Consider the following 57,671-nt stretch of genomic DNA (forward strand, 5'->3'; position numbering starts at 1 on the left):
CCGCGTCGGCCATAGTCAGGGGCCGCAAGTCAATGATTTCCGCGCACCTGAACATGCAGCGGCCTTGAAACAACATCTGTCCTGGTGGGATGCCATCATCAGCCAGCAGCGTGCGTCAGGCAAACAGCAGATCACGTTGACACCAGAGTTTGGACCATCACCTTATACGCAAAGCCTGCCTTACACAAATCAGGTCGTATCAGATGCCTGGGAATTGAATGTGGCGATGATGAAATTGCTGCGTTCACGTTATCAAAAATGAATTAAATTTGAGGAAAGTATCTATCTCTGGCATCATGCGTTCATTGCTAATTTGAATGTGGATTTCAGTAGATGGATATTATGCTAAATGTACCTGAAACTCGTGTATTTGCCTGGAAGAAGCACCGATACTCCTCAATTGAGTATTTACTGCTCTCCACGCTTTTCTTAAGCATACTGGCAGTGATTTTTTGGATGGTGTATTGGGATTTACTCAAGTTAGCAGATTTTAAAAAGCTCGTATCTGCGCAGTCATTTCCCTGGCTTCATTTCATTGTCTTCGTAGTTATGATAGTGTCAAATTTTGCCATCCATAAGTTTAACCGTTCTGCCAGGCTATATATTGATGACTCCGGGGTGCGCCTAAAGCTTCCACCAGATAGTGGCCTGGCAACTCTGAGTTTTCTTGAAAGAGAGCTCCTTTGGAGTGAACTGAAAGACGCCACCTATATGGCAAGCTTTAAGATCATTCAGTTACGTCCAAATTACGCTGCACGTCCCTTTAGTATCAGAGTTCAAGATTGGCAGTTACAAAACACGAATGGGAATTTGACTGGCGGTGATGCAGAGTCCGATGTCATGAAGGTTTTTCGTGAACTTGGGATTTTTGAAAAATTTCCAAAGAATAGTCGGCTTGAGGCAAGTGACTTTGATTTGATGAAGCACCCTGCAACCAAGAAGGTGTTGCTAGGAATGGCTGGATTGGTCGTATACGGTTTCCTGGACGCGATGCTTCAGCATGAGGGTTATGCTTTTTTTAATCTTGAATATTGTTTGCCGCATATCATTTCAGGCTCGTCAGTGACGTTAATTCTGGTTTATTGCTTGTTAAAGGCGCGTAGTCGTGACTTCATACCATCAGGGATCATCGGGGTTCTGGCCGTGATGGGCGGGATTGCATTTGGTATTGCCAGTTATGTCGCTGGTATTCGTATCAACCAACTCGCAGGTGGACCATTGCTGGAAGCAACATATCATCGCGATGCAAGTTGCGAGAATTTGTTACCTGAAGATACCAGCCTTCCTGTTGTTGAATACACCCACATGACCAAGGACTACTGGTGCAGTAGGAGTGTTGATGAAGTCTTGGTCGTCAAGGTGCGCAAGGGGCTGTTTGGTTTGTATCAGTTTGATCTCAGAGAGCATACGCAGGCGATTCAAGGCTATAGGCAAAAGTCTTGATGCTGGCTGTTATTTTATTTGTATCAAATGCCTGCCCTTGAAATGCAGAATTTTTAGACAGATATCTGTGCCACCACATACGGAAGCTTTTGGTTCGAATGTAAATTTTCAACGATAGAACAGTATATAAATCATGCCAGCTAGTTATGTATTCGTCCAGAAGCAAGCTAAGCATAGCTGGGTAAAGCGTTTGTTGTTCGCTACGCTTTTAGTGTTTCCTTTTATCGTTTTTTTCCTTTGGATGTTGTATGAGAAGTTGCTAAAACCGGAAATGCTCATTCGCATTCTGGCAGATTCGTCATTTTCTCCGGCATTTGTCCTTGTTCTTATAGCACTGATCGTCTTCGATGATGTGGCAAAAATTTTTTATCGTTCCGGCAGTTTGTACATAGACGATGCGGGTGTGCGTTTTAAATTACCGCCAAAGAGTAGATGGGCTATTCTTGGTGTTTTTGAAAAAGATATACCTTGGACTGAACTCAAAGATGCAACGTATGCAGAACATTTTCAGCTTATCCAGTTACGCCCCAAATCTGGAACAGGTTTGTTGAATATCAGGTTTGAAGATTGGCAATTGCAAAATACTAGCGATAATTTGAATAGTGGGAATGCTTCCCCAGACTTGTTGACAGTTTTTCGTGAACTAAAAGTCTTTGAGAAATACCCTACCAATAGTCAGCTTGTAGAGGCAGGTTTCGACTTGACGAAACACCCCGCAACAAAAAAATTATTGTTTGGGATTGCAATTTTGATCGCCTACAGCTTCGTCGATACGATGCTGCAACAAGAAGAATATGCCTTCTTTAACCTCCGTTATTTTTTGCCACATATTGTTTTTGGTGTGACTTTTGCAGTCGTATTGGCTGGATTGATGTTTAAGGCAAGCAAACGCAAATTCATGCCGCGTAGCAATATCATTGGCTTGGCGATCTTGAGCGGGCTGGTGTTTGGCGTTGCCAGCTATGTAGGCGGTATTCGCATTAATCAACTGGTAGGTGGTCCTCTGCTGGAAGCCAGATATCACCGTGATGCAAGTTGCCTGAATTTGCTGCCTGAAGACAAGAATCTTCCCGTGGTTGAATATCCCTACTGTGCCAGGAATTACTGATGCTGCAAAGATATTGATGAGGTAGTGACTGTGAAAGTTCGTCAAGGCCTGTTTGGTCTGTATCAGTTTGATCTCAGTGAGCGGAATAAGACGATCGGCCACTTTAAGAAAAAATCTTGATGTTGGTTACCCCTCTGGGATGATTTAATCTTCAAAAGCAAACCGGAACTCGCCCGGTGGCAGCATTAATTTAGGCGGCGTTTTGCCTGCTTGTACCATCACTACATCGGCAGGCATGCCATCTGCAGGTTCTTGCTTGTGAAAGGCATAGATCAGGCGTCGCCCTGTGGCCGGTAGCAATTCTTTTGGAATATCCTTGGGTGTAAAACCCGCCAGCGTAGCCAGCCAACCGGCCCTGCCAGTTGCGGGGCTGGTGGAATATGCAGGGTAAATGACTTGCATATCGACGAGCTTATTGTCGATACCCAGCTTCAGGTAGTGTTGGGTAGCTGATTTGAGAACATAAGGCTTTTCCTGCGCCATCCTGCCAAGGGCAGCTATATACAATTTGCTTTGCCGTGTTGAATCAACATGGTTATACATTGCCGTCTGGTCTATCGTCAGCGGATTGATCCCTGTCAGCCTTTTTAATTGCGCCGCCATTTTGGATTTATCATCATCTGTTTCAGACACAGGAAATTCATAGGCGTGGCTATAACCTACATAGATAAAGACTTTTGCTTTCGGGTCTTGCCTGAAGATTTTTTGCACCAGGTTCTTCGCCATACCTGATTCACGTGGCCCATCGACTGGCTCATAGCTCACAAATTGCCATTGTTCCCGCATCGTATCGCGCAAGAAATTGGCGTAGGTGCTTTCTTTGGTGAGAGTCCCTGTTTTTTCGCTGACGTATTGTTTTTGCAAAGGGAAGTCGTCGTACAAATTGAAGGCTTCGCATGCCAGGTAGCTATAACCTGTTTTCTTTAGTTCCCGCGCCAGTTTCATTGCAAAAGCCCTGTGCATGGGCACATGGTGCGCTTCATTCAGAATAACTATTTGAGTTTTTTTTGCTTCCCGGACGATGGCGGCAATGGCGTCTTCAACACTCGCTTTATTGATACTATCGAATTCGCTCAGTGTCGCTGCCACATCTTCAACTGGCATGCGATTAAATGCTGCAATCGCGCCATCAACATCACCAGCCGTTGCGCGTGTCTGGCCTAAAGTGCGATGCACTGATGTCATTACCACGCGTTTGACTTTTTCATCACGGTAAGTCTTTGCTTCAGCTTCTTGCAGTTTGAATTCCTGCTCTTTCAGGCTCTTTAAGCGCGATAAATTTGCCGTTTCAATTGTGTCGGCAAATGACAAGGCTTGAAAAAGAAAAACAAGTCCAATAAAAAGTGTAATGCTGTATCGACTAAACATACTTTGCAAATCCCCGGTACCAAAAGAATGAAAGTGCCCAGAGAGCTTCTCAACGCCGCTTACTGGGAATTCGCTATCTTCTTGTACATCACATCCGTACGCAAGACATATTTGACGCCGCTTTCCACAGGGGCACCCTGGTGCAGCATCATGTGCGGGAAAACCAGCGCCATGCCTTTTTCTGGCTGTATGGTTTCCCAGCGAAATGAAGTGCTGCCGCCAGTGTAGTCGTCATTGAGATAAATCAGAATGGTTAAAAAGCTGACTTCATCTTCTGTGCGAGCATAGTTTCCATCCTTATGCCATTTGAAGTATTGACCAGGCTCATAGCGGTAGAAACGAAAGCGTTCATTCAAACCCAGCAAAGTCCATTCCTTCAATTCCGCGGGCAGGAATAGTTTTGCTCTTTCAAAGATAGCCGCAGCCAGAGGTTTGTCATCAAAGATGACGCGGTCATTATTGCGCACATCCTTATACATGCGCATGCCCGTGCCAGTTTGTATCATGGCTTCTTCATAGCCCATTTGTTCACTGGTAAAGATCATGCGTTCGCATTCTTCTTCAGTGATAAAATTTTTGATGCCGAATACGCCTGCACCGTAGTTATTAAGTTCCATTTTTATACTCGCTTTGTTGAGCCAGTATCAATCCTGGCATTTCTTCGTTTCCTGTTCTGGTAAGATAAATAGTTCAAGTGCGGTCATTACCGACGTCTAGTGCTCTGAGGGCTGAAAGATATTTTTTTTGATCTTGAATTATGTCATCTTTAAGCAATCCTCTTGCTGATAGGGATACATAAAGCGCCGCCGCATAAGCCTGACAATTAATTGAACGCTCAGGATTGAATGCAATGTCTGAGAACGCTTGATAAGTTAGCACTTGTTCAGCCAGTTCAGGTTTTTTATGAAGAGCATTGATGTAAAGCCAGTCATAAAATGCTGTTTTTGGTTCCAATTCCCACTCGCTATTAAAAAATCGAAATTTAACCAGACGTCCATGTTCATTTAATCTCTCGTCTCGTTTTGCATCAATGGATTTTGCATTGAGTAAATCTACAAAAGGACCGCCACGTTCAAAGACTTTACTGGATTGAAAAGCACATTCAAGACTGAATTCCTGGCCATACTTTTCTGTCTTCATCATCAGATTAAATGCACTAAGCTTTACGCCGAGTTCGTCCGGTGATTTGCTGGAAATGTCGAGAATTTTACTCAAATTCAATTCCTTTTTTGCTGCCTCATGTAGTGATGCAATAGACTTTTGCGATTGAACTTTCGCCATTCCTGGAAACCATTGAAAATCAATTTTGCATGTGGTAACCAACAGTTTTCCATTCAGGTTTGGTGAAAAAACAGGCCTGGATGCCATCTGCTATTCCTTTTTAGTGTCAATGATTAAGCCAAGCCTACGGTTTTTCGGAGGTATTGATGAAATGTGCTCCATTTATATCCACTATAGAATACTTAATTGTTAAATGCAACTAACTTTGTTGTCTATTTTTACTAAGTTAGTTGTTAATTTGTACTAAATCCAGCTATCGCTTACAATGGGAGCATTGAACACTCAGGGGACAAGCATGGCGACTGCTAAGCAAAGCGAAAAGGATTTTCTGCGGAACTACAACATTCATGACTACGATGTTCCTTTGACCAGTGTAGATCTGGTGATTTTTACGATTCGGGATCAGGTCTTGCAAGTCTTGCTGGTCAAGCGGGGTGATCATCCTTGCAAGGGGCAATGGAGTTTGCCTGGTGGCTTTATTGATATCCACAATGATGTCGATCTTGATGGCGCGGCCCTGCGCAAGCTCAAGGAAAAAACTGGAGTGGAAGCGCCTTATCTTGAGCAATTGCAGGGTTTTGGCAGCCGTAGCCGTGATCCGCGTGGCTGGTCTACTACCTTTGCATATTTTGCCCTGATTTCTTCTGACCGCATCACGCTCAGCCATGGTGGCAATGCCGATGCGGTGCGCTGGTGCCCGGTTGAATCGGACGAGGGCTTGCCCAAGCTGGCCTTTGATCATGCGCAGATACTCGATGTTGCAGTCCAGCGCCTGCGCAACAAGGTGGAATACACTTCCCTGCCTGCGCACTTGCTGCCAGAAGAATTCACGCTTTCTGAACTGCAGCGTGTGTATCAGATTCTGCTCGGGCGGCTCGTTGACAAGAGCGCGTTTCGCAAGCGCATCAGGGAAGGCGACTTTCTGGAAGAGTTGCCAGGCAAGTGGCGTCTGGGTAGTAATCGGCCTGCGCAGTTGTATGGCTTGCGCAAGGGCCAGGGTACAGTCTATTTCAATCGCCTGATGACGGGCGAAGTCGGGGCGAAATAGTTTTTCTGCATCTTTAGTTTTGGGTATTTTGAGCTAATGCCCAAAAACAACATCGTCAAGTTTTGTCAAAAGTGCACATCTGCTCGCATATAAACTTGACGAATATTTAATATTATCAAATAATCATCCTGCATTCCTGATTTTCATGTTTGCTGGGCACGCCTTGCCGTACGCGTCCGGCGAATGTCCGCATCAATAATACGCACCCGTCAAAGCTAAAGCTAACAAGTGCGCATTCAGTTTAAAAAGGGAGACAGTGTATGAGCAAAGATCAAGACCCCATTCCACCATGCTTTGACCAGGCCAATCAGGCACCTGAGCGCCTGACCGAGATGTTCGTCGGAATAGCGCAAGAAAATCGCATCAAGCTGGGCCAGCGACCGGCAGAGCGTGCGGTGTTCCGCAAATTACATGGAGTGGCCAGCGCCAGGCTGGTCATGGAAAAGAAAATACCCGCCAAACTCAAAGTCGGTGTTTTTGCCCATGACAGTTTGGATGCCTGGGTCAGGTTTTCAAGCGACACTACGCCGACTTCGCCGGACCTGTATTCAACCCTGGGCATTGGTATCAAACTGTTTGGCGTGCCTGGCCCCAAGGCGCTTGGTGATGATGGCGATACGGCTGATTTCATCATGCAAAACTTTCCTATTTTCTTTGTCGATAATGCCAAGGAGATGGTGGAGTTTACTTATGCCGGTGTGGTTGCACAGGATTATCCCGGTTACCTGAAAAAACATCCCAAGACAAAAAAAATACTGGACCAGATGGAAAAAGTCGAGGGCAGCACCCTGACCACGACTTACTGGGCCATCCTGCCTTTCCATGCAGGGAAAAATGAATATGTGAAATACCGCCTGGAGCCAGTGACACCGCCAGAGAATGTGCCGAATAATGAACGCGATTATCTGGCAGTCGATATGTGCAATCGCCTGGCCAAGCGTGAGTATCAATTCCGTTTCATGGTACAACTGCGTACCAATCCCAAGACCATGCCGCTGGATGAAGCAACGGTGGAATGGCCGGAATCTGAAAGCCCTTTCATCCATGTCGCAACGTTGATCTTGCCGCAGCAAGATATCAGCGTGCGTGGTCAGTCTGAATATGGACAGGGCCTGGCCTTCAATATCTGGCGCGTACCGCCAGTTCAGGCGCCAGTTGGTTCTATCGCTGAGGCGCGCAAAGTCGTGTATGCAGCAGGTGCAGATGCCAGACATGAAGCCAATGGCCAGAGTTTGCAAGATCCACTTGAACCACGCTCCCCAACTGCGGGCTGCCCCTTTCACGCAGCAGCGCAGGCAAAAGCAGAACCCGTAGTCAAAGATACCTGCATCGTCAAGGCTGTAATTTGCCCCTCCATAGGCGTTGCGCGTGTAGGCAGCAGTGAGAAGGAATGGTTTTTGGGGCCTGAAGTGCCTTACCCAAAACCAGAGGACCCAGGCTATTATCGCGATGCCCACAAAAAACTCAAGCGCCAGGGCGCCAGGTTCCGCGTATATGGCGTGAATGCCAAGGGCGAGATCGTCAAGGAGCTCAATGCCGATAATGCCAAGGTAGAGTGGCAGGTACAATTGGCCAATACCAAGTCAGCCTGGTATGGTTTTCAACTGGCGCTGGATATTCCTGAAGCAGCATCGGCACCTCCAAGCACCTTGCGTAATGCTGTCGTCACCGACAGGGATATGCTGTCAATCACGCCCAAGCAAAGAAAAGTCAGCGGCAAAAAAGCCAAGCCTCAGCGCTTTGATGATGGCAAGTTCATGGGCGAGCCTGTGTATCTGGGGGAGGCATTTACTGATAAGCAAGGTCGTCTGATTGTGCTGGGTGGTCATGGCGTTTCCGCCTCCTATGACAACAGCCGCGCCATCACCTTCGCCAATAATGAAGGCTGGCATGACGACACTTCTGATGGCCCCATCAATGCCAAGGTCGTCTATGAAGGGCTGGAGCTGATGGTGGAGCCAGCTTGGGTCGTCGTTGCACCACCCAATTATGCGCCGCAGAGAAAATCAGTGCGCACCATGTGGGACTTGATGCGCGACGTTGCCATCACCGCTGGTACTTTGCCTAAGCCAAAACGCCCCAGCTTCACCTTCGACATCCTGCCCCTGTTTGAACGTCTGAATGGTTTGCAGTGGGTGAATGCCGGTTTCTCGGCAGGCTTTGGCTGGAAGGGCGCTATCGATCTGACCAGTGCTGATGCGCTGTCGCGCCTGGCCAGCAACAACACAGCCTATGTAGAATTGCGCCGTACCATCGCCAACCAGTTCCGCAACTATGAAGTTGATGCCTGGTCACCCAAGCCCTGGCCATGGTTGTATGGCGATGCCATGGCGATACCCGCTGCGCAAACGCCAAGGCAAAATGCCTCGCTGACGGCAACCCAGCTGGCGATGCTGATGGAGTGGGCAGAAGGTAATTTTGTTGAAGACTTTGACCCAGAGCGCAAACATGCGACAAGCATAGATGAAGTGCCATTAGAGCAGCAGGGCGATACTCTGACACAGGCAGCGCTGGATTTTTGCCTGGCTGATGCCTTCCATCCCGGTTGCGAAATGACCTGGCCAGTACGTGCCAGCACCATGTATATGGCACCTTTCCGCTTTGCCCATGCGCTCGATGGCTGGATTGCACCTGGCCTGGGTGAGATACTGACCAGCGATGGCGTCACCATACCAAACGGCCCCTTGTACGGCCAGCAGGCTGGCGGCATTACCCGCTGGATGGCAGTGCCATGGCAGACAGATACGGCAAGCTGCCGCTCGGGTTACGATAAGTCTTACGACCCTTATGTACCCAGCTTCTGGCCAGCCCGCGTGCCTAACCAGGTCCTGACCAAGCAAAACTATGACGTCGTCATGGATGAGAAAAAGCCGCTAGGTGAAAGGCTGGCCGCATTTGCCAACCGTGCCTCGTGGATCAATCCATTGGGCAGCACCAGCTATACCGACCAGATCAATAATATGATCCATCATTTTGATCATCTTGGTGTGGTGGAGGTGCATCCCGGTCCGAGTGATCATCAACACTTTCCTGCTGAACTTGAAGTGGAAGATCAGCATATTCCTATCGCCGATATGCCAGCGCCCAATGCCAAACATGCGCAACATGATGAGCATGCCAGGGTAGGTGCGGCAGAGGTGGTGAATGCGGAGTCTGTTGATATCATGACGATAGAAAAAGTACGCCGCTTCCCACGGGGTCTGCATCGTTAAGCATGGAAGCGCTGTATGTAGATGCATTGGTACTAGGGGCAGGGCCTGCGGGCTCTGCCTTCGCCTTGAACCTCGCACCATTTCAAAGAGTGGTCATGCTGGAAGCATCGCCCCCAGCAGCCATGCGTATAGGCGAATCCTTGCCAGCCGCAGCCGGTAAGCTGCTGGCTGATATGGGTTTGTATGAAGCATTTTTGCAGCAAGGCCATCAGTCTGCGCATTTGAATATCAGTCACTGGGGCAGTGATATGGCGACCGAGCAAGATGCCATGCGCAATCTTGATGGGCATGGCTGGTACCTAGACCGCCATCGTTTTGATTGCTGGTTGCAGGATGTTGCGCAAGACCGTGGCGCGGCTTTGCTGAGACAAAGCAAGCTGCTGTCTTTTGCACCTGCAAAGAGTAACCCAGATCATTGGGATGCCGTGATCGCCGTGCAGGGCAAGACAGTGCGCATAGAAACTAAAATGCTGATCGATGCCAGCGGCAGAAAGTCGCTGTTGACGCGGCAACTAGGCATTGCCCGTAAAGCGACGGATAAACTGGTGTGCAGCTGGCTGGTGGGCAAGGATACTGATCCTAGCGCAGGCTCCAGCCACATCAGTGCCGAAGCTGGAGGCTGGTGGTATAGCTCATCCCTGCCAGGGCAGGGCCGCATTGTGGCGTTTTATACCGATGCCGATTTGCCAGAAGCGAATGCCTGCAATCATCAGCAAGGGTTATTGCAGCGATTGAAGCGGAATACGCAATTGTCTGCCTGTCTTGATGAACATGGTTTTGTGCCAGGGCAACAGCATGGATATTGTGCTGCCCACACTGCAGCGCTGGAGCAGTTTGCCGGGCCCAACTGGCTGGCAGTTGGTGATGCTGCGCTAAGCTTTGACCCTCTGTCTTCACAAGGTATTTTCAATGCCTTGTACACAGGCCTGGCAGCGGCGGAAGCGGCATCTCATTATGACGCAGACGCGCAAGCTGCTTATGTGGCTGAGCTAGCTTCGATAAAAGCGGCATATCTGCATCATTTGAATATTTGGTACCAGCAGGAGCAACGCTGGGCAGATCAATCGTTTTGGCAACGGCGGGTTGCTACTTGAATTTACTGCCTCTGGTTTGCCAGACCAGAGGCTTTAGTTCAACACTACATCAAACCGCATCCAGCGCAGACTGCAAATCCTGCCTCAAATCTTCCACATCTTCTATGCCTACCGACAGGCGTATGAATGAATCAGTGATACCCAGCTTGGCTCTTTGTTCTGCCGGGATCGTTGCATGCGTCATGATGGCCGGATGTTCTATCAGGCTCTCGACACCGCCCAGGCTTTCGGCCAGGGCGAATACTTCGCAACGTTCCAGGAAGCGGCGTGCGCCTGCCAGGTCGGTATCGAGTTCTATGGAAATGATGCCCCCAAAGCCATCCATCTGTTGCTTGGCCAGTTCATGTTGCGGGTGGCTTTCCAGACCTGGATAATACACTTTCCTGACCTTGGGCTGCTGTTCCAGCCAGCGTGCCAGATCCATGCCATTCGAGTTATGACGTTCGACACGGATATTGAGTGTCTTGATGCCGCGCAAGGCGAGGAAGCTATCGAAGGGGCTGGCTATTGCGCCAACGGAATTTTGCAAGAAGCCCAGACGCTCGCGCCATTCAGCCTGATGTGCTTCACCACCTACGATGGCAATACCACCGATGATATCGGAGTGACCGTTCAGGTATTTGGTCATGGAATGCACGACAATATCAAAACCCAGTTCCAGCGGACGTTGCACTTTGGGGCTGGCAAAAGTATTGTCAGCCACTGCAATGATATTGTGTTCGCGGCATATCTTGGCAATCGCACGTAAATCGGCCAGTTTCAGCATGGGGTTGGTTGGTGTTTCTACCCACAGCATTTTGGTATCGGGACGTATTGCGGCCAGCACTTCTTCTGGCTTGGTCATATCGACATAAGTGAACTGCAGGCCAGCGCTGCGTTTGCGCACGCGTTCAAACAGACGGTAGCTGCCGCCATACATATCGTCACCTGCGATGATATGTGCGCCGCTATCGACGATTTCCAGCACGGTGGCTATTGCTGCCAGGCCGGATGCAAAGGCAAATGCCTGCGCGCCGCCTTCCAGGTCAGCTACTGCACGTTCCAGCGCCCAGCGGGTAGGATTGTGCGAGCGGCCATAGTCCAGGCCCTTGTGGACGCCAGGGCTCTCCTGCACGAAGGTAGATGTTGCATAGATGGGTGGCATGATGGCACCCGTGGTTGGGTCGGGGAACTGCCCGGCGTGGATGACACGCGTGCCAAAGGCTTGCGGATGGGTAGGCTTCTTGTATTCGGGATAGCTCATGAAAGTGTCCTGCGCATATGGTTGAGGAGATCAAAGCGGGTAATCAGGCCATAAAACTGCTTTTCCGGTTTGTTGGCTGCAATGATGGCGACCAGGCCGCTGTCCAGTGTTGCGCGTAATGCAGTGAGGCTGGCATCCGGTGCCAGGGTTTCTATCTGGCTGGTCATGGTGTCTTCTACGGCACTGCGGAAGAGGCTGGCATCGGCAGATACTTTCAACAGGAGGTCTGATTCATCAATGATACCGATAATCGCGCCATCGCGTATGACCGGCAGTTGCGAGATATCAGCACTGCGCATGCGGTTGAACGCTACCATCAGGGTGTCACTGGCATTCACGCTGATGACGCCGCCTTCATCGAAACGGCGGCTGATGATGTCCCGCAGATCATTGTAGTTTTTACGCTTGAGCAAACCCTGGTCCGTCATCCAGTTGTCGTTATACACTTTGGACAGATAGCGTGTGCCAGTATCGCAGACAAAGGTGACGACGCGCTTGGGCGTGGTCTGGGCTCGGCAGTAGCGCAGGGCGGCAGCGAGCAGGGTGCCGGTGGAAGAGCCTGCCAGTATGCCTTCGGCGCGCAGCAATTCACGTGCCGTGCCAAAGCTTTCAGCGTCATCAATGGTATAGGCGTGCTTGACAGCGCTGAGGTCAGCAATGCCGGGGATGAAGTCTTCACCTATGCCCTCAACTGCCCAGGAACCGCTGACTTCATTGATATTGCCTGTCTCTACGTACTCAGTCAGTATCGAGCCTTTAGGATCAGCGAGTACAAATTCCAGCTCGGGCTGGACCTTGTTGAAATAACGCGTCAGACCCGTTAGCGTCCCGCCAGAACCGACGCCAACGACGATGGCATCGACTTTGTGGTCAGTCTGCGCCCAGATTTCCGGCCCTGTCGTGGTTTCATGCGCCAGTGGGTTGGCTGGATTATTGAACTGGTCAGCAAAGAAGGAACCGGGAATTTCGCTTGCCAGGCGAGCCGCATAGTCCTGGTAATACTCGGGGTGACCCTTGCCTACATCGGAGCGGGTGATGTGGACTTCTGCACCCATGGCTTTCAGGTGCAGGATTTTTTCTGTCGACATCTTGTCTGGTACGACCAGCACCACGCGATAACCCTTGGCGCGCGCCACCAGTGCCAGGCCCAGGCCGGTATTGCCAGCCGTTGCCTCGATTACGGTGCCGCCAGCTTGCAGGCGGCCTTCGCGTTCTGCTGTTTCTATCATTGACCTGCCTATGCGGTCCTTGATGGAGCCGCCAGGATTTTGTGATTCCAGTTTAAGGAATAATTCACATGGCCCCGTGTCAAAGCGGGTTACCTTGACCATAGGGGTATTGCCAATCAACGCAAGTACTGCGGGATCAGTTTGTCTTGTCATCTTAGTGTGCTCCTGGGTGCATACAATATGTTGCGACAGGTTTGGCATTTGTTTATGAGGCAGTTATGCTAGCGATTTCATCTCCTGAGGCTAAGGAATTTTTCCGACTAAGCATAGTTGGAAAATGATTTACTTGCATTTGGGTAATGCTATTTTGAGGTCAAAGTGGCAAGTATGGGGGTAGTATAGTCATAGTTTGGAAAATTGTTGGGGGTATATGCGGTTTGCTTATATCAAGGCCTTGTGTATCAAGCTTGGTGTTGTGTCCTATCCGGCTGCTCGAAGGCCGCAAAACGAATATCCTTAATAGCGTCATTCCAGCGTGTTTTTGGCTGGAATCCAGTGGCGTTTGTCGTAGGCCGCGAAATTTATTGACATCAAAATTTTGTCAGTTTGCGAGTTCGATTTTTGAAATGTCTTCATGCGCAAATTGCGATTGCAGGCCGGGGGTAGCCCGGCAGCTACTCACTTTTCTTGCTGTCGCCAAGAAAAGTAAGCAAAAGAAGGCGACCCAGGTGTCGTCGCCCCATAAAGGGGGTACCCGTTTGTGCAGTACAAAAAATGGGAAGGCCCGAAACTCGCTGCGCTCAGACAGCGGTCCTTCTTAATCCATTTTCTGCACAGCACAAACGGCGTCGACACATGGGAACTGCAGAAAGCCAAAAGCCAAAAGCCAAAAGCAACGACAAGATCAAAAGCAACGACAACTCGGTAGCTATATAAATTGCTCGTTACAGATTGACTAATTTCATCGGAATAAAACTACCCAATACATTTATTGAAAAACCGATTCACAGTATCCACAGCCCGCAAAAATAAATGCCGCTCGAGGCGGCATTGAAAGTGGGGGGACTTGTTACGTTAAAGCGTGAACGGTTGGGACGAGCCGCCTTTATTTTATTGTGTGCTGCTGATTCAGCTTTCTGTTTATCCTTCTTTTTGATGAAAGGGTGCAAACCAGCATACCGCAAATGAGGGGATGGTGGCCAGCATGACGAAGATGAAATAATTTGTATACCCCAGCAATTGCTGCAGGTGGCCACTGATGACGCCGGTAACCATCATGCACAGACCCATAAGGCCGGTTCCAAAGGCGTAGTGTGTTGTCGTGTATTTGCCGGGCGCGAGTTGCTGCATCAGGTAAATCATGAAGCCGACTGAGCCAAAGCCAAAGAAGAATTTTTCGATGGCAACGCCAGCGGTGATCAGCCACAGGCTTTCAGGCTGGAAGATGCTCATCACCAAAAAGCTGGCATTCGGGATGTTCACGGCACAGCAGAGTATGAACAAGGTAGGCTGCAAACCACGCTTGGCGACAAACCATCCACCGAGCAAGGAACCAAGCAGGACTGCGATCAGGCCGTATGTACCATAGGTCAGACCCAGCATTTCATTGGATAGACCCAGGCCACCTTTGCTGATGGGATCGACCATGAAGAAGGGGCCGATTTTTTCAAGGAAACCTATGCTGAGACGGAACAGAAAGGCAAAAGCGATCATCAGCCAGACATCAGGTTTCTGGAAGAAAGTAGTAAAAGAATCGCGCAAGATGAATAAGGCATCATTCACATTCGCAGGAGTGTTTTCCGCTTTCGCGCCATCAGGCATGGTGCGTAAATGCCAGGCCGTCATGAGGGCGATGATACCTGCCACGATCAGGAAAATCACGCGCCAGGCATCCATCCAGTCGGCACCGAACACCTTGGGGTCATGATGAAAGACGTCGGTATGCAATTTGCCACTCAAATAGACCAGGCCACCAGCCGCAACAATGGGACCTATATTCCAGCTAAGACTCTGGATGCCACAATACAGCGACTGTGTCTTGCTATCGAGCGAGGTGACATACACGCCATCAGCAGCGATATCCATCGTTGCACCAAGGAATGAAATAACGCAGAACAGACTCATCAGTATCAGCATGTAGTTCGGCAAGGACATGACCAGGGCGACACCGACAAAACCGACGGCAATGATCAACTGCGTGCAAATGACAAAGAATTTCTTGGTCTTGTACATTTCCACAAAAGAAGCGAACAAGGGTTTGATGGTGTAAGCGAGGATAAGGTAACTCGCATATTCAGCGGCCTTGCCGTTATCCATGCCCATGTTCTTGAACATGATGGCGCTGACGTTGGTCAGCATCATATAAGCCAATGCCATCGTAAAGTAAGTCGTTGGCACCCAGAACAGAGGGGATTTCCTGGCCCGGTTTGCTGATGGGTTGGCGATTTCTGTTTCGGTAATCATGGGCTGCACGCTTCTTTTCAAGTGGGCGGCACGCCTGCATGTCTTCATTATTGCATCGCTCCAATTGTTGCGTTGCATAGCTTATGACGCTTATTTGCAGGTCTGCTTATTCCAGCTCATCTTTGTAGATATGCTGACCAAGTTTTTCTCGCAAAAGAGCTGCGCAGGCTGTCTCGTTAATTGTTTTATTTGAGTTTTAATTTGAATCAGTATTCATTGTTATGAAAACCTTTTCAAGCGCAGAATAGCATGAAAATAAAAAAGCGGAACACTTCATTAACAAAAAAATTTATGGGCATGTGGAGGATTTACGCAATGCTAGAGCATTTGAAGCCGGGAAAACAGCCGTGCTTGCTGGGAGAATTCTCCAGGAGTAAAGCCTTAGATGTTGAGTCGAAATCATGTTGCAAACGAGGTAAAGTCAGGGCCTGGCTTGAACTAGATGATGCAATTGAATGAAACTGATTTCAGAATGAACTGTGAAGCAATATTGAAAATAACATTTGTGAGAAGCTTTGATTTTTCACGAAAGTCCAGAATCTCCCATTGCAAAAAGAAGTAAATTGAAAGTCGAAGACGTTGACAGCTTAAATGTGCGGTGATAAATTCCGGGTTGTGAAAACGATTTCAAAATGTAGGGTAAAAAACGCTTGATGTGATTTTTCCAGTGATCAGGCCCGAATTTGGATTTGGCGACTGACAAATGACCTGGTAGCGAATTTTCGCCCAAAATTGAAAACGATTTCAATGTGCACGCGTGTTTCATTGAATATGCTCAACTGAGCGTTGTACTGGATGTCGTAAAAGGAGTGATAGCCAGCCTTTGACAATGAAGCGTCGCGATATATAAGAAACATGAATGTTTACAGCGAACCTATCCACACTAGACCATGACAAATCCATCAGCGATGCCCGTGTTTCCACCTGCCTTTACCTGGGGCGTTGCCACCAGTGCTTATCAGATAGAAGGGGCGGCAGATGTCGATGGCCGCGGGCCATCGATCTGGGATACCTTTACCCATACCCCTGGCACCATCATTGATGGCAGCACTGGTGACGTTGCTTGCGATCATTACCATCGCTATGCAGAGGACGTGGGCATTATTGCTGGTCTGGGACTGAAGGCATACCGTTTTTCAGTATCCTGGTCACGTGTGCAGCCTCTGGGTTATGGTGACTGGAATGAGCAAGGCTTTGAGTTTTATTCCTGTTTGCTGGATAAACTAGAGGAGCACGGCATAGCTGCCCATCTGACTTTATATCACTGGGATTTGCCTCAGGGCTTGCAGGATCTGGGTGGCTGGTTGAATCGCGAGACCTGTTTGCGCTTTGCCGAATATGCAGCAGAAGTAGCGCGTCGCTTTGGTCATCGCCTGGCCAGTATCGCCACCCATAATGAACCATGGTGCACCGCCAATCTTGGTTATGGTAATGCCCAGTTTGCGCCGGGTGTGGCTGACACTGCTCTGGCGATACAGGTGTCGCATCATCTTCTGCTCTCGCACGGTATGGCCCTGCAAGCCATGCGAGCGATCAATTGCCCGGCTAAACTGGGCATAGTTCTGAATCAATGGCCCGCCATGCCAGCGACTGAGTCGCAGGCAGATATAGCCCAGGCCGAGTGGGAATATGCGCGTTCAGTGCAATGGTTCATGGACCCACTATTTATAGGCACTTATCCGCAAAAAGCGCTGGACCGCATGGATCTGAGCAAATTTCATGTGCATGCAGAAGATATGGATGTGATTCGCCAGCCTCTGGATTTTCTCGGTGTGAATTACTATTTCCGTGCTTTCGTCAGTACCGATAATCCACCCAGGCAGCCAGAAGCTTTGTTGGGTTTTAGCGATATGGGATGGGAAATTTATCCTGCAGGCATGACTGATTTGTTATTGAAGCTGCACGCCGAATATCCCTCATTACCACCAATTTACATTACTGAAAATGGGATGGCTGTTGCCGACATTCTGGAAGATGGCAAAGTCCATGATGAGCATCGTATCCAGTATTTGCAACTGCACTTGCAAGCGATGCATGATGCAATAGCCGGGGGCGTCGATGTGCAAGGCTATTTTTACTGGAGCCTGCTGGATAATTTTGAATGGAACTCAGGCTATGCCAAACGCTTTGGCCTGGTTTATCTGGATTATGCGACGCAGCAGCGCAGCTTGAAAGACAGTGCGTATTGGTATAGGGATTTTGTCAGGGCGCAGTTACTCAGAGAGTGACTATCAAAGCCGTCATACCAAAGTCTGGGCCTGTAAAGAGAGCATAGCCAAAATTGCATAATCCTGCTAACTTTTAGCCTTTGAACAGAAATGGCTGAATGAGCATGGATGAAGAGTTTGACGAGCTGACTTGTGCGCAGCATGGCAAGGTACATACAACTTATGTATGTGAGCATTTGATCTCAGATCCTGTACAGAAATGGCATTCGGATTATCCAGATGCTGAGAATCACTGGCCCGATGCCTGGTGTGAGGTTTGCAATGCACATTATCAGGCCGAGGGGGAATGGAATGAGCACAATGAAGACCTGGTGCCTATCAAATTGCTCTGTCATGTCTGTTATGAAGAGATGCGTTCAGCCAGCCTTGCACGCATAACAGGTGCCGACTACGATGCCTGGGATAATTTTGTTGATGCCTGCTTTAAGGAATTGCAAGATAAGTCAGGGTTGCTGAATCAGGAATTCTCCCTGGGTTCTCATCAACGCTATGACTGGGACCAGGAAACGGGTGAGCTGGTATTTTCCAATGATGGCGTGCCTGCTGTGATTGCCAAGATAGATTTCATCGGTTCCTATTCATCGAAGACAAATACCTGGCTTTGGAGCTGGGCCAATTTTCATTTACTGGAAGGTATGCGTATACGTGTAGCTGCGGTACGTGATTATGGGGAGTCGCACGACTATCCCTGGCTGACTACATCGAAATGGGAGGCAGAAGAAGGTGATGCCTGGGATATGGCTGCAGTTGCTGCTCATGTGCTACAGGCCAAAGGTGTTTATCGCAGCCCACGCGAGGGTGGTGCCGGCTTTTTACTGATACGCGAAATTTCAAGAGCATAGGAACTGGCTTGCTTTTCGCTGAGGCGCATTGCTGGCTGCGCCTCAGCGAATTGCATCCTATTTGTAGATGCCACAACCTATCAAGACATCGCCTACACGTTCAATATAGGTCGATTTGGGTTCCATCATCTTGGTGCCAGGGTTAGGCCATTTATAGTCTACCCAGCCGTTCCCGGCTTTGCTGTTGGCAACATCCAGGAAACTTTTCACAATGGGTATGCCATCGGCGTCTTTTAATTCAAGTAAATTTTTACCTATCATCTTGGTATTCGCACCATGGGCGCGGTTAATGCCGTCGCCATTGGTGTTGTAGACAAATACGTATAAATCCTTGACGACAAATTGCCCGGTGGGATTATTGAATTCGGCATAGGCTTTGTCCTTGCCATTTTCTTTCAAGTAGGCGGCGGCTCTTTTCACCAATGCAATCGCTTCATCGGCGCTGCCTTTGTCTGCGGCGAAAGAGACTTGACTCAGGGCCAACATGGAAAACCCGGCAACTGCAAGCATGGATTTGATAAATATTCTTCGCATCTCGATCTCCTGTTATTAAAAAGTACATGGCAAGGGAAGTCTTTTGGTGCTTGACCAGAATTCATTCTAATGTTGAATTTACATAATGCAATGTTTGTAATATGCATATATGTTAAACAATGCTAAAACGCTGTTTTCAAACTGACAAACAAAAAAGCCCGGACCATTCGCATGGTCAGGGCTCGTTACAGATTTATGTAATGCGGTCAGATTCTAGAAATCAACCCCAACATTGACGCCAAAAGTACGTGGTGGCAAATACTGGGCTTGCCAGGGACCATTGGCATTCATGGCGCTGGTTTTGACTTTGTTATCACCAACATTGCGGACAAAGAAGTCTGCATACCAGGCAGTTTTTCCGGCAGATTGATAGCGCATACCAAGATCTGCGCGGGCATAGGCTTCCTGCTTGTCCCCATCTCCGTAATTGAAGACACTTAACCATGTATCTGTCTCATAATGCAGACTGATACGCGGAGTCAAGCTGCCTTGATTCAGATGGAAAGTATGCTGATACAAGACCTGAGCCGAGAACTTGGGTGTATGAGGCATGGTATTGCCGGATACATCCAGGCAATTGCTGATACCAGGGACTTTGCAAGCTGGGAGTGCATAGTCGTTCGAGCCGCCGATCAGGTTGCCCAGCGTTGCCTTGGCGATGGAAACTGTCAGTTGCAGTTTGTCATCCTTGCTGAGTTTTGCTGCCAGTTCGGATTCAAAACCATAAATCGTTGCGCCATCTGCATTCGAGGTTTGCAGGCCACGGGTGCCGTCTGGCGCAGTGACTGGTGCGCTGAACTGGAAGTCCTTGAACTTGCCGTAGTACAGGGCGTTATTCCACCTGACAGCGCCGCCCATCAAAGTGCTCTTGGAACCGAGCTCAAAGTTGGTCAGGGTTTCTGGGCCGTAGGTTTTACCGCCATCTTGCAAGCCGCCAGATTTGTAGCCAGTGGAGATGCTCCCGTAGACCATATTGTCTTTGTCGATGTCATGCGAGATGCGTAGCAAGCCTGTCACCTTGTTGCCACTATAGCTGCCATCATTGAAAGAATACGGCGCGAAGTTGGAATTGGCAGAGGCTGGATTGACGTTCGGTGTAATAGCCGCCTGGCTCAGCTCAGGCTTGCCAGAGAAGCCGTAGCCGCGACCATCGACATTCGTGCGTTTGTCCTGAGTGTAACGCAGGCCGCCAGTGATATGCGTGTCATTGCTGACATTCCAGGTTGCCTGACCAAACGCAGCTGCTGTTTCCACTGTTTCTTTAGGCTGGATGAAAGAACCTTGCCAGCCTACCGTGCCCTGGTATGTACCGTTCAGAATAGGGATGTCGAAACGGATATCATTGGTTTCAGAACCATAGTACAACCCGAGTTGCCAATCCACGTCACGCGTGCTTGTGGATTGCAGTTCTACTTCATGACTGAAGTTTTTATAGTTGGAAGAAACAGTATTATTTGCCTGCATGCTGCCACCAGAGGTAAAGCTGGTAGGTACATTGGCACCACCATCCTGGTCAAAGCGGGAAGAGCCACTGAACTTGGAATAGCCACCGATGTAAGTCAGTTGCATGTTCTTGTCGATGGCATATTCTATGCGGCCACGGATGGCATCGCTATTGCGCTCAGTGAAGGGTGCTGTGTCTATCAAGGCTGACCAGTGGCTTTGTCCAGCGCGAGGTGCTTGCAGCAGGTTCATTGATGGCGTGCCTCGGTCTATGAATTTCTCATAAGACAGATCGATCTTGGTGGCGGCGTTTGGTTTCCATAACATGCTGATACGGGCAGCGGTCTGGTCTTGCGCACCATATTTGGGGCCGTCCTGCACAAATAGGGCATAGTTGATAGGCTGGAAGGGGACTACTGTGCCGCCGTTCTTGAGGTAAGTGGCAAACGCAGCTTTCTGGCTATCGATGGACAGCATGCCTGGCGCCTGATAATCGACATAGCCATCATGTTTCTCATGCGCATAGGCAAAGCGTAGCGCCATTTCATTGCTGACCGGGATGTTGAATGCGCCACGGGTACCAAAGCGCTTGTAGCTGCCCAGGCCACCTTCTACCGAGCCAGAACTATCACCGATTTTTGGCTTGGCGGTTTGCATGTTGACTGCACCAACTGTGGCATTACGCCCCCACAAAGTACCTTGTGGCCCGCGCAATACTTCTATGCCCTCCAGATCAAACAGCAGAGATGTTGCGCCTTCAGGGCGGGGTGCGTAGATGCCGTCGATGAACAGCGCAACCTCGGGATCGGCATACTCGGTTTTCGCGCTGTCGTTACCGATACCACGCATGGTCATGGTGATGACGCCGTGATCACCCTGGCCGGTAGCCTGGAATCCAGGCACCAGATTGACCACGTCCTGTATGTTTTGTACATGGGCGTCTTCCAGTGCTGCGGCATTGATAGAGGTGATTGCTATCGGGGTCTTTTGCAATGAAGTGGCTCGCTTCGTGCCGGTGACGATAACTTCAGAAATGGTCGTGCTTTCGCTATTTGCCTTGGTTTGGCTGGCGGTGCTTGGTGCTGGAGTTGGCGCTTGGGTTTGTGCGTGGGCAGCACCCATGCTGGTGATCAGGGTAATGATCGCCAGTTGTATGGGGGTGATCGCGACTTTACCAGTCGCAAGATTGCGGATTTTCATATGTCTCCTGTTACAGGTTGGATTGGTTTTTTTGCTCTGATTAAACCATGACGTTTTTATGAAAACGTTTTCTTATATGTGTTTCATTGATTTTTCTTGAAACCGATTTCATAATACATAAATTCTGATTTCCATGTCAAACATAAAATGATAACGTTTTCAGAATGTTGTAATATAAATGAAACTACAACAAAAAAGTGTCAAAGCGGTGACGCCCAGATTTGCCGGCAGCTTGAAATTTTTGCTGACAAATCAAGTCGCTTCGGTAGGGAGTGTAGGGATGAATTTTGCGCTATCAGACCAGTGAGGATGCGGCAGGTAGTCATTCCCAGGACACATCCTGAATGCCACACTATGTATGCCTTGACTGTAGTGAAACCAGAGGAGCTTGCTCAAATGAAAGCTGTAAAAAGTGTTTTGATCGTAGGTGGGGGAACAGCTGGCTGGCTCACGGCATGTTTCATGGCCAGGCATTTGTCATCCTCCAAATCGGGGGAGGGCATACAGATACGCCTGGTAGAGTCAAAAGACATAGGCATTATCGGAGTTGGTGAGGGCAGTTTTCCCTCCATACGCGGTACTCTGGCAGCGATAGGCATAGATGAGGCGCGTTTCATCAAAGAATGCCATGCTACGTTCAAGCAGGGAATACGCTTTGATCACTGGGTTCGGCCAGCAGGTAGTTCAGGAACGGATCATTACTTTCATCCCTTCAGTCATCCCAGTCAGCGTGGGCCAGAGTTATTGCCCTACTGGCTGAAGGGGCTGGCTGCGCGCAATGGTCAGCAGCCAGCCTTTGCAGAGGCTGTGACCATGCAAAAATGCATAGCAGATGCTTCGCGTGGCCCCAAAAGATTTGCCGATAAGGACTTTTTGGGACCAATGAATTATGCCTATCATTTTGACGCTGGTCGCCTGGCAGCATTGTTGTCAGAGCATGGGCAATCACTTGGTGTACAGCGGATACTGGGAACGGTAGAGCATGTAGAAATAGACGGACAAGGTGCGATTTCCGCCGTGCACACACAAGATGGCCAAGTGCTGGCAGCAGACTTGTTCATAGACTGCACTGGTTTTAGTGCACAACTGATAGGCAAAACGCTGGGATCTACATTCAAATCCTTGAATGATGTTCTGTTTGTTGACCGCGCCCTGGCCTTGCAAGTGCCTTATGCAAAGCCTGATACGCCAATCCCTTCTTATACCATTTCCAGTGCGCAGGAAGCGGGCTGGATCTGGAACATCGGCTTGCAGCAAAGACGGGGGATAGGTTATGTGTTTTCCAGTCGTCATACGGACGAAAAGAGGGCGGAACAAGTCTTGCGTCAATACATAGGTCCGGCTGCTGACGGAATGACTCCCAGGTTGTTGAAGCTCAACGTAGGTTACCGTGAAACCCAATGGGTCAAGAACTGTGTGGCCATAGGACTATCAGGCGGTTTCATTGAGCCGCTGGAATCATCCGGCATAGGATTGATAGAAACAGCAGCGTATTTGCTGACCTACCTGTTTCCTTTTAACGGTGAGTTTGATGCGGTGGCAACCCAATTTAATCAACACATGAAAGCGCGGTATGAGCGCATTGTTGATTTTGTCAAAATGCACTTCAGCCTGAGCCAAAGAACTGATTCTGCATTCTGGCGTGACAACAGGGATGCAGCCTCTATACCTGAGAGCCTGCAAGAAAAGCTGAGGATGTGGAGCTGCCGCCCGCCACATCGCATGGACTTTATTGCCGACCTAGAAATGTATCCGCCATCAAGCTGGCAATTCGTTTTGTATGGAATGGAATTCCAGACCGATATGGCGAATAATAAATTTCTATATCCGCAAGAGCGGGAGGCTGTTCAGGAATTTCAGATGATTGCCCAGATGGCCCAGCGCGCGCTGGCTGATTTGCCTGACCATAGAAAACTGGTGGAACACCTGTGCAAGGCGGCGTCTCCAATACCCTCTGCGCTGTCAAGACGGGCTTGATCGCCATTCCATACTATGACCTCTGGCAGACAGTGGAAAACCAAAGCGCACATACAAAAATCCATGATATGCTCATTGTGAAAAGCTTTTCACTAAATTGTGAATACTGAGTATTAATAATTACCCAGCTTGGGAAGGCATTGTGTGGTTGACAGAACGAAAAGAAAAAACGAGCCAGTCACTTTATTAGATGTTGCGCGTGAAGCAGGGGTGTCACCCAGCACGGTATCGCGCATACTGAATGGCACGGCCAAGGTCTCGGATGACAAACGCAAGGCAGTGGAAACCGCCATTGCAGAAATGAAGTTTGAGCCTAATCAGTTGGCGCAAGGCCTGAAAAGTGGCCGCTCCATGACGATAGGCATCGTGGTGCAGGATATCGCCAGCCCCTTCTTTGATGAAACCCTGCATGGCGTGGACGATGGCCTGAAAGGGACCGGTTATGCTTCGGTCATCGTCAGCGGGCACTGGAATGCTGAAGAAGAGGCGGCGCGCATCAAGCTGTTGCTGGCGCGCAAAGTGGATGGCATTATCCTCTTGTCGGGTCGTATCGCTGACAAGAAAGTGCTGGAATTTGCTCTTGATAAACCTATAGTCGCTACAGGCCGCAGCTTGCATAGCAAGACGGCAGTTGGCTTTAAACTTGATAATGTCCACGGTGCTTACCTGGCAACCCGGCATTTGATAGAACTGGGTCACAGGCGCATCGCCTTTGTCACCGGGCCAGCAAATAATACTGATGCTGCTGAACGGCAAGAGGGTTATCAAAAAGCATTGCACGAAGCCAATATCCCATTTGAGAAAAGCTTGGTAGCTGAAGGAAATTTCCATGAAGCCAGTGGCTTGCTGGCAATTAACCGCTTGCTGGAAACCCAGCAACAATTCAGCGCGGTGTTTGCCGCCAACGATCTTTCTGCCTATGGGGTCAGGCTGGGCCTGTACCGTAAGGGTATACGCGTGCCCGAAGATATCTCCCTGATAGGTTTCGATGACTTGCCCAGCTCTTTATATACAACGCCACCCCTTACTACTATCCATCAGCCCTTGTATGACATGGGTCTGCTTGCGACCAAGACCTTGCTGGGCCTGATAGCGGGTAACGAAGTCGATACGACTTTGCCTGGTCTGGAACTGATTGCTAGGGAAACTACCAGACGGATGCGTTAAGGAAGTTGTGCTGGGCATGTCTTTGCGCCTGTAACACATATAAAAGATATGCCAGCATGCCTGCTCATCTGTAAATAATGTACAGCCATGCAGGCACAATTAGACCGCCATCAAAGCAATCAAAAATCAACCATGAATCCCGCACCTATTGATTTTTGCGAATGATTATAGTCAATCAGGCTCTGGCCATATCCCGAGAATATTTGGAAATAGGCCTTTAAATTGGTAGTAATAGGCATCGCGAGGCTGGCCTGCAATGCACCATGGCCGGTATTGAAATTGCGGCGTGCAGTCAGGGAAAATTCGCGGCCGCCTTTTTCGCGATATGTGGCATGTATGTCGCCATGCCCCATGTAATCAATGATATCGATATTGTCGTTATCTGACCTGGCGTTATCTAGACGACGCCAGACTCTTGTGCCGAGTGAGAAATTGCCGTGTTCAACACCCAGCTCAGCATAGATGCGGTTCCAGCTGCGTGATAAGGCCGAGGTCTGACCATTAGACTGATGTACCAGGCCAAAATTAAGGTATCGGATATTGAGATCACCTATGCCTTTATTGATCGGGATCATTGCCATGACTTCTGGCTGGTAATTGGTCTCGCGGAAAGGGCTGGATGCACTGCGGTTATATGCCTGCCAAAAACTTTGCTGGGTGTAGGCCACCCACACATCAACAGGCGAGCTACCCACTTCTTCAGCCAGTTTCATTTTCATGCTCAGTTGATAAGTCAATTCCACATGCTTGGATTTGACGCCGGCAGGCGTGAATTTCTTGAACGGCTCGTCGTTCGAAGCATTGCTATAATTTGCCAACAGCAGATAATTATCATGATGAGGCCGAAACACGAATTTGCCGCGCTTGGATGCTACATCGAGTTCCCAGCGTTGCACCATGCGCGACATTTCGGGTGCGGTTTCTGTCGGCTGTTCAGGCGCCACGGTCTCTTGGAGAGCTTCTGCCTTGGCAATTGGCTTTTCAGCCTCCACTGGGGTAGGAGCCTTGGCTAAAGCATCAAAGCAACTGAGACGGACACTTGCATCGCCCAGCACGGAACAACGCAGCATCTGTTGTTCTATGTCGCTAGCCTGTGCCTGGCTAAATAACGCAGGCGAAAGTATGAAGAGAGGTAATATTATTTTTTTGAGGTGGGCGGGCATAAGTACTTTAATTGTCAAGATGCGGGTCGGTAGCGCATCGCGTGATTAAGCTAACCAGTCGATGTGTTTGGTTTTTTTGTTGGCAAGGATAAGCGGGCTTCATCAAGTCGTATGTTCGGTAGCGAACATAAGACATCTCTGATTAAGTCCAATTTTTTAAAATTAATTCTCTGAAAATCAATAACTTGCGAATAGCGAACCGGACTTAATAAGAGGTCCCTTAATCAGGGATTCCCTAAATTCAAAACAAAATTTTTCATTAGCGGGCAGTTTGGTTATAATCCGGTCTATGCGAATTTTCCACAGACTCCGACAACTGACCATATGGCTGGCATGTTTTGCCATGCTGTTCAATGGCATTGCTCCGTCTATGGCAAATGCCATGACTCCGTCAAAGGTCAAAGCAGGTTTTATCGAAATTTGCAGTGCCGAAGGTAATAAACTATTCGAAATTGCGACGGGCAAGTTCATCAAGGCGGATCCTGACTCTGAGAATCAGAAATCCAAAAGTGCAAAAGTGCATTGTGCAAATTGCCTGCCGCAAGCTGATCATCACTTCCTGCTTCCATCGAGCCCCCAGGATGTCGCCAGCACGAAATTGAGCGAAGCATTCCCTTCACTCTTCTACCAATCCCCGCAAACACTTTTCTCCTGGGCGAGCGCGCAGCCGCGCGCGCCACCTGCACTTTCCTGATCTTCGCTTGGCTCTCCAGTCACGCTGCGCTGTGGTGCAGGTGAGCTCTATGGCGTTCGGGAAAAAATCACAAAACCAGTTTGCCACGCACCGTCGCATTCAATTGCAAGGCGATTTGCCGCTTGCTTTTCGCCTCGGTGAAATATAAAGGCTGTAAGCAAATTGTATTTTGCATTGCCATTGTGTCGCATCGCGGCGCTTGACCTCGATTAGATCTTAGTACGCTTCATTCAAACCATCATTCCATTCTGAGTGAGGAAAAAATGCAAGTAGAAAAAAGCAAGTTGGTTACAACTTTTGCAATTGTTCGTAGTTTCAACGTGGCAGCGATTTGCGCGCTGGCAATCTGGAACGCCTACGCCTTTTATTTGAACCAGGCTATGCAACAAACTCCAGGCTTGCGGCCGGTCGAGTTGCAACTTGTATCGGTGGCTGCGACTGACACGAGCCAAAGTTATCAACCAGAACAGAAATAGCAAGGCCGTATCTACCTCACTCCAGATGTCTTGAGAATGTCTCATGCAATTTGACCAAGAAAACAAGTACGCCTACGGCGTGAAAAGAAAATGAAGAAAATCAATCAACAGTCCCCATTGCGGCTCGCTTTTTTGCTAGCAATGACAATGCAAGTGATCAGCTTCTCAAACCCTGCTTCAGCCTCATGCGGCGCCAGTTTTTGCCTGGTCAATACCGACTGGGCAGTTCAGGGAGCATGGCTGGATCACGGTAATCGCTTTGATTTGCGCTATGAGCAAGTCAGGCAGGATCATTTGATGAGTGGCTCACGAAAACTTGCTGCCAATGAAGCCGATCAAAGAAACCGCGAAATAGAAACCATTAGTCGCCGCTGGCTACTCAATGTCGATCATGGCATCAATGAAAATTGGGGGATTTCAGCTTCCGTTCCGTTTATTGATCGCCGTCATTTGCACACAGAATTAGGTGCGCCAGTTACCTGGAATTTTCGCCAGATTGGTGACGCCAAAATATCCGCCCGCTACCAGACAGCCTTGCAAGACGCTGCTACTGGCGGGGCGTCTGTCTTCGGATCGAATATTGGCTTGAAACTGGCCACAGGAAAAACTGATATTGCAAATAATACCGGCACCAAAGCGGAGCGCAGTTTACAACCAGGGTCAGGAACGACAGATCTTGTCGCGAGTGCCTATTACCGCCGTGTGCTGCCTGATTTGACCAGCAGTTGGTTCATCCAGGCGAATGTGGAAGCGCCACTGAGTGAAAAAGATGGCTACAAGCCAGGCAAGAAATTTGGTGTTGATGTGGGTGTACGCACAGAATGGAATAGCAATTTTTCACCTATGCTGCAACTCAATTTCCAGAGCCGGGAGCGAGACTCTGGGCTAAATGCCGAACCCGAAAATTCGGGTGGTAACAGCCTTTCCATCAGCCCTGGCCTGGGCTACAAATTGGCCGAACAGGTTAACGTTTATGGATTTTTGCAAATTCCTCTGCGTCAACGAGTAAATGGTGAACAACTCAGCCCCAAGTGGGCTGCAACCATTGGCATTCAATCTAAATTCTAAGGACTACATATGAATACTATACAGCAGACAGCTATTTCCTTTTCCATCATCGCCTCCGCACTGGTACTCACAGCTTGTGGCGGTTCTGGAAGTTCCAATACAGCGAGCGCGCCTGTTTATCCGGCAACCATGCCGGTGAGTATTAATTTCGAATTGCTTGCTAACGGGACTGCTGTTAAATGTGGCACACCCATCAGCGGTATGGGCAGCAAAGCTACCACGGCGGATTTGAAGGATGCCCGTTTCTACGTCTCCAACGTCAATCTGATCGACACCAATGACAAACTGGTTCCGGTGACTTTGTCAGCTAACGACTGGCAAAATGATCAAGTCAGTTTGATTAGCTTTATAGATGGCACAGGTGCTGCCTGCGGTGGTACTGCACTACCCACAAATACCACATTGACTGGTACTGTGCCTGGCGCTGCATACAAAGGCATCTCTTATGAAATTGGCGTGCCGGAAGCGCTCAATCACACTGACTATGCCACTGCCGCAAAACCCATGAATGTTGCGGCCATGGCCTGGAGCTGGACTTCTGGTCGCAAGTTTCTGAAGTTGGAATTGAATCCGCAAGGTGGTGTCAACGTAGTCCGTACCAACACGACGACCAATCCTCCAACCACCACGACCAGTAATGCCGCGACCTGGAATGTTCATCTCGGTTCTGGCGGCTGTACAACTAATGCAACGACAGGCGCCTATAGCTGCACAAATGCCAATCGCATGCAGGTCAAGCTTGCTAATTTTAATTACAGTACGCAAAAAATATCGTTGGATTTGAATGCCTTGTTTGCAGGGAGTGACCTGACTAGCGATACTGCAGGCGCTGCGGGCTGCATGTCTGGTACGACTGACAGTGAATGCAAGGCCATATTTGAGGGGCTCAAGATTGACCTTCCATCTGGCAAACCAGCAACGGCTGGCGTTCAGTCGATCTTTGTTGCTCGCAACAAGTGATGTACTTGCTTAGCCGATATGGTGCCACTTGCGCAACAATCTTTGCCGCCAGCTTGCTGGTGGCAGCTTGTGGCGCTGGTGGCAGCGGCGGAGGCGGCCCCTCCGCAACACATAATCATGGTACAGCCACGACACCTGCCCTGAACGGTTTTCCTGCGCCCGTCGTATCTGCCAGTAACCCATCGACTGAAGAAAAGATTGCATTGGGAAGGCATTTGTTTTATGAGCCACGCCTTTCTGGCAACGGTACGCAGTCTTGTGCATCCTGTCATCATCAAGACAAGGCATTTACTGACGGGCGTGCACTGGCCATAGGATCAACGGGTGAAACGCATCCAAGAAATGCGCAGGGTTTGGCCAACGTCGTGTATCACGCCACACTCACCTGGGCTAACCCGGCACTGACAGAACTGGAAAGGCAAATGGAAGTGCCGATGTTTGGCGAGAACCCTGTCGAAATGGGGATCAATGACAAAAACCGGGCAGAGGTGCTGAATCGCTTCAAGCAGGATGCAAATTATGCCAATTTGTTCAAGGCAGCATTTCCAAAAGACAGTGATCCAGTCAGCTTTGCCAATATTATTGCAGCCATCTCCACTTTTGAGCGGACTTTGATTTCCAGTGATTCGAAATATGACCAATTCCTTCGCAAGGAAGCGAGTCTGAATGAATCCGAGTTGCGCGGTATGAATCTGTTCATGGGCGAAAAAGCGGAATGTTTTCATTGTCATGGCAGTTTCAATTTCAATGATCAAACCCGTTTTCAAGGGCTGGCCCAGGTCGATACGCCTTTCCACAATACTGGTTTATACAACATCGACGGTAAAGGTGGCTTCCCGTTCCCTAACCGTGGCTTGTTTGAATTTACTTCAAGGCCAGCAGACATGGGCGCTTTCCGCGCGCCAAGCTTGCGTAATGTTGCTGTGACTGGCCCTTACATGCATGACGGCTCCATCATGACCTTAAAGGAAGTGCTGGACTTCTATGCCGCAGGTGGCCGTCAGATTGCCAGTGGTATCTACGCCGGGGACGGCAGAACCAACCCCTATAAAAGCGACTTGATCACGCGCATCAATCTGACAGAACAGGAAAAAATTGATCTGATCAATTTCCTGGGAACTTTGACGGATGAGAAATTCCTGAAAAATCCCAAGTTTTCTAATCCACATTAATCATTGATTGTATTCACGGTGAGCACTACATCACGCCCGATAAAAATGGTACAGGCAGAACAAGGTGGACATGCCTTGCTATGCCTATCGTTCTGGTTACCCGATACCAGGTCGCAATGAGCAACTGGGCGTATCGGCTAGTTCTTAGATGCGGCACGCGTATTTTGTAGTGCTTACACGACCAAGACAGTTAGTTTACTTTATCAGAAACAGAATGACATCAAAATCTCAATTTTCACTCGTGCTTAAACCGATTGCCACGCTGCTTGCTAGCATGTTTTCAGTAGCAGCTTTCGCGCAAGGGGTCGCCACAGAACAGCATTTGCAAACGGTGTCTATCGATGGCGTGCGTCAACCACTGGCAGCGAATCTACCATCTACTACTGCGAGTCTGACAGCGGCAGAGCTACGTCAGCAGCAAAATATCTTTAACCCTGAAGATGTATTACGCAATATGCCCAATACCACGATACGCAAACGGTATAGCGGTGATCGCAATGCACTTATCGGTGGTCGCAGTTTTGGTACCACCCAGGCGCCACGTGGACTGGTGCTGATGGATGGCTACCTGATTTCCAATTTCCTGGGGCGATTTGATGCGCCACGCTGGAATATGATTGCGCCGGAAGAAATTGAACGGGTAGATCTTTTATACGGTCCTTACTCAGCCATTTATCCCGGCAATTCCATAGGCACGACGGTTATTGTCAGCACCAGAAAGCCAAAACAGTTTGAGGGGGCTGCGCGCCTGGCGATGCAGTCTGAAAAATTTGATGCCTACGGCTTGAGTGAAAGCTATACCAATACCCAGGCATCTGCACAAATTGCGGACAAACTGACGAATGGCCTCTGGTATCGGCTTATGCTCAATCGCCAGGATTCTACTGGTCACCCCATGCAGTATTACACGGTGAATGCGAATAATGCCGGCGTATTCTCGGCACCAACTGGAAGCAAACCTATAATTCATGTGACGGGTGTTGAATATGATGTCGCCCCCACCGGACAAAGGCGAGCGGTATTTGGTGCCAACGCTGGTGCTATCGATCACACCGTGCAAACGACGGGCAAGCTTGCTTTCGGCTATGATTTTTCTCCAAACCTGAGCGCGGAAGGCATGCTGGCCTGGTGGAAGAATGATAGTGACAACCGTAACAATAGCTTCTTGCGCGATGCCAATGGGCAAACCATTTGGTCAGGTCGCGTCAGCAATAACGGCAATGTGTTTGATATACCTGCATCTGCCTTTGCTCCTTTTCATCGCCAGGAAAGCCACGTACAGGCAGGCTTGACTGTCAAGACACGTAATCGCTCAGGCTGGAATATGTCTATGGTGGCGAGCCAATATCGCATCATTGAAGACCTGCAGCGCACTGCAAATAATCCCGAACCAGTTGCCGCAAATGGTGGTGCGGGATCATCTACTTTGCGTGACGGTACCGGATTCAGAACGCTGGAATTGCAATCTACCTATAGTCCGAAACAAGGTGACTGTACAGGTGGTGCCCATTACTTGACTTTTGGCCTGCATGCCAATGACTATCACCTCGCACAAAGCACGCAAACGCTAAGCGCTGACTGGCGCCGTGGTAGTGGCGATGAAAGCCAGTTCGTTGGTGGTGACACGCGCCTGTTTGCTGTCTATGCTCAAGACGCCTGGCGTTTCGCTCAGGACTGGAAAGCCACAATAGGCACTCGTTGGGAATCGTGGAAAGCTTACAATGGTATTCAGCGTTTTGTTCCCGGTGCTTCACAAGCTTATCCTGAACGCAGCATTACTGCCATGTCGCCCAAATTTGCAATAACTTGGGAAGCGGCAGATGATTTTACTGCACGACTTTCTGCTGGCAGAGGCACACGCTTTGCTACGGTTGCTGAGTTGTTTCAGGGCACGCAATCCGGTAGCAGTATCGTCTTGAATGATCCGAATTTGCGACCAGAAAAATCCGATGCCATTGAGCTGATGCTGGAAAAACGCTATCGCAATGCCAGCCTGCGTGTTTCCTTGTTTCAGGACAGCATACGCGATACCATCTGGAGTCAGACCAATACGGCGGTTTTCCCCAGCATCACCAATGTGCAGAATGTAGGGCTGGTGCGGACGCGTGGCATTGAACTGGCTGGCGACATTGATAATCTGCTCGTCGACGGTCTGAACCTGGATGGCAGCATGGCCTTGAATGATTCCAAGATCATTGAGAACAACAATTTTATTGCTTCGGTAGGTAAGGCCTGGGTACGCATACCCCGCATCCGTGGGGCAGTCACACTGAGTTACGCACCAAGCAATAGTTGGAGTGTGGCTGGTAGTTATCGTTACGCTGGTCGTCAGTATAATGACATGCTGAACCTGGATATCAAGCCGGATACCTACGGTGGATTGTCGCGCGTCAGGCAGCTTGATTTGCGGGTCTTGTTCAAACCTGTTAAGGGGCTGGAACTGGCAGCAGGGATAGATAATGTCATGGATTACCGAGCTTTTCAGTCTCACCCATTGCCAGGGCGAAACTTGTTTGCTGAAGTGCGCTATCAATACTAAACACCATTGCCAATATCTACCACTGGCGGGACATCTGATCCTGCCGTTATCTTAAAAAACTGGAGTGAGAAGATGAGTGATAGTGACATTCAGCACAGCAATTCAAGTGCCTTGTTGCATAGGGTCTTTTGGCGATTGCATTTCTGGTCTGGCTTGCTGACAGCACCTATCCTGCTTTTTGCCGCACTGACAGGCATACTGTATATTTTTACGCCGCAGATCGAAGCCTGGAAACATGCAGAGCTCGACAAGGTGGCGCAAATTTTGCCTGCACTGTCGCTTGATCAGCAAGTCGCGGCGGCAGCAGACTCTTTCCCTGAAAAACGGATCAAGTCCATCGTGCCAGCTTATGCAGAGGGTGAAACCACGCAGGTGATTTTTGGTGGAAAAAAAACAGTCAGCACTGATGCTGGCAAGACTACTGGACATGAAGAGCATCAGGGGCATTCTGTGCCTCAGGCTGTCAAAGTACAAAGCAATGATCATGACGCCAGCGCTGAAAACCTGATCGTCTATGTGGATCCGGGTACAGCGAAAGTACAGGGCAGCATTGCTGAATCTGGGCGTTTCCGTAACTGGGCGCGCAAACTGCATTCCAATATGCTGCAAAACGATGGTTGGCGCTGGATCATCGAACTGGGTGCCAGCTGGATGTTGATGATGATGATCACTGGAATCTATTTATGGTGGCCACGTGGCAAGGCTAGCTGGCGTAGCGTCTTGCGCTATACCGGCAGCAATAGCCGGGCTAACTGGCGTTATCTGCACAGTATTTTGAGTATCGTCCTGGGTGTGTTCACGCTGACTATTTTGCTGACTGGTTTGACCTGGTCAAAATATGCAGGCGAGAATTTCCGGGCTGTGCAAAGTGCCACTGCACAGAATACGCCAAGAGCACCGAAAGACTTGAAGTCGAACAATTCAGTTGATGGCAAAGCTGCCTTGAGCATGGAGTCGGTATATCAGCAGGCAAGGAAACAAGCGCCTGACATACAAATGCAAATGACACCACCCGCATCTGACAGTGGGGTATGGCGTATCGATAATCATGACCGCAGCCAGCCTGATAAACGCTTTCAACTGGTAATGGATAGCTATAGTGGTAAAACCCTGTTTCAGTCTGGCTGGCAGCAAATGCCGGTATTGTCACGCGCTACTGCGATAGGTATTCCATTTCATCGCGGCGAATTTGGCTGGTGGAACCAGACGCTGCTAGTCCTGATAGGATTGAGTGTTATTTTTTCTGTGGTGTCAGGCTATGTCATGTGGCTGCAACGACGCAAAACCGGATCATTGTCAGCGCCAAAACTGGAGCGCAAACATGTCCGTGCAATTCCCTGGTGGATGTGTTTGCTCATGCTGGCGTTGGGCATCGCCCTGCCAGTGTTGGGGTTTAGCCTATTGCTCTTGTTGCTGTTAGAAGCCACTTTTTGGTATGGGAAAAGAACACCTGTCTAAGACAGGGATGGCTACAGCTTGTTGCTCTGGCCTTAAATGCAGCGGGGCTGCGGGCGATAGTTACGACTTTGCCTGCAATACATGCACTTTTGCATGTCCCAAATTGTGATAGATCTTGCGCTTGCGTACGATGGGCCACCAGTCGTACAGGAATATTTGCATGGGCCGCCACATTGCTACCCAACCGCCGATGAGCAGACTTTCCTTGAGCATTCTGAGAAAGGTATTGTTTGCATATGCTGCGAGAAGATCCGCACCAAACAAGCACAGGGCCAGGAAGCCGATTCCTATCAGTAGGCTGGTGCGCCCCTCAAGCAATAGCAGGCGCAAACTGCGTTTTGCCAGCATGGATTTATAGTGGAAGTAATTGCGAATGGCCTCTGAGACCAAAGGGGACGGATCGACCGGGGGAAGTTTGTTGATATGAACAATGATGGAGAAATGACTTTCCTGCGAGAATTCGAGTGCCCAGTTTTCCAGGAAATCAACAGCATCCCTGTCAAGATCGCGATGATGGAAAGGCGTTGGATCCATAGAGTTGAACAACGCAGACAGTTCGCTGATTCTTAACTCGATTTGATGGACAGTGGCAGCTGCTTTCTTCATTCATATCCTGTTATTGTGCAAGAGTTGTGCGGCAAATAATCTCTTGACGGCTGTCGCTATTTGCCTTTTCTGCGTATCAACAAGCGGTGCCGTCACCTTTGTCAGAAGGGGATATGGCACCGCTAAATTTTTAGTGACTGTAGTGTATTTACAGGCATTCTGTGAAACTACCGGAAAACCAGCACTGGCACTGTGCTGTGTGTAATCACCTTCTGTGTTTCGCTTCCCATCAGAAGACCTTTCAATCCTCGCCTACCATGCGAGGCCATGGCAATCAAATCACAATTTTTTTCTTGTGCTTGCTTAACAATGACGTCGAAAGGATGATCGCCTGTCAGATAGGATGTTTCGCAACTAACATTGTATTCTTTTGCGATATCCTTAATTTCGTTCAGGTAATGTTGCGCGTGCAATAAGCAGTCCCTTTCGAATTGCGCCTTGGTGTCTTCCAGCATCTCAGTATGATAAGTGACGATATGAAACTCTGGAATTACATGTATGCCAGTGAGTGATGCCCCTGTTTCTTTAGCAAACAAAACGCATTTGCGTATGGCATCCCGTGATGCTTCCGATCCGTCGGTCGGAAAAAGTATATGCTTAAACATGAAAACCTCCTCAATTGAAATACGTTGAGAAACAAGTGTCATCAAAATAGGGCAATTGACTCTCTTGGTGAGCAAGGCATTCCTGGTGTCTGCATGTCAGTCTGATGACCTGGACCTGGGATGAGCAAAGTCCTTCTTTCAATATATGCCGGGATTGTTTTTTTGCAATACTCAGGGTTTGATCCAAGTCAATCCCGATATGCTTTTACTCCTTTTACTCCTTTTGCCTTTTTCGCACATGAGTTCTAGTATCAGTGGTGCGATGAAATGGGTGGCAGATCAAGTTGGCGAGCCTGTTAAGCAAGCGCATGACCTTCAGTAGCGATGGACAGTATCCGCCGCCTGTTCCAAATTTTTCCTGTTTGAACTCCCCAATTTCGCATTCTGTCGCATAGTGTTTGTGATAAGTGTTGCTGCTTGGCAGAATCTCTAAAACGTAACAAGGGAACCAGCTTATCAATACGGTACATTAACAGTTTCATTGGTATTAATGCATTTCTTGAATATTGTTTTATTGATAAAAACCATGAGGAAATGAAAGTAGCAAGAGTGTTTATCTTGACGCTGATCTGGGGGCGGACTATATTACTGACTCAAAAGTAAGTTAATTGAGTTGTTATTATTATGTTATGCCATTTTAAGCCAAAGTGGGAGCGCCGCAAGGATGCCCGTCCGCAAGAATTGCTTGCTGCTGCCCTCGATTTATTTGTGGAGCGCGGTTTCGCTGCGACCCGTCTGGATGACGTCGCGAGAGCTGCCGGCGTCTCCAAGGGAACCTTGTACCTGTATTTTTGCAGTAAGGAAGAGTTATTCAAGGCAGTGGTGAGGGAAAGTATAGTCCCCCTGATAGGCGAAGCCGAAGGTGTGATTGATCAGTTTGAAGGTAATAGTGAAGAACTGTTCCGCCTGATCATGACAACCTGGTGGGGCAGTATCGGTAATACCAAGCTATCAGGCTTGCCCAAGCTGATGATGGCGGAAGCGGGAAATTTCCCTGAGCTGGCCAAGTTTTATCAGGAAGAGGTCATCAACCGGGGTGAAAACCTGGTCATGACCATGTTGAAGCGGGGCATGGCACGCGGTGAGATACGCAGTGTGGATGTGGAGATCGACTCCAGGATACTGATTGCCCCCATGATCATGATGATGATCTGGAAGCATTCTCAAGGCGTTTGCAATATTGAACCTGAGAAGCTTGATACTTATCTTGAACACTATATCGAGCTGGCTTTACATAGCTTGTTGTTGAAAAAATAGTTTGTGCTTGTTTATAGCATGCGCTGCTTGACCCTTACCTTGTGTCAGGCTTTAAAGTCAGGGTTTCTTACGACCTGGATAGTTTATTTACCATCTTTACCCAGGCCCATGAAACCATTACTTTTTGGAAAACAAGCATGTTAAAGCGCAAGACTTTCTGGATCATTGCCGTTCTGCTGCTATTGGCGGCAGTAGTGGTGCTGATGAAGCGTAAATCTGAGGCAAGTCTCAATAAGATGCCTGTCGCTACAGACGTGCAATCCGCGCCCGCAGTGCTGGAGTTCTTACCTGCCGATATCGTAGAGGTTAGCAACACTGAAGTGAGAAAACTCCTGGCTTTGTCAGGCGCTTTGCGTGCGATCAATCAAGTTGCTGTCAAAGCCCGGGTAGCGGGTGACGTTACTGAAGTATTGGTGCGGGAAGGCGAAGCCGTGCAGGCTGGCCAAGTTTTGCTGAAAATGGATAGCAGTGATTACCTGGCCAGGCAGGAACAAGCCAAAGGTGCCTTGGCGGCAGCGCGAGGACAGCTTGATATCGCCCGCCTTGCACGCGACAACAACAAAGCATTACTGGAAAAAAGTTTTATTTCCAAAAATGCCTACGACAATACCAACAGCCAATATGCCATCGCCCTGGCCAATGTTGATAGTGCCAAAGGCGCGTTGAATGTTGCGCAAAAAGCCCTGGCAGACACCGTCATACGCGCCCCCATCTCAGGCATGATCAGCAACCGCATGGTGCAGCCCGGCGAAAAGATTTCCCCAGATAACCGTTTGCTGGATGTCGTTGATTTGCGTATGCTGGAAATGGAAGCGCCAGTACCAACACAGGATATTGCCAGCATTAAAATTGGCCAGGCTGTGCAACTAAAAATAGAAGGCGTGCCAGCGACAGTCGATGGCAAGGTAGTACGTATCAACCCGGCAACAACAGCGGGTTCACGCTCCATCATGACCTATGTGCAGGTCGCCAATCCTGATACCGTTTTACGTGCAGGCATGTTTGGTGAAGCGCAACTGGTCGTCGATAAAAAAGCTGAAGTGTTGACCGTGCCGGAGACGGCCATACAGTATGAAGGCGAACAGGCTTTCGTGTATGCGATAGAAAATAATGTCTTGCAACAAAAACCGGTCAAGCTGGGCCTGCGTGGTGAAAGCCAGGGCAAGCCTGTGGTGGAGGTGCTGTCTGGTTTGGCACCGCAAGCAAGGATAGTCAAGGCCAATCTGGGTCGCCTGCGTGCAGGTGTGTCTGTGAAGCTGATTACAACGACAGGCAAGGTGTAATCATGTGGTTCACACGTATCAGCATAGGCAATCCGGTGCTGGCGACCATGATGATGGTGGCCTTTGTGGTGCTGGGTTTGTTCTCATACAAGCGTTTGCGGGTTGACCAGTTCCCCGATATTACATTCCCGGTGGTGGTGATCCAGACTGATTATCCTGGTGCGGCACCTGAGACCATAGAGTCAGACATCACCCGCAAGGTTGAAGAAACCGTCAATACCATCAACGGTATCAGCGCTTTGACTTCACGTTCTTATGAAGGTACTTCTGTCGTTATCCTTGAATTTGACCTGACCGTTGATCCCGCACAGGCAGCGCAGGACGTGCGTGAAAAAGTCGCACTCATCAAGGCTGGCTTTCGCAAGGAAGTCAAAGAGCCAAGGGTGACGCGTTACGATCCGTCTGACAAACCCATCTTTTCGGTGTCAGTCACGAATGACGACAAGATCAAGAAACGTGATTTTCGCGAACTGACCACCATAGGTGATCAACTGGTGAAGAAGCGTCTGGAAAATGTACGTGGTGTTGGTTCGGTTACTCTGGTTGGTGGTGTCAAGCGTGAGATCAAAATTTACCTGAAACCGGGTGAAATGGAATCACTGGGTCTGGGTGTCGATCAGGTCATCAATGCCCTGCGCAATGAAAACCAGGAACTGCCTACAGGTGCCATCCGCGCACTCGATAATGAAAAAGTCGTGCAAATACAGGGACGCATCAAGAACCCGCAAGACTTTGCCCGCATCATCGTGGCCCGCCGTGGCGGCCAGCCGGTATTGCTGTCACAAGTTTCCAGCGTGGTGGATGGTCAGGAAGAGCAAGAGAGCCTGGCACTGTATAACGGTCAGCGCACCGTGGCACTGGATATTTTGAAGGCGCAGGGGCAGAACACGATTGAAGTTGCGAATGGCCTGACCGATGCACTGAAGGCGCTGGAACCTCAATTGCTGGCGCAATTCCCTGGCGTTAAAGTACAAGTCATCAAGGATGGTTCACGCCAGATACGCGTTGGTGTTGAGAATGTGCGCCGCACTCTGATCGAAGGTGCAGCACTGACTATCCTGATTGTTTTTCTGTTCCTGAACTCGTGGCGCTCTACCGTCATTACTGGCCTGACTTTACCTGTTGCATTGATAGGCACTTTCCTTTTCATGGATATGTTTGGCTTCACCATCAACATGATCACCCTGATGGCTTTGTCGCTGTGCGTGGGCTTGCTGATTGATGATGCGATTGTGGTGCGTGAAAATATCGTACGTCATGCTGGCATGAAGGTGAATGGCAAGTTCAAGGATCACCACACGGCAGCGCTGGAAGGTACGGCAGAAATAGGTCTGGCGGTATTGGCGACTACTTTCTCCATTGTTGCGGTGTTCTTGCCTGTTGGTTTCATGGGCGGGATTATCGGTCGCTTCTTCCATCAGTTTGGTATTACCGTCACCGCCGCCGTATTGATTTCCATGTTTGTGTCTTTTACGCTGGACCCTATGCTGTCATCAATCTGGCCAGACCCTGATGCACACGGTCATGTAGCAATGGATGCGAATGGCAAAGCTGTGCGCAAAGGATGGTATGCAAACAGCATAGGTCGCGTGCTGGAACAGTTTGAACGGGGCGTGCAATGGTTTTCGCGCGGCTATCAGGTGATGTTGCGCTGGTCGCTCAAACACCGCATTAAGACTTTGCTGATTGCTGCATTGACTTTTTTTCTGGGTCTGGCAATTCCGGGCACAGGCTTGATAGGTTCAGAATTTGTACCGCAGGCTGATTATTCCGAAACTGGCGTCAACTATTACACGCCAGTGGGTTCATCGCTGGAGCTGACTGAGACCAAGGTGCATCAGGTCGAGGCCGTCGTGAAGGAATTCCCTGAAGTGCTGGATACCTATAGCACAGTAAATACCGGCTCGGCACAGGGCAAGAATTATGTGACCACCTTTATACGTCTGGTGCCACGCAAGGACAGGGCCAGGACTACCAGCCAGATGTCGGTGCCGCTGCGCACCCGTCTGAGCCAGATAGCCGGTATCACGGTCACGCATATCGGAGCACTCGATGGCGTAGGTGGTGACAACAAGAATCTGCGTTTTAGTTTGCAGGGCAGTGATCTGGCTGAGCTGGCGAAATTGTCGGAGCAAGTGCAGGACAAATTGCGCGCTATCCCTGGCCTGGTGGATCTGGATTCCAGCCTGAAGGCACAAAAACCGACGATCTCGGTGCAACCGCGCCGTGATATCGCTGCGGACCTGGGTGTAGGCGTGGCTCAGATAGGTGGTGCCTTGCGGCCTTTGCTGGCAGGCGAAATTGCCACGACCTGGCGTGCGCCGGATGATGAAAATTATGATGTCACAGTGCGCCTGTCACCGAATGACAGGAATAATGCTGAAGATTTGTCGCGTCTGATGCTGAGCAGCACGCAAACCAATGCAGACGGCTCACCAAAAATGGTGCCTTTGCGCCAGGTGGCAGACATCAAGCCGTCGACAGGTGCCAACCAGATCAACCGCCGTGATCTGAACCGCGAAGTGGAATTGTCTGCCAATGTGGTGGGACGTTCTGCCGGTGAAGTCAGTGCTGAAGTCAGAAAAGTGCTGGATGGCATGCAATGGCAACCTGGCTATCGCTATAAGATGGGCGGCGCTACCAAGAACATGACGGAGTCCTTTGGTTATGCATTGTCTGCACTGGCTTTGGCAGTGATTTTCATTTATATGATTTTGGCGTCGCAGTTTGCCAGCTTCTTGCAACCGATAGCCATCATGTCAGCCTTGCCCATGACTTTGATCGGTGTTTTCCTGGCATTGTTGTTCTTCCGCTCCACGTTGAACATGTTTTCCATCATTGGTTTCATCATGTTGATGGGTTTAGTTACCAAAAATGCGATTTTGCTGGTAGATTTTGCTAATCAGGCAAGAAAAGAAGGCATGAACCGTATGGAAGCCTTGCTGGAAGCGGCCCATGTACGCTTGCGCCCCATCCTGATGACCACGCTGGCGATGGTATTTGGCATGGTGCCACTGGCATTTGCCCTCTCTGAGGGTTCTGAGCAGCGCGCACCCATGGGGCAGGCCGTGATAGGCGGGATTATCACTTCTTCATTGCTGACTTTGGTCGTTGTTCCTGTGATTTATACCTATCTTGATGATTTGGGGCTGTGGATTACGCAAAAATGGCGCGGTAATCGTCAAACAGCCCAAGCGCTTTGATAAAATGCCGTTTCCACCAATTTTGCAATCGAGTATAGAAATGAATATCGAAAAAGCACGCTTCAACATGATAGAGCAACAAATCCGCCCCTGGAATGTGTTGAACCAGGAAGTGCTGGATATGCTGATTGTGGTCAAACGCGAAGATTATTTCCCGGCAGAACAAAAAAGCCTGGCATTTTTTGATACTGAATTGCCTTTGCCGGACGGTAGCAAAGCCATGACACCCAAGCTGGAAGCCCGCATTTTGCAGGAACTGGCTGTGAAGAAGCAGGAGAGTGTTCTGCTGGTTGGTGCAGGCACAGGTTACCTGGCTGCCATGCTTGCTTATCGTGCACGTCACGTGACCGTACTTGAATCGTCCAAGGTCTTGCATGAACTGGCGACCAATAATCTGCACCGCAATCATGTCAGCAATGTTGATGTGGTTCTGGCCGATGCCTTCAGCGATAAAAATACGGGTAGCTATGATGCCATCGTCATCGCTGGTGGTCTGGAGCAATTGCCAGAACACTTTCAGCAGCAATTAAACGTCGGCGGTCGTTTGCTTGCTTTCGTAGGACAACTGCCGGCATTGACCGCGCAATTATTCACGCGTACTTCTGCAACTACAGTAAGCAAGCAAAATTTGTTTGAAACTGTGGTGGAGGCCGCAGCAGGTGCCAAGCCAGTTTCGCATTTCAGCCTGTAATCCTGAAAAGAAAACAGAGGACATGGCATGGAAAATATTACTGCAACAGAATTGGCGCAATGGTTAAACGATAGTAGTAAAAAAGCCCCGGTTTTACTCGATGTACGGGAACCTTGGGAGTATGAAACTTGTCATATCCCCGGTGTGCAATTGATGCCCATGCAGACAGTGCCAGTTCGCTTTCACGAACTGGAACCGGACGACGTGATTGTCTGTATTTGCCATCACGGCGGGCGCAGTATGCAGGTAGCAAATTTTTTAGAGCGTCAGGGCTATACCCAAACAATTAATCTGACTGGTGGTGTGCATGCATGGGCACAACAAGTCGATACGGGTATGCCCACTTATTAATTTACTTTTTTTCGGAGCCTTACATGCGTAATCCTATTCTTGCCACACTGCTGGCCTCTGCTTTCTTGACGATGAATGCAAATGCAACTGATTTGCTGCAAATATACAAGGATGCTTTGGCAAATGATGCGCAGTATGCAAGTGCCCGCGCCAGCCTGACCGCAGGTCAGGAAAAACCTGTGCAAGGCCGCGCAGCATTATTGCCAGGTATCGCTCTGAGAGGCAGTGGCACAAAATCAAATACAGAAGTGGAAAGTGATCAGATTGCTGGCTCCCGCACTCTCAAAGGCGTCGGCAATACCTGGACGCTGGCCTTGTCCCAACCCTTGTTCAACTGGGGAAACTGGCAGCAATATGAACAGAGTAAATTATCTTTGCTGGTCAGTGATGCGCAGTTTGCACAAGCCAGACAGGATTTAATCGTTCGTGTTGCCCAAGCCTATTTTGACGTATTGGCAGCACAAGATACGCTGGAAACTTTGCGTGCGCAAAAGAGTGCTATTTCTGAGCAACTGGCCTCTGCCAAACGCAATTTCGAAGTGGGCACATCCACCATCACCGACACGCACGAAGCGCAGGCACGTTATGACCTGGTGACGGCACAAGAATTTGCTGGTCAAAGTGATTTACAAGTCAAGCGAGCAGCCTTGCAGCAAATCATCGCCAAAGAAGCTGGTGAACTGGCTCCGTTACGTGCAGGCGTGAAATTGAATGCACCCCAACCAGCCCTGATTGATGACTGGGTATCGTCGGCAGAAAAACAAAACTTTGGTGTGGTTGCTTCTCAAGTAGCAGTAGAAATTGCCAAACGCGAGATACAAAAAAGCCGTGCCGGGCATTTTCCAACTGTTGATCTGGTTGCCAGCACTGGCCGGTCCTCTAATGCGGGTGCAGGCAATCCGGCTGGCACAGGTGTTTCCAGGCCAACAACCATAGGCTTGCAATGGAATGTCCCGATTTTCTCTGGCTTTTCTGTTGATAGCCGCGTCAGAGAATCGATAGCACTCGAAGACAAGGCACGCAGTGATTATGAAAATGCCCGTCGTACTGCTGCACAGGGTGCGCGTCAGGCATTCGTAGGCGTGAATTCTGGCCTTGCGCAAGTGAAAGCTTATGAAGCCGCCGAAATTTCCAGCCAGTCGGCATTGGAATCAAACAAGCTTGGTTACCAGGTTGGTGTGCGTATCAACATCGATGTCCTTAATGCACAGCAACAGTTGTATACCACTCGCCAGACCCTGGCGAAGGCACGTTATGACACTATCCTGAATGGCCTGCGTCTGAAGTCAGCGTCTGGTAATTTGAAAGAAGAAGACCTGGCCGAGGTGAATTCTTTATTGCAACACTAAGAATTTGCTACTTGCAAATAAAAAGCTCGCATAATGCGAGCTTTTTATTTTGTGTGCGGCTTGCTTTCAGCAGGATGAAACGCCGATATTCCTAAAGCAGATAAAGACCTATACTCAACGCCATCAGCATGGCGATTAACACTACAGCACCAATCTTGTGTTGTAGGTGATCTGTTTTTTCAAAGGCAGACCATAGCCCATTCACTGCCAATCGATGACGTTTGAACACCAGATGGACACAGTAAGCATTTGCCAGTATCGCCAGTAAGCCAAAGCCGACTTTGATGTGCAAGAGCATGCCTGGCTGTGCCTGATGCCACAGCATGCCACCAGTAATCAAAACCAGCATGAATGCCGGGATTTCAATGAAGAGATCAACCCGTTTGTGTAAGTTGCTGAGTAAGAGTTCCTGGGTGCGTCCCTGTCCCAGCAAGGCGCGTTCAAACAAGGCTTCTGTCAAGACGCAACCCAGCCACAGACCAACAAACACCAGATGCAAAGCTAATAAGATAGATTTCATTTTATGATCAGGAAATGGACATGACGCCAGATCTAAAGTGATGGAGGTTGAAACGCATAGCGAAACAAATATACTTTACTCTCATGCTTCAGCAGGTTTTCCTATTTCCCTGTAGCTGGCAACTTGCTCTGTCAGCCATTGCCTGGTCAGATGCAGATTGTCACGCTCCCAGGGTTGGAAGCCGGGTTTGAAATAAGCCAGGTAATGTGGCAGCGAAAACCACAGCAAACCTCGTGGACGCAGGCAGTATTTGAGCGCCTGCCACCAGGTCCTGGGTTTGAATAATTGACCATCGCGATACAGGCAATGTGAGGTTTGTACGAAAGTATCAAAGCTGAACAACATGCTCACATACAAGAACCAGGCTATACGCCGCAGATAGCCGCCACCTATTGCATGATAGGCGTCAAAGGCAACAGACTTGTGTTCGGTCTCTTCTATGGAATGCCAGGTCCACAGGGTTTTCAGCGGTTCTTCTGCATCACCTATCCAGCATGGTTCACTCAAAGCGCCGTCGGCAAAAATAGCTGTGAAATGCTCATAGGCGATTGTGACGGCGAGATTGCTTTTAACGCCCAGCCTGGCAGCACTGCGTATGCGCCATTTGACGAAAGGCTCAATGAAATAGCTCAAGCCTTGCGTATTCAGATGCTGGTTGTATTTTGCGTGGATATGGCGATGGCTTGCTTCCTGGCCTATAAAACCCCTGATTTCTTCTTTCAATTGCTCGTCTTTGAGCAAGGGCAGGGCTGCCTTGACGCTATCGATAAAATATTGTTCACCCAGCGGGAAGCTGAATGACTGTGCGTTGAACAAGTGTGTGCGGAAAGCATCTCCACCCAGCCAATGACGTGAAAAACCCTGGGACAGGTCGATTAATAATTGGCGTACTTGCAAGGGCTGGCGTGTATGGTTTTTCTCTTCATTGGTATTCATCATGTTTTCCATCGCTGTGATGAAAAACAGTCTAAACAATTAGCCTGGTTCTTACTTGTACCTAAGCGACAAATTTGTACCGACCCGTCAATCTATCATTAAAAAAAGCTTGTTGAAGTCTTCTTCTGACATCAGATAAATCCAGTAAGCAGGATCACGGCTACTGATTTTTTGCCTGAGTTGTGCTGGTGGTATGCCTGCCAGTTCTACATATTCCCTGTGCATGTGGGCCTGATCATAGTAACCGGTATCCTGGGCGATTTTGGTCAGGTCTCCCCAGACCACATCTGGCTTGATGATGTGGGGAAGGGAAAAACCGAACCTGACTATGCGTCTCACATCGCGCAGGGTGACCCCAAAATTTTCGCGTACCCTGCGCTCCAGTTGCCTTTGCCCTATGCCAAAATATTCAGATAATTCAAGTAAGGGAAAGAAGATTTTTTTGTGGGCGGCCAGAAATGCAGCACCCATGCTGCTCCTGGGCCTGTGATCCAGTACATCCAGCAAAAATTCCTGAAATAGCGCTACGATGGCACTGACGTCCTGTAATTCATCCAGTGCTTGCAAAAAGGCCTCAACACGTTCTGCCGCTACCAGGTCATGGAAGGGCAGGATATTACCTGCAATGCTGGCAACATTGATGCCCATAGCTTGTTGCAACATGCCAGGACGAAAACATACTGACAATGCCAGAGACTTGGTCTCATAGCGAACGTGAGTAGGCTCCATTACCGGGCCGCGTAGAAAGAAGCGGTCGGCGACTATCTCAGTTTGATCTGCTTGTATCACTACGCCACCGCCATGTGCGAACAGCATGATGGCAGGGCTCAGAGCGGCAGGCAAAAATGCTTCGCAAGCATCCAGTTCCACCACCAAGACATGCATGATCAATGGTGATAACTTTGGATGGGAGGAGAAAATCTGATATTGGATAGGTGTGTGCAAGGTATGGCTGAGGCGGATAGGATAGCAGGGGGCCGGGCGTTAATTTACTCAAAGCTGGCTGCAAACTGGTGTCAGTATCAAGCCAGACAGCAGTATTACATTTTATAAACTAACTGCAAATAGAAACTGCGTTTCGCCAGTGGTATGTCGTTCGGAATACTGCCGGGTGCAAGGCTGGGTTCACGCGCATCGGCATTCATGAGATTGCGTATGCTGCCGGAAACCTCCCATGCACCCGCATTGGTGCGCAGACTGAGATCGATAGTCTTGTAGTCTGCCACAGGTGGGCGCAGATCGCCAACAGTGCGTTTGCGTCCTGCTACCCAGTTGAATTGAGGGCTTAACATCCAGTCTTGTACAAACAGCCAGTCAGCACGGGCAAACAGATGGTGGTGTGGGGCATAACCTGCATCCTGGTTGGTGGTTTGGTCAATATTGCGCTGGTAGCTGTAATTGCCGTTCAAGCGCAGTTGGCGACTGGCTTGCCAGTTTAGCTCGATTTCCATACCCTGACCTTCCTGACTATTGGTATTCGCATACGAGCTACCTGTACCTCTGATGACATTGGGGACGGTACGTATCAGGTTTTTCATTCTGAACTGGAAAATATTGAATTTCGCGAGCAAGTCGTTGCGCACTTGCCAGACCAGGGCTGCTTCCAGGGTCTTGATACTTTCAGGCTGTATCGAAGGATTGCCGCGCTGGGCCGGGTTATTGATGCTATACAGCTCGGCAAACGATGGCGCACGGAAAGCCTGGCCATACATGAGTTTGGCTGTCAGGTTATAGGCGGCATCCCACACTAGTGCCAGGCGGGGATTGGTGGTACTGCCTACATCAGAATAGCGGTCATGCCTGAGCCCTGCAGTCAGGTTCCAGTCTGGAGCGAACTGCCATTCATCCTGAATATACACATAGTCAATCTTGCGGCTGTGGGGTTCCAGAAATGCCAGTGCGCCGGTATAGGTTTGCACGGCCCCTGCAGGCTGCGGCAGGCCTGCAGGCGTGACCTGGAAGTTCTTGAACTCAAAGGTGTCGTACATGTACAAGTCATCATGCCCAAGGCCGATACGCAATTGATGTCCAGGCCAGCCAGAATACACTGCAAAGGCAGAAGCGCGGATTTGCCTTTCCGATGTATTGGGCGAGCCTATGATTCCCTGGGGGAAATTGCCAGTCGGAAAAGTAACACCAGGCGGATACAACACCAGTGGCGCAGGAAGGCGTTGCAAGTATTTTGCATAACTGAGATTGAACCCCAGGCCCCAGTCGCGCAAAAAATGGCTGTCACTCCATGATAAATCCGATGTCAGACGCTGGCTCTGCAGTTTGCCTACCGGGTCCAGTGCAGAGGAGACCCCGGTCCCCGTACCCACGTTATCGCGCAGTAGGTAACTGCTGCGCCACCGCCATTTTTCGTAGCTCAGATCAAGATGGGCATCCACAGCTTCATGACCGTTATTCATGGGGCCGGGGGCCAAGCTGACGCGGGTGCCAAATACACGATCCAGGCCGGTTTGGGCATCTGCACTGATGATATCGGCATTGCCTGAGGTTTTGCCCGCACGTAAATAAGCGGCAACATCCACGCCGCCTATTTTACCGCCATGCTGCATCCAGACATCGCGCGTAGAAAGTGAGCCAGCATTGACACCGAGTTCTGTGCCCATTATTTCAGTTGAGTTTTTGGTGATGATATTGATCACGCCACTATAGGCGTCGGCACCGTACAGGGCAGAGCCTGGCCCGCGTATCACTTCTATCCGTGAGATGTGCTGCAAGGGATAGCTGCCCCACAGTCGCGATCTGTTACCAGTCAGTAGTACCGTCATCGGTACACCATTTTGCAGTACCAGAATTTGTGAGTTCAATTCGTTGATGATGCCACGCATCACATAGGCTGAAAAATGGTTAGCTCCGATTTTCTCTACGTGCATGCCAGCCACGCTTTCCAGGACCTGGTCAAGATCAGTTGCTCCCATGGCGCGAATATCGGCAGCCGTGATGACGCTGGTGACGGCTGGCGCCAGTCGCAAGGGTTTCTGGCTGCCGGTGGCAATACTGACAGTCAGTTTGTCACCATAGATGGCTTTCAGATCATCTTCTTCATCGAAATCTGCCCTGGCCTGCGTTGCCAGTGAAAACGACAAGAGCATTGCTGTCAGTAGGGCCTTGCGTTGCGGAAAATGCATCTCTCTTTCCTCTATCTGGGACTTGCCGATCTGCTTGTCAGGTAGTAAGTCAACTCGCTCAATTGGATATTGCCAGCTTTCCACGTTCTGGTACAGGCAATGTGGCGAGAGTGTTGCAATTGAGCTTTGCTGATCGTGCCCGCTCTAGTTCTTTCGACCTAGTTGCACTAGTGCCTATGCATGCTGTTTTGTATCGGACCGAAGAATGGGCGGAACGAGGGGCAGTGCGTAAGCTGACAGCATATTCAAAAAGAGTTTGCCGGGCATGTTCTGCCCACATGATATGGAGAAGCACAATGAGTCATTTTCTGGATAGATTGAAATTCATGTCCAAGGTGAAATCCACCTACTCCGACGGGCATGGCGCGGTTGTTGATGAAGACCGCAAATGGGAAGATGGCTACCGCAGCCGCTGGCAACATGACAAGATCGTGCGCTCTACCCATGGCGTGAACTGCACGGGTTCGTGTTCCTGGAAGGTGTATGTCAAGAACGGCCTGATTACCTGGGAAACCCAGCAAACTGATTATCCCCGTACCCGCCCTGATTTGCCTAACCATGAACCTCGTGGCTGTCCGCGCGGGGCATCGTATAGCTGGTATGTGTATTCTGCCCAGCGTGTCAAATATCCCATGATACGTGGCCGCCTGATGGAAATGTGGCAGGAAGCGCGCAAGACCATGGGGCCTATTGATGCCTGGGAATCCATCAGCCAGAATCCGGAAAAAGCCCGGCGCTATAAATCAGTGCGTGGTCTTGGTGGCTTTGTCCGCGCTGACTGGGATACCGCACAAGAAATCATTGCGGCAGCAAATGCCTTTACTGTCAAAAAATTTGGCCCTGACCGTGTCGTTGGATTTTCTCCTATCCCTGCCATGTCCATGGTGTCGTATGCGGCAGGTTCGCGCTACCTGAGCCTGATCGGTGGTGTCTGCCTGTCATTCTATGACTGGTATTGTGATTTGCCTCCAGCCAGTCCGCAAATCTGGGGTGAGCAGACTGACGTACCTGAATCCGCTGACTGGTATAACTCCACGTATCTGATGGTATGGGGTTCAAACGTGCCACAAACCCGCACACCGGATGCCCATTTTTATACCGAGGTGCGTTACAAGGGAACAAAAACCGTTGCCGTTTCCAGTGACTTTGGCGAGATGGTCAAGTTTGGCGATATCTGGATGGCACCCAAGCAGGGCACGGATGCCGCACTTGCCATGGCCATGGGCCATGTGATCCTGAAAGAATTTCACCTTGGTAACAAGTCTGCTTACTTCCGCAACTACGTCAAGCAATATACCGATTTGCCCATGCTGGTGCGCCTGGTAGAACGCAATGGCGGCATCGTGCCTGATCACATGCTGCGCGCTTCTGAAATGCCAGACAATTTGCATGAAGCCAATAATCCAGAATGGAAGACTCTGGCGATTGATGAAAGTACCGGCGAGATCGTTGCTCCGAATGGTTCCATTGGTTATCGCTGGGGCGAAGGCAAGTTTGATGAAGGTGCCAAAGTTGGCCGCTGGAATCTGGAAGCCAAGGATGGCAATACGGGCCGCGCAATAGATCCTTTGTTGAGTCTGGTAGGCCAGCAAGATGAAGTGGTCAGTGTCGCGTTCAATTATTTCGGTGGCGTTGATGCCAACGACATGATTTCCCGCAACGTCCCTGCCAAAAGAGTGCAACTGGCCGATGGCAGCACAGTGCTGGTGGCGACCGTCTATGACCTGACCATGGCCAACTATGGTGTCGATCAGGGGCTGGGTGGTGCCGTTGCTCATACTTATGACGACGATATTCCCTATACCCCGGCATGGCAGGAAAAACATACCAGCGTCAAACGTGATCTGGTGATACAGGTAGCCCGCGAATTCGCCCAGAATGCCCACGATACCGAAGGCAAGAGCATGGTGATTGTCGGCGCCGCGCTGAACCACTGGTATCACAACGATATGATTTATCGCGGCATCATCAATATGCTCATGATGTGCGGTTGCGTAGGCAAATCAGGCGGTGGCTGGGCCCATTACGTCGGCCAGGAAAAACTGCGTCCGCAGTTTGGCTGGGCACCGCTGGCCTTTGCCAGTGACTGGACCCGTCCGCCACGCCAAATGAATGGCACCAGTTTCTTCTATGCGCACACCAGCCAGTGGCGTCATGAAAAATTGCATGTGGATGAAATCTTGTCGCCGACAGCCGACAAGTCCAAGGTCAGCCACATGAGTATGATAGACATGAATGCCAAGTCTGAACGCATGGGCTGGTTGCCGTCTGCACCACAATTGGAAACCAATCCCCTGGATGTCTGTGATGCCGCAACTGCCGCCGGACTGGAACCGCAAGAGTATTTGAAGAACAGCCTGAAGTCAGGGGCCATCAATATGAGTTGTGATGATCCGGACAATCCCAAGAACTTCCCGCGCAATATGTTTGTCTGGCGCTCGAATATCCTGGGTAGTTCAGGTAAGGGCCATGAATACTTCCTCAAATATCTGCTGGGCACGCAAAACGCCTTATTCGATGATCCCGATGAAGCGGTGAAACCCAGTGAAGTCAAATTCCGTGAAAAAGCGGCAGAAGGCAAGCTTGATTTACTGACCGTGCTGGACTTCCGCATGAGCACGACTTGCCTGTATGGCGACATCGTCTTGCCAACTGCAACCTGGTATGAAAAAGATGACTTGAATACTTCCGACATGCATCCATTCATTCATCCCTTGAGTGAAGCCGTACAACCTTTGTGGGAAAGCCGCACCGACTGGGAAATCTATAAAGGTATCGCCAAGAAATTCACCGAAATTGGTGGTGATTATCTGGGTACTCGCAAGGACATTGTATTGCAACCGCTGATGCATGATACGCCAGGAGAACTGGGCCAGGCCTTTGAACCCAAGGACTGGAAAAAAGGTGAGTGCGATCTTATCCCGGGAAAGACTGCGCCAAATTTCGTCGTGGTTGAACGCAACTACAAAGACATCTACAAAAAGTTTACTTCTATCGGCCCCTTGCTGGACAAGCTGGGGAATGGCGGCAAGGGCATCAACTGGAATACCGAGCATGAAGTGCATGAAATCGGCGGTATAACCAAAGTGGTGACTGAAGAAGGTGTCAGCAAAGGCAGGCCACGTCTGGAAACTGCCATTGATGCCTGCGAAATGATACTGACCTTTGCCCCGGAAACCAATGGCCATGTCTCGGTCAAGGCCTGGGAAGCACTGGGCAAGATCACAGGCCGTGATCATACCCACCTGGCAGTCGGGCGTGAACATGACAAGATACGTTTCCGCGATGTACAGGCACAGCCACGCAAGATTATTTCTGCGCCCACCTGGTCCGGCCTGGAATCGGAAGAAGTCAGCTACAACGCCGGTTACACCAATGTGCATGAACTGATCCCATGGCGCACACTGACCGGTCGCCAGCAGTTTTATCAGGACCACCGCTGGATGCTGGATTTTGGTGAAGGCATGTGCGTGTACAAGCCAGCAATCGACACCAAGACGGTAGCGCCGATGCTGAACAAGTCACCCAATGGTGAGAAAGAGATCGTCCTCAATTTCATCACACCGCATCAGAAGTGGGGCATACATTCGACTTACTCAGACAATCTGCGGATGCTGACTTTGAGCCGTGGTGGCCCGCATGTCTGGGTATCGGAAATTGAAGCGAAAGAGGCTGGACTGGTCGATAACGACTGGGTAGAAGTTTTCAATAGCAATGGCACTTTGACTGCCCGTGTCGTCGTCAGCCAGCGTGTGCCCAAGGGCATGTGCCTGATGTATCACGCACAGGAAAAAATTGTGAATACCCCAGGTGCAGAATTAAGTGGCAAGCGCGGTGGCATCCATAACTCAGTGACGAGAGCGGTATTGAAACCTACCCACATGATAGGTGGCTATGCACAACTGGCGTATGGCTTTAATTATTACGGTACGGTAGGTAGTAACCGGGATGAATTTGTGGTGCTCAGAAAAATGAAAAAAGTCGATTGGCTGGAAGGCAAGCTGGAAGAAGGAGCCGCATCATGAGAATACGCGCACAAGTAGGCATGGTGCTCAACCTTGATAAATGCATAGGTTGCCATACCTGTTCAGTGACTTGCAAAAACGTCTGGACCAGTCGCGACGGGGTGGAATATGCCTGGTTCAATAATGTGGAAACCAAGCCGGGCATAGGTTATCCCAAGGAATGGGAAAACCAGAAAAAATGGCAAGGTGGCTGGAACCGGACGCAGGCTGGCAAGCTGGAGCCAAAACAGGGTGGCAAGTTGCGCATTCTGGCGAACATTTTCGCCAATCCCAATCTGCCATCCATCGATGATTATTACGAGCCTTTCACCTTTGACTATGAGCGCCTGCAAAATGCGCCATTGTCCGAGACGCCACCAACTGCCCGTCCAATTTCTGTCATCACTGGCAAGAAAATGGAGAAGATAGTCTGGGGGCCGAATTGGGAAGATGATCTGGGTGGCGAATTCAGTTCGCGTAGCCGTGATGCCTTGTTTGAAGGTGTGCAAAAGGAGATGTACAGCACATTTGAAAGCACCTTCATGATGTATTTGCCACGCTTGTGCGAACATTGCCTGAACCCGGCCTGTGTTGCATCGTGCCCATCCGGTTCCATCTACAAGCGTGAAGATGATGGCATCGTCCTGGTTGACCAGGACAAATGCCGCGGCTGGCGCATGTGTATCTCTGGTTGCCCTTACAAAAAGATTTACTATAACTGGAGTTCGGGCAAGGCTGAAAAATGCACTTTCTGCTACCCACGCATAGAAGCCGGGCAACCCACGGTTTGTTCAGAAACTTGTGTAGGCCGTATCCGTTACCTCGGCGTCTTGCTGTATGACGCAGACAAGATAGAAGCGGCTGCATCCGTGCCAGATGAAAAGGATTTATACGAAGCCCAACTGGGTTGCTTCCTCGACCCGCATGATCCTGCAATCATTGCTGAAGCGCGCAAGCACGGCATACCTGAAAGCTGGATCACGGCTGCGCAAAAATCGCCAGTCTACAAAATGGCGATGGAGTGGAAGATTGCATTCCCTCTGCATCCTGAATACCGCACTTTGCCCATGGTCTGGTATGTACCACCACTGTCGCCTATACAAAAAGCAGCAGAAGCTGGCCACATGGGCATGAACGGCATTATTCCTGATGTGAAGTCACTGCGCATACCTGTCCGTTACCTGGCCAATTTACTGACTGCCGGCAAGGAAGAACCGGTGCTCAAGGCACTCGACCGAATGCTAGCCATGCGTGCCTACAAGCGTTCTGAAGTCGTGCATGGACAACTCGATCATGCAGTCTTGCAGCAAGTTGGCTTGACGGCAGAACAGGTGGAAGACATGTATCAAACCATGGCGATTGCCAATTATGAAGATCGCTTCGTGATTCCTTCTTCACACAAGGAAATGGTGGAAGACAGTTTCAATGAAAAAGGTAGTTGCGGCTTCACCTTCGGCAATGGTTGCTCAGGTGGTACATCGGATACTTCCCTGTTTGGCAAGAAGCCACAAGGCAGTGTGATCTTTGTCGACATGCCAAAATCGCGCAAAAAAATGTCGACGACAGAATAAGCCAGACCGATGACACAGAAAGGAAATCGTATGCAAATCTATCGCATCTTGTCTGCCTTGCTCAGTTATCCGCAAGCCGAACTGATCGCTGCTATACCCGAAATCAAACTGATACTGGCAGACATGCCCGAGTTTGACGAGCCACTGCAAGCACTCCTGGATGAATTGCAAGGCAAGCCGCTCATCAGGCTGCAAGAAAATTATGTCGCCAGCTTTGACCGCACGCCTTCCCAGGCCCTGCATCTGTTTGAACATATTCACGGCGAAAGCCGTGACCGTGGTCAGGCCATGGTCGATCTGATTGAAGAATACCGCCGCTATGGTTTTGAACCAGAAGCCAGTGAATTGCCAGACTATGTACCGCTGTTCCTGGAATTCCTGAGTCTGACCGATGAAGAAACCGCTGGCAAATTATTGGGTGATGCCATTCATGTCATCGCCGCCATAGGCATGCGCTTGCAACGCAATGACAGTCTTTATGCCAATGCCTTTCTCTTGTTGACGTTGCTGACCGACGTTGTGCCGCAAGAGCAGGGTGAACCACCGGTACGGGATATGGACGATGCCATGGAAACCTTTGGGCCAGGTGCAGATGGCGTGGAACCCCTGTTACGACCGCGGATGGGTAGCAGCCAGGTCGTCAATTTTTATCCGCGCCAGGGTAATTCCGGCGCAGCCAATGCCACTCCCAGACAATCATCAGTGAGCTGATCATGACTTATCTACATCAATTTATTTATGGGATCTATCCCTACATAGCGCTGGCCATTTTCCTGCTTGGCAGCCTGGTGCGTTTTGAACGCGAGCAATATACCTGGAAGAGCGATTCTTCACAGATGCTGCATGCAGGCAATCTGCGTCTGGGGAATATCCTGTTCCATATCGGTGTACTGGGTTTGTTCTTTGGTCATCTGGTCGGTTTGCTGACACCGGTTTTTGTCTGGGACAGCCTGGGTATCAGTCATGGTTTCAAACAAATGATCGCCATGGTCGCTGGCGGCGTGTTTGGTAGTCTGTGCCTGGTCGGTTTGCTGATTTTGATGCACCGCCGTCTGAGTGATCCACGCATTGCGGCGGTGACACGTACTGGTGACAAGGTTTTGCTGGTCTGGATTTTCATTACCCTGGTCCTGGGTTTGTCTACCATTGTTGAGTCTGCTAATCACAGGGATGGTCACATGATGGTCTTGTTGATGACCTGGGCACAGCATATCGTGACTTTCCGTGGTGATGCTGCTGAATTTATCGTGGCTGCACCCTGGTTGTTCAAGGCTCATTTATTCATGGGTTTGAGTCTGTTCGTACTGTTTCCATTTACCCGCTTGGTACATGTCTGGAGTGGCTTCGCTGCCGTGGGATATCTGGGCAGGGCCTGGCAATTGGTGCGCTCTCGTTAAGCGCGTAGTGGATATCAACATCTTGAAGAATGAGTGGGGAGAAAATCATGCCTGTCATCGTCAATGGCTATGAATTAAATGATACTGAGATGGAAAGCGAATTACCTGGACACCAGGATGCGCCAGATCCTGTAAAAAGTGCCATGACGGCATTGGTCTTGCGCCGTGTTTTGCTGGATGAAGCCAAAGCCCAGGGTTTGCAGGGAGATGATGAAATCATTATCGATCATTTGCTGGGAAAAGAAGTACTGGTTCCTTTTCCCGAGCGTGCAGAATGTTTGCGTCAGTATCATGCTCATCCTGAACGTTTTACTGTTGGTGAACTGGTGGAAGCCAGTCATATCTTGTTTCAAGTCACCAATGCCGTCGACCTGGACGCTCTGCGTTTGCATGCTCAAAGCGTGCTGGATGAATTGCTGGAACGTCCAGAACGTTTTGCCGAGCTGGCCCGCGCCAATTCGAATTGTCCTTCGGCAGAAGTGGGTGGCAATCTGGGGCAACTGAGCCGCGGGACGACCGTGGCCGAATTTGAGAAAGCCATCTTTGCTGCCAGCCCGGGCTGCATCATTCCTCGTCTGATAGAAACACGTTTTGGCTTGCACATCATTCAATTGGGCCGCAAGGCTGAGGGTAAACTGTTGGCATTTGATGAGGTGCAAACCCGCATTGCGACTGCCATGCATGCTGCCAGCCATCAGCATGCACTGCGCCAGTATCTGCAATTGCTGGTTGGACGCGCCAGTATTTCCGGTATAGAACTGCAGGGGGCAGATAGTCCCCTGCTGCAATGAGATCGCATTAAAAGGAAAGATGATGTCTCAGGCAATGAAGAAAATGGTCGCTCAACACATGGAATGTGATGAGCAATTGAATAAAGTGGAAACTGCCTTGCAGCGGAATGAACTTGCTGCAGCCGAAAGAAATTTCTGCCTGTTCAGCGAACAGTTGAATCAGCATTTCATGTTGGAAGAGGAGCGCCTTTTCCCTGCTTTTGAAAAGGCGACCGGCATGCGCGACGGCCCCACCACAGTCATGCGTGCCGAACATATCGACATTCGTGCCTTGCGCGATGAATTGGCGACAGCTTTGCAAGCGGGCGAAGTGACAGTAGCGCTGGCTGTGATTGATACCCTGAATGTCCTGATACAACAGCACAACGTCAAGGAAGAAAACATTCTTTACCCCATGTGCGGTGGCAGCGTGCCGGATCTGATGACGGCGCTGGGTTTTGGTGGTGGCTGCGGTGGTACTTGTTCTTGCGCAGCGACTTGAGCACTGGCTTTGCGCAGTATCCGCCTACTTAACTACGAACTCGCGCCATCACCTGCGACAATTTTCGGTTGCCTGTTACCCGCCCCCTGGCTCGGCATGCTGGCCGGTTTGCTGCTGGCACTGGCGCCAGGCTGGAACATGGCAGATGGCTTGCCATCACGATTTGCGCCATTGACACTGGCTATCACACATGGACTGGTGTTGGGCATGCTGGCACCCGTCATGATAGGTGCCTTGTTCCAGTTGATGCCTGTCGTTGGTGGCCAGACCGTGGCTGCGGCCCGCTGGCTGGCGGCATTTATTGCCCCGGTATCGCTACTGATTGCCCTCAGCCTGGGTGCAGGATTTTTATTTGGCATGAGCAGAGGTTTCATGCTTGCCGCCATCCTGGCGAGCTTGCTGTACGGTAGCGTAGTGCTGGCCTTATTGCACACAGGTTTGCGCATCATGGTGACAGATGCCAGCACGCGTACCTTGCGCTATATTGCACTGGCACTTGGCATGGTGATTGCTTGTGGTGTGGCACTGGCTGGCAGTTTTGCAGGCTGGTGGCAGCTGGATGTGCTGCACTGGCTGAATTTGCATGTGGCCTGGGGCCTTGTGGGCTGGATAGCTAGCCTGCTGCTGGCGGTGGCATCCACCGTTGTCCCCATGTTTTGGCAAAGCCGGCGGCCTGGTATCTGGTGGCAACGCAGCTTGCCCTGGTGTTTATGGCTTTTCTTGCTGTTGATGATCATTCCATCTTTGCAGGCCATGGCTATCCTGTTGGCATGCCTGTTACTGCTGGGGTTTGCCAGCCTGGGTCTGCATGCCATCTGGTATGCACGTCGCCGCTTTGATCCGGCATGGATACTCTGGCTGGTGGCAGCACTAAGCTGCGTGGGTGCGTGCAGCATGACCATCATACTGATCTTGTTCGCTGCCCATATCCAGCCAGCATGGCTAACCGGGCTGCAATGGTGCACCGGTGTGCTGGCACTGGTAGGTGGTGCTGTGCTGCCGGTGAATGCCATGCTGGGTAAAATCATCCCCTTTCTGGTGTTCCTGCATTTGCGCAAGCAAACACCTGCTGGACAGCGTGTGCCGACCATGCAAGAGATATTGCCGCCCAGACGCCTGCAATTGCAGGCGCGCATGCT

Annotated in this window: 45 protein-coding genes (2 of these 45 cut by a window edge); 30 read left to right on the forward strand and 15 right to left on the reverse strand. The window is 49.8% G+C overall.

Features of this window, described 5'->3' with window-relative positions; all coding sequences use genetic code 11:
* The 3 genes from Q8K39_RS07065 to Q8K39_RS07075 all read left to right on the forward strand — a co-directional run.
* Positions 1-262, forward strand: the 3' end of a protein-coding gene (locus tag Q8K39_RS07065) for a sugar phosphate isomerase/epimerase (protein WP_305258990.1). Its footprint begins 566 nt before the window's first position; only the last 262 of its 828 coding nucleotides appear in the window; its start codon lies off the left edge, out of view; its stop codon occupies positions 260-262.
* Between the two features lie 71 nt (positions 263-333).
* Positions 334-1,443, forward strand: a complete 1,110-nt coding sequence (locus Q8K39_RS07070) for a hypothetical protein (RefSeq protein WP_305258992.1) — start codon at positions 334-336, stop codon at positions 1,441-1,443.
* A gap of 133 nt (positions 1,444-1,576) precedes the next feature.
* Positions 1,577-2,551, forward strand: a complete 975-nt coding sequence (locus Q8K39_RS07075) for a hypothetical protein (protein WP_305258994.1) — start codon at positions 1,577-1,579, stop codon at positions 2,549-2,551.
* 144 nt (positions 2,552-2,695) lie between these two features.
* Here Q8K39_RS07075 and Q8K39_RS07080 read toward each other — a convergent pair whose 3' ends face one another.
* The 3 genes from Q8K39_RS07080 to Q8K39_RS07090 all read right to left on the reverse strand — a co-directional run bounded on the left by Q8K39_RS07080 (position 2,696) and on the right by Q8K39_RS07090 (position 5,287).
* On the reverse strand, positions 2,696-3,862 hold the full coding sequence (locus Q8K39_RS07080; protein ID WP_305258996.1) for a hypothetical protein: 1,167 nt from the start codon (positions 3,860-3,862) through the stop codon (positions 2,696-2,698).
* A gap of 116 nt (positions 3,863-3,978) precedes the next feature.
* Positions 3,979-4,536: a 2OG-Fe(II) oxygenase gene (locus Q8K39_RS07085; RefSeq protein ID WP_305258997.1), complete on the reverse strand. Its 558-nt coding sequence runs from the start codon at positions 4,534-4,536 to the stop codon at positions 3,979-3,981.
* Between the two features lie 73 nt (positions 4,537-4,609).
* Positions 4,610-5,287: a hypothetical protein gene (locus tag Q8K39_RS07090; RefSeq protein WP_305258998.1), complete on the reverse strand. Its 678-nt coding sequence runs from the start codon at positions 5,285-5,287 to the stop codon at positions 4,610-4,612.
* A 208-nt stretch (positions 5,288-5,495) separates the two neighbouring features.
* Between Q8K39_RS07090 and Q8K39_RS07095 the strand changes: the two genes are divergently transcribed.
* The 3 genes from Q8K39_RS07095 (at position 5,496) to Q8K39_RS07105 (ending at position 10,554) form a co-directional block, all read left to right on the forward strand.
* On the forward strand, positions 5,496-6,248 hold the full coding sequence (locus Q8K39_RS07095) for an NUDIX domain-containing protein (protein WP_305258999.1): 753 nt from the start codon (positions 5,496-5,498) through the stop codon (positions 6,246-6,248).
* A gap of 260 nt (positions 6,249-6,508) precedes the next feature.
* Complete coding sequence (locus tag Q8K39_RS07100) at positions 6,509-9,460, forward strand: LodA/GoxA family CTQ-dependent oxidase (RefSeq protein ID WP_305259000.1); 2,952 nt, start codon at positions 6,509-6,511, stop codon at positions 9,458-9,460.
* A 2-nt stretch (positions 9,461-9,462) separates the two neighbouring features.
* Positions 9,463-10,554 carry a tryptophan 7-halogenase gene (locus Q8K39_RS07105; protein WP_305259002.1) on the forward strand — a complete coding sequence of 364 codons (1,092 nt, stop codon included), beginning with the start codon at positions 9,463-9,465 and terminating at the stop codon, positions 10,552-10,554.
* Between the two features lie 49 nt (positions 10,555-10,603).
* Here the strand turns inward: Q8K39_RS07105 and Q8K39_RS07110 are convergent, their stop codons facing one another.
* From Q8K39_RS07110 to Q8K39_RS07120, 3 genes are all read right to left on the reverse strand, one after another.
* The gene (locus Q8K39_RS07110; protein ID WP_305259003.1) at positions 10,604-11,797 is read right to left on the reverse strand and encodes a PLP-dependent aspartate aminotransferase family protein; all 1,194 of its coding nucleotides are present in this window, start codon (positions 11,795-11,797) and stop codon (positions 10,604-10,606) included.
* On the reverse strand, positions 11,794-13,179 hold the full coding sequence (locus tag Q8K39_RS07115) for a cystathionine beta-synthase (protein ID WP_305259004.1): 1,386 nt from the start codon (positions 13,177-13,179) through the stop codon (positions 11,794-11,796). The genes Q8K39_RS07110 and Q8K39_RS07115 overlap by 4 nt, the downstream gene beginning before the upstream one ends.
* 927 nt (positions 13,180-14,106) lie before the next feature.
* On the reverse strand, positions 14,107-15,429 hold the full coding sequence (locus tag Q8K39_RS07120) for an MFS transporter (RefSeq protein ID WP_305259005.1): 1,323 nt from the start codon (positions 15,427-15,429) through the stop codon (positions 14,107-14,109).
* Positions 15,430-16,319: 890 nt separating this feature from the next.
* Here Q8K39_RS07120 and Q8K39_RS07125 point away from each other — a divergent pair.
* Both Q8K39_RS07125 and Q8K39_RS07130 read left to right on the forward strand, forming a co-directional pair.
* On the forward strand, positions 16,320-17,657 hold the full coding sequence (locus Q8K39_RS07125) for a GH1 family beta-glucosidase (protein WP_305259007.1): 1,338 nt from the start codon (positions 16,320-16,322) through the stop codon (positions 17,655-17,657).
* A 98-nt stretch (positions 17,658-17,755) separates the two neighbouring features.
* Complete coding sequence (locus Q8K39_RS07130) at positions 17,756-18,499, forward strand: DUF6882 domain-containing protein (RefSeq protein WP_305259009.1); 744 nt, start codon at positions 17,756-17,758, stop codon at positions 18,497-18,499.
* 57 nt (positions 18,500-18,556) lie between these two features.
* Here Q8K39_RS07130 and Q8K39_RS07135 read toward each other — a convergent pair whose 3' ends face one another.
* The gene (locus tag Q8K39_RS07135; RefSeq protein WP_305259011.1) at positions 18,557-19,033 is read right to left on the reverse strand and encodes a cache domain-containing protein; all 477 of its coding nucleotides are present in this window, start codon (positions 19,031-19,033) and stop codon (positions 18,557-18,559) included.
* Positions 19,034-19,246: 213 nt separating this feature from the next.
* Positions 19,247-21,676, reverse strand: a complete 2,430-nt coding sequence (locus Q8K39_RS07140) for a TonB-dependent receptor (RefSeq protein WP_305259012.1) — start codon at positions 21,674-21,676, stop codon at positions 19,247-19,249.
* A gap of 396 nt (positions 21,677-22,072) precedes the next feature.
* Between Q8K39_RS07140 and Q8K39_RS07145 the strand changes: the two genes are divergently transcribed.
* Together Q8K39_RS07145 and Q8K39_RS07150 are read left to right on the forward strand one after the other, a co-directional pair.
* Positions 22,073-23,653: a tryptophan halogenase family protein gene (locus Q8K39_RS07145; RefSeq protein WP_305259013.1), complete on the forward strand. Its 1,581-nt coding sequence runs from the start codon at positions 22,073-22,075 to the stop codon at positions 23,651-23,653.
* Between the two features lie 144 nt (positions 23,654-23,797).
* Positions 23,798-24,820 (forward strand): LacI family DNA-binding transcriptional regulator, encoded by a 1,023-nt coding sequence (locus Q8K39_RS07150; RefSeq protein ID WP_305259015.1) that lies wholly within the window; start codon positions 23,798-23,800, stop codon positions 24,818-24,820.
* Between the two features lie 119 nt (positions 24,821-24,939).
* Here the strand turns inward: Q8K39_RS07150 and Q8K39_RS07155 are convergent, their stop codons facing one another.
* Positions 24,940-25,890 (reverse strand): phospholipase A, encoded by a 951-nt coding sequence (locus Q8K39_RS07155; protein WP_305259017.1) that lies wholly within the window; start codon positions 25,888-25,890, stop codon positions 24,940-24,942.
* Between the two features lie 382 nt (positions 25,891-26,272).
* Between Q8K39_RS07155 and Q8K39_RS07160 the strand changes: the two genes are divergently transcribed.
* The 7 genes from Q8K39_RS07160 (at position 26,273) to Q8K39_RS07190 (ending at position 34,350) form a co-directional block, all read left to right on the forward strand.
* Positions 26,273-26,677, forward strand: a complete 405-nt coding sequence (locus tag Q8K39_RS07160; protein WP_305259019.1) for a DUF2946 domain-containing protein — start codon at positions 26,273-26,275, stop codon at positions 26,675-26,677.
* Between the two features lie 263 nt (positions 26,678-26,940).
* The gene (locus tag Q8K39_RS07165) at positions 26,941-27,153 is read left to right on the forward strand and encodes a hypothetical protein (protein ID WP_186952263.1); all 213 of its coding nucleotides are present in this window, start codon (positions 26,941-26,943) and stop codon (positions 27,151-27,153) included.
* Positions 27,154-27,300: 147 nt separating this feature from the next.
* Entirely contained in the window at positions 27,301-28,221 is a 921-nt protein-coding gene (locus tag Q8K39_RS07170; RefSeq protein ID WP_305259021.1) for a hypothetical protein, read from the forward strand.
* A gap of 9 nt (positions 28,222-28,230) precedes the next feature.
* Positions 28,231-29,181, forward strand: a complete 951-nt coding sequence (locus Q8K39_RS07175) for an MbnP family copper-binding protein (RefSeq protein WP_305259022.1) — start codon at positions 28,231-28,233, stop codon at positions 29,179-29,181.
* Positions 29,181-30,353 (forward strand): methanobactin export MATE transporter MbnM, encoded by a 1,173-nt coding sequence (locus Q8K39_RS07180; RefSeq protein ID WP_305259024.1) that lies wholly within the window; start codon positions 29,181-29,183, stop codon positions 30,351-30,353. The genes Q8K39_RS07175 and Q8K39_RS07180 overlap by 1 nt, the downstream gene beginning before the upstream one ends.
* A gap of 214 nt (positions 30,354-30,567) precedes the next feature.
* Positions 30,568-32,892: a TonB-dependent receptor gene (locus tag Q8K39_RS07185; RefSeq protein WP_305259026.1), complete on the forward strand. Its 2,325-nt coding sequence runs from the start codon at positions 30,568-30,570 to the stop codon at positions 32,890-32,892.
* A gap of 72 nt (positions 32,893-32,964) precedes the next feature.
* The gene (locus tag Q8K39_RS07190; protein WP_305259029.1) at positions 32,965-34,350 is read left to right on the forward strand and encodes a PepSY domain-containing protein; all 1,386 of its coding nucleotides are present in this window, start codon (positions 32,965-32,967) and stop codon (positions 34,348-34,350) included.
* 60 nt (positions 34,351-34,410) lie between these two features.
* On the opposite strand, the gene Q8K39_RS07195 is transcribed toward Q8K39_RS07190, so the two are convergent.
* Together Q8K39_RS07195 and Q8K39_RS07200 are read right to left on the reverse strand one after the other, a co-directional pair.
* Positions 34,411-34,956 carry a hypothetical protein gene (locus tag Q8K39_RS07195; protein ID WP_305259031.1) on the reverse strand — a complete coding sequence of 182 codons (546 nt, stop codon included), beginning with the start codon at positions 34,954-34,956 and terminating at the stop codon, positions 34,411-34,413.
* 167 nt (positions 34,957-35,123) lie between these two features.
* Positions 35,124-35,561, reverse strand: coding sequence for a universal stress protein (locus Q8K39_RS07200; RefSeq protein WP_305259033.1), 438 nt, complete (start codon positions 35,559-35,561; stop codon positions 35,124-35,126).
* A 624-nt stretch (positions 35,562-36,185) separates the two neighbouring features.
* Here Q8K39_RS07200 and Q8K39_RS07205 point away from each other — a divergent pair.
* From Q8K39_RS07205 to Q8K39_RS07230, 6 genes are all read left to right on the forward strand, one after another.
* Positions 36,186-36,818: a TetR/AcrR family transcriptional regulator gene (locus Q8K39_RS07205; protein ID WP_186952271.1), complete on the forward strand. Its 633-nt coding sequence runs from the start codon at positions 36,186-36,188 to the stop codon at positions 36,816-36,818.
* Between the two features lie 137 nt (positions 36,819-36,955).
* A complete protein-coding gene (locus Q8K39_RS07210) occupies positions 36,956-38,101 on the forward strand; it encodes an efflux RND transporter periplasmic adaptor subunit (protein WP_305259034.1) in 1,146 nt (381 codons plus the stop codon).
* Between the two features lie 2 nt (positions 38,102-38,103).
* Positions 38,104-41,304 carry an efflux RND transporter permease subunit gene (locus Q8K39_RS07215; RefSeq protein ID WP_305259035.1) on the forward strand — a complete coding sequence of 1,067 codons (3,201 nt, stop codon included), beginning with the start codon at positions 38,104-38,106 and terminating at the stop codon, positions 41,302-41,304.
* Positions 41,305-41,344: 40 nt separating this feature from the next.
* Positions 41,345-41,995 (forward strand): protein-L-isoaspartate O-methyltransferase, encoded by a 651-nt coding sequence (locus Q8K39_RS07220; RefSeq protein WP_305259037.1) that lies wholly within the window; start codon positions 41,345-41,347, stop codon positions 41,993-41,995.
* A gap of 27 nt (positions 41,996-42,022) precedes the next feature.
* Positions 42,023-42,346: a rhodanese-like domain-containing protein gene (locus Q8K39_RS07225; RefSeq protein WP_110255052.1), complete on the forward strand. Its 324-nt coding sequence runs from the start codon at positions 42,023-42,025 to the stop codon at positions 42,344-42,346.
* A 23-nt stretch (positions 42,347-42,369) separates the two neighbouring features.
* Positions 42,370-43,695, forward strand: coding sequence for a TolC family outer membrane protein (locus Q8K39_RS07230; RefSeq protein ID WP_186952276.1), 1,326 nt, complete (start codon positions 42,370-42,372; stop codon positions 43,693-43,695).
* A 91-nt stretch (positions 43,696-43,786) separates the two neighbouring features.
* On the opposite strand, the gene Q8K39_RS07235 is transcribed toward Q8K39_RS07230, so the two are convergent.
* The 4 genes from Q8K39_RS07235 to Q8K39_RS07250 all read right to left on the reverse strand — a co-directional run bounded on the left by Q8K39_RS07235 (position 43,787) and on the right by Q8K39_RS07250 (position 48,288).
* Positions 43,787-44,215, reverse strand: coding sequence for a hypothetical protein (locus tag Q8K39_RS07235; RefSeq protein WP_305259043.1), 429 nt, complete (start codon positions 44,213-44,215; stop codon positions 43,787-43,789).
* A gap of 81 nt (positions 44,216-44,296) precedes the next feature.
* Complete coding sequence (locus Q8K39_RS07240) at positions 44,297-45,154, reverse strand: metal-dependent hydrolase (RefSeq protein ID WP_305259045.1); 858 nt, start codon at positions 45,152-45,154, stop codon at positions 44,297-44,299.
* 84 nt (positions 45,155-45,238) lie between these two features.
* The gene (locus Q8K39_RS07245) at positions 45,239-46,036 is read right to left on the reverse strand and encodes a helix-turn-helix domain-containing protein (RefSeq protein WP_305259047.1); all 798 of its coding nucleotides are present in this window, start codon (positions 46,034-46,036) and stop codon (positions 45,239-45,241) included.
* A gap of 155 nt (positions 46,037-46,191) precedes the next feature.
* Positions 46,192-48,288 (reverse strand): TonB-dependent siderophore receptor, encoded by a 2,097-nt coding sequence (locus Q8K39_RS07250; RefSeq protein WP_305259050.1) that lies wholly within the window; start codon positions 48,286-48,288, stop codon positions 46,192-46,194.
* A gap of 296 nt (positions 48,289-48,584) precedes the next feature.
* On the opposite strand from Q8K39_RS07250, the gene Q8K39_RS07255 reads away from it, so the two are divergent.
* The 7 genes in view from Q8K39_RS07255 to Q8K39_RS07285 are tightly spaced (at most 47 nt apart) and all read left to right on the forward strand, a layout consistent with a single transcriptional unit that may run on beyond the window.
* Entirely contained in the window at positions 48,585-52,313 is a 3,729-nt protein-coding gene (locus Q8K39_RS07255) for a nitrate reductase subunit alpha (protein WP_305259051.1), read from the forward strand.
* Positions 52,310-53,863: a nitrate reductase subunit beta gene (narH, locus tag Q8K39_RS07260; protein ID WP_305259053.1), complete on the forward strand. Its 1,554-nt coding sequence runs from the start codon at positions 52,310-52,312 to the stop codon at positions 53,861-53,863. The genes Q8K39_RS07255 and narH overlap by 4 nt, the downstream gene beginning before the upstream one ends.
* 30 nt (positions 53,864-53,893) lie before the next feature.
* Positions 53,894-54,574, forward strand: a complete 681-nt coding sequence (gene narJ, locus Q8K39_RS07265; RefSeq protein ID WP_305259055.1) for a nitrate reductase molybdenum cofactor assembly chaperone — start codon at positions 53,894-53,896, stop codon at positions 54,572-54,574.
* Positions 54,575-54,576: 2 nt separating this feature from the next.
* Positions 54,577-55,260, forward strand: a complete 684-nt coding sequence (gene narI, locus Q8K39_RS07270; protein WP_305259056.1) for a respiratory nitrate reductase subunit gamma — start codon at positions 54,577-54,579, stop codon at positions 55,258-55,260.
* Between the two features lie 47 nt (positions 55,261-55,307).
* Positions 55,308-56,051 (forward strand): peptidylprolyl isomerase, encoded by a 744-nt coding sequence (locus tag Q8K39_RS07275; RefSeq protein ID WP_305259058.1) that lies wholly within the window; start codon positions 55,308-55,310, stop codon positions 56,049-56,051.
* A 22-nt stretch (positions 56,052-56,073) separates the two neighbouring features.
* On the forward strand, positions 56,074-56,532 hold the full coding sequence (locus Q8K39_RS07280) for a hemerythrin domain-containing protein (protein ID WP_305259060.1): 459 nt from the start codon (positions 56,074-56,076) through the stop codon (positions 56,530-56,532).
* A gap of 9 nt (positions 56,533-56,541) precedes the next feature.
* Positions 56,542-57,671: the 5' portion of a hypothetical protein gene (locus Q8K39_RS07285; RefSeq protein ID WP_305259061.1), read on the forward strand. Its footprint extends 172 nt past the window's final position; 1,130 of the gene's 1,302 nt are visible here — the first part of the coding sequence; the start codon lies at positions 56,542-56,544; the stop codon falls past the right edge of the window.

The organism is Undibacterium sp., assembly GCF_030683615.1.
GTDB classification, from domain to species: domain Bacteria; phylum Pseudomonadota; class Gammaproteobacteria; order Burkholderiales; family Burkholderiaceae_D; genus Undibacterium; species Undibacterium umbellatum.

Bases quoted from the DNA above. Each gene is read 5' to 3' on its own strand.
- Q8K39_RS07185 (WP_305259026.1), top strand. From the start codon at position 30,568: ATGACATCAAAATCTCAATTTTCACTCGTGCTTAAACCGATTGCCACG.
- Q8K39_RS07175 (WP_305259022.1), top strand. From the start codon at position 28,231: ATGAATACTATACAGCAGACAGCTATTTCCTTTTCCATCATCGCCTCC.
- Q8K39_RS07190 (WP_305259029.1), top strand. From the start codon at position 32,965: ATGAGTGATAGTGACATTCAGCACAGCAATTCAAGTGCCTTGTTGCAT.
- Q8K39_RS07110 (WP_305259003.1), bottom strand. From the start codon at position 11,797: ATGAGCTATCCCGAATACAAGAAGCCTACCCATCCGCAAGCCTTTGGC.
- Q8K39_RS07275 (WP_305259058.1), top strand. From the start codon at position 55,308: ATGCCTGTCATCGTCAATGGCTATGAATTAAATGATACTGAGATGGAA.
- Q8K39_RS07120 (WP_305259005.1), bottom strand. From the start codon at position 15,429: ATGATTACCGAAACAGAAATCGCCAACCCATCAGCAAACCGGGCCAGG.
- Q8K39_RS07125 (WP_305259007.1), top strand. From the start codon at position 16,320: ATGACAAATCCATCAGCGATGCCCGTGTTTCCACCTGCCTTTACCTGG.
- Q8K39_RS07280 (WP_305259060.1), top strand. From the start codon at position 56,074: ATGTCTCAGGCAATGAAGAAAATGGTCGCTCAACACATGGAATGTGAT.
- Q8K39_RS07100 (WP_305259000.1), top strand. From the start codon at position 6,509: ATGAGCAAAGATCAAGACCCCATTCCACCATGCTTTGACCAGGCCAAT.
- Q8K39_RS07225 (WP_110255052.1), top strand. From the start codon at position 42,023: ATGGAAAATATTACTGCAACAGAATTGGCGCAATGGTTAAACGATAGT.
- narH (WP_305259053.1), top strand. From the start codon at position 52,310: ATGAGAATACGCGCACAAGTAGGCATGGTGCTCAACCTTGATAAATGC.
- Q8K39_RS07240 (WP_305259045.1), bottom strand. From the start codon at position 45,154: ATGATGAATACCAATGAAGAGAAAAACCATACACGCCAGCCCTTGCAA.
- Q8K39_RS07165 (WP_186952263.1), top strand. From the start codon at position 26,941: ATGCAAGTAGAAAAAAGCAAGTTGGTTACAACTTTTGCAATTGTTCGT.
- Q8K39_RS07145 (WP_305259013.1), top strand. From the start codon at position 22,073: ATGAAAGCTGTAAAAAGTGTTTTGATCGTAGGTGGGGGAACAGCTGGC.
- Q8K39_RS07160 (WP_305259019.1), top strand. From the start codon at position 26,273: ATGCGAATTTTCCACAGACTCCGACAACTGACCATATGGCTGGCATGT.
- Q8K39_RS07085 (WP_305258997.1), bottom strand. From the start codon at position 4,536: ATGGAACTTAATAACTACGGTGCAGGCGTATTCGGCATCAAAAATTTT.
- Q8K39_RS07195 (WP_305259031.1), bottom strand. From the start codon at position 34,956: ATGAAGAAAGCAGCTGCCACTGTCCATCAAATCGAGTTAAGAATCAGC.
- Q8K39_RS07075 (WP_305258994.1), top strand. From the start codon at position 1,577: ATGCCAGCTAGTTATGTATTCGTCCAGAAGCAAGCTAAGCATAGCTGG.
- Q8K39_RS07180 (WP_305259024.1), top strand. From the start codon at position 29,181: ATGTACTTGCTTAGCCGATATGGTGCCACTTGCGCAACAATCTTTGCC.
- Q8K39_RS07170 (WP_305259021.1), top strand. From the start codon at position 27,301: ATGCAAGTGATCAGCTTCTCAAACCCTGCTTCAGCCTCATGCGGCGCC.
- Q8K39_RS07245 (WP_305259047.1), bottom strand. From the start codon at position 46,036: ATGCATGTCTTGGTGGTGGAACTGGATGCTTGCGAAGCATTTTTGCCT.
- Q8K39_RS07200 (WP_305259033.1), bottom strand. From the start codon at position 35,561: ATGTTTAAGCATATACTTTTTCCGACCGACGGATCGGAAGCATCACGG.
- Q8K39_RS07140 (WP_305259012.1), bottom strand. From the start codon at position 21,676: ATGAAAATCCGCAATCTTGCGACTGGTAAAGTCGCGATCACCCCCATA.
- Q8K39_RS07135 (WP_305259011.1), bottom strand. From the start codon at position 19,033: ATGCGAAGAATATTTATCAAATCCATGCTTGCAGTTGCCGGGTTTTCC.
- Q8K39_RS07235 (WP_305259043.1), bottom strand. From the start codon at position 44,215: ATGAAATCTATCTTATTAGCTTTGCATCTGGTGTTTGTTGGTCTGTGG.
- narJ (WP_305259055.1), top strand. From the start codon at position 53,894: ATGCAAATCTATCGCATCTTGTCTGCCTTGCTCAGTTATCCGCAAGCC.
- Q8K39_RS07115 (WP_305259004.1), bottom strand. From the start codon at position 13,179: ATGACAAGACAAACTGATCCCGCAGTACTTGCGTTGATTGGCAATACC.
- Q8K39_RS07210 (WP_305259034.1), top strand. From the start codon at position 36,956: ATGTTAAAGCGCAAGACTTTCTGGATCATTGCCGTTCTGCTGCTATTG.
- Q8K39_RS07215 (WP_305259035.1), top strand. From the start codon at position 38,104: ATGTGGTTCACACGTATCAGCATAGGCAATCCGGTGCTGGCGACCATG.
- Q8K39_RS07155 (WP_305259017.1), bottom strand. From the start codon at position 25,890: ATGCTGCGTTGTTCCGTGCTGGGCGATGCAAGTGTCCGTCTCAGTTGC.
- Q8K39_RS07130 (WP_305259009.1), top strand. From the start codon at position 17,756: ATGAGCATGGATGAAGAGTTTGACGAGCTGACTTGTGCGCAGCATGGC.
- narI (WP_305259056.1), top strand. From the start codon at position 54,577: ATGACTTATCTACATCAATTTATTTATGGGATCTATCCCTACATAGCG.
- Q8K39_RS07230 (WP_186952276.1), top strand. From the start codon at position 42,370: ATGCGTAATCCTATTCTTGCCACACTGCTGGCCTCTGCTTTCTTGACG.
- Q8K39_RS07090 (WP_305258998.1), bottom strand. From the start codon at position 5,287: ATGGCATCCAGGCCTGTTTTTTCACCAAACCTGAATGGAAAACTGTTG.
- Q8K39_RS07220 (WP_305259037.1), top strand. From the start codon at position 41,345: ATGAATATCGAAAAAGCACGCTTCAACATGATAGAGCAACAAATCCGC.
- Q8K39_RS07070 (WP_305258992.1), top strand. From the start codon at position 334: ATGGATATTATGCTAAATGTACCTGAAACTCGTGTATTTGCCTGGAAG.
- Q8K39_RS07095 (WP_305258999.1), top strand. From the start codon at position 5,496: ATGGCGACTGCTAAGCAAAGCGAAAAGGATTTTCTGCGGAACTACAAC.
- Q8K39_RS07250 (WP_305259050.1), bottom strand. From the start codon at position 48,288: ATGCATTTTCCGCAACGCAAGGCCCTACTGACAGCAATGCTCTTGTCG.
- Q8K39_RS07255 (WP_305259051.1), top strand. From the start codon at position 48,585: ATGAGTCATTTTCTGGATAGATTGAAATTCATGTCCAAGGTGAAATCC.
- Q8K39_RS07105 (WP_305259002.1), top strand. From the start codon at position 9,463: ATGGAAGCGCTGTATGTAGATGCATTGGTACTAGGGGCAGGGCCTGCG.
- Q8K39_RS07205 (WP_186952271.1), top strand. From the start codon at position 36,186: ATGTTATGCCATTTTAAGCCAAAGTGGGAGCGCCGCAAGGATGCCCGT.